At 59.8% G+C, this 57671-nt stretch carries 51 protein-coding genes (2 of these 51 running past the window's edge); 26 read left to right on the top strand and 25 right to left on the bottom strand.

Annotated features, from left to right (window positions below):
- The 5 genes from C3F12_04730 to C3F12_04710 all read right to left on the bottom strand — a co-directional run.
- Positions 1-606, bottom strand: partial view of a rod shape-determining protein RodA gene (locus C3F12_04730; GenBank protein PWB47285.1) — the 5' portion only. It extends 510 nt beyond the left edge of the window; only the first 606 of its 1116 coding nucleotides appear in the window; it begins with the start codon at positions 604-606; the stop codon falls past the left edge of the window.
- Entirely contained in the window at positions 606-2540 is a 1935-nt protein-coding gene (gene mrdA, locus C3F12_04725) for a penicillin-binding protein 2 (GenBank protein PWB47284.1), read from the bottom strand. Before mrdA ends, C3F12_04730 begins: the two co-directional genes overlap by 1 nt.
- Entirely contained in the window at positions 2447-2926 is a 480-nt protein-coding gene (gene mreD, locus C3F12_04720) for a rod shape-determining protein MreD (protein PWB47592.1), read from the bottom strand. The genes mrdA and mreD overlap by 94 nt, the downstream gene beginning before the upstream one ends.
- Positions 2923-3786, bottom strand: a complete 864-nt coding sequence (locus C3F12_04715; GenBank protein ID PWB47283.1) for a rod shape-determining protein MreC — start codon at positions 3784-3786, stop codon at positions 2923-2925. Before C3F12_04715 ends, mreD begins: the two co-directional genes overlap by 4 nt.
- Before the next feature lie 89 nt (positions 3787-3875).
- A complete protein-coding gene (locus tag C3F12_04710) occupies positions 3876-4904 on the bottom strand; it encodes a rod shape-determining protein (protein PWB47282.1) in 1029 nt (342 codons plus the stop codon).
- A 211-nt stretch (positions 4905-5115) separates the two neighbouring features.
- On the opposite strand from C3F12_04710, the gene C3F12_04705 reads away from it, so the two are divergent.
- Positions 5116-6126: a hypothetical protein gene (locus tag C3F12_04705; protein PWB47281.1), complete on the top strand. Its 1011-nt coding sequence runs from the start codon at positions 5116-5118 to the stop codon at positions 6124-6126.
- Between the two features lie 59 nt (positions 6127-6185).
- On the opposite strand, the gene C3F12_04700 is transcribed toward C3F12_04705, so the two are convergent.
- A complete protein-coding gene (locus C3F12_04700) occupies positions 6186-6725 on the bottom strand; it encodes a hypothetical protein (GenBank protein ID PWB47280.1) in 540 nt (179 codons plus the stop codon).
- A gap of 249 nt (positions 6726-6974) precedes the next feature.
- Here C3F12_04700 and C3F12_04695 point away from each other — a divergent pair, with 249 nt between their 5' ends.
- Positions 6975-7346 carry a permease gene (locus C3F12_04695; GenBank protein ID PWB47279.1) on the top strand — a complete coding sequence of 124 codons (372 nt, stop codon included), beginning with the start codon at positions 6975-6977 and terminating at the stop codon, positions 7344-7346.
- Positions 7347-7446: 100 nt separating this feature from the next.
- On the opposite strand, the gene C3F12_04690 is transcribed toward C3F12_04695, so the two are convergent.
- Positions 7447-8655, bottom strand: a complete 1209-nt coding sequence (locus C3F12_04690; protein ID PWB47278.1) for a hypothetical protein — start codon at positions 8653-8655, stop codon at positions 7447-7449.
- 181 nt (positions 8656-8836) lie between these two features.
- Here C3F12_04690 and C3F12_04685 point away from each other — a divergent pair, with 181 nt between their 5' ends.
- Entirely contained in the window at positions 8837-9739 is a 903-nt protein-coding gene (locus tag C3F12_04685) for a hypothetical protein (GenBank protein PWB47277.1), read from the top strand.
- A 108-nt stretch (positions 9740-9847) separates the two neighbouring features.
- Here the strand turns inward: C3F12_04685 and C3F12_04680 are convergent, their stop codons facing one another.
- Complete coding sequence (locus C3F12_04680; protein PWB47276.1) at positions 9848-10402, bottom strand: hypothetical protein; 555 nt, start codon at positions 10400-10402, stop codon at positions 9848-9850.
- A 170-nt stretch (positions 10403-10572) separates the two neighbouring features.
- On the opposite strand from C3F12_04680, the gene C3F12_04675 reads away from it, so the two are divergent.
- The 4 genes from C3F12_04675 (at position 10573) to C3F12_04660 (ending at position 15545) form a co-directional block, all read left to right on the top strand.
- Entirely contained in the window at positions 10573-12339 is a 1767-nt protein-coding gene (locus C3F12_04675; protein PWB47275.1) for a hypothetical protein, read from the top strand.
- Positions 12332-13690, top strand: coding sequence for a sigma-54-dependent Fis family transcriptional regulator (locus C3F12_04670; GenBank protein PWB47274.1), 1359 nt, complete (start codon positions 12332-12334; stop codon positions 13688-13690). The genes C3F12_04675 and C3F12_04670 overlap by 8 nt, the downstream gene beginning before the upstream one ends.
- 102 nt (positions 13691-13792) lie before the next feature.
- Positions 13793-14701: a 2-dehydropantoate 2-reductase gene (locus C3F12_04665; protein PWB47273.1), complete on the top strand. Its 909-nt coding sequence runs from the start codon at positions 13793-13795 to the stop codon at positions 14699-14701.
- Between the two features lie 34 nt (positions 14702-14735).
- A complete protein-coding gene (locus tag C3F12_04660; GenBank protein PWB47272.1) occupies positions 14736-15545 on the top strand; it encodes an SAM-dependent methyltransferase in 810 nt (269 codons plus the stop codon).
- 9 nt (positions 15546-15554) lie between these two features.
- Here C3F12_04660 and C3F12_04655 read toward each other — a convergent pair whose 3' ends face one another.
- Together C3F12_04655 and C3F12_04650 are read right to left on the bottom strand one after the other, a co-directional pair.
- Positions 15555-16295, bottom strand: a complete 741-nt coding sequence (locus C3F12_04655) for a hypothetical protein (GenBank protein ID PWB47271.1) — start codon at positions 16293-16295, stop codon at positions 15555-15557.
- Between the two features lie 266 nt (positions 16296-16561).
- Positions 16562-17587, bottom strand: coding sequence for a hypothetical protein (locus tag C3F12_04650; GenBank protein PWB47270.1), 1026 nt, complete (start codon positions 17585-17587; stop codon positions 16562-16564).
- A gap of 175 nt (positions 17588-17762) precedes the next feature.
- Here C3F12_04650 and C3F12_04645 point away from each other — a divergent pair, with 175 nt between their 5' ends.
- From C3F12_04645 to C3F12_04625, 5 genes are all read left to right on the top strand, one after another.
- Positions 17763-19247: a peptidase gene (locus C3F12_04645; GenBank protein PWB47269.1), complete on the top strand. Its 1485-nt coding sequence runs from the start codon at positions 17763-17765 to the stop codon at positions 19245-19247.
- 95 nt (positions 19248-19342) lie between these two features.
- The gene (locus tag C3F12_04640) at positions 19343-19984 is read left to right on the top strand and encodes a 7-carboxy-7-deazaguanine synthase (protein PWB47268.1); all 642 of its coding nucleotides are present in this window, start codon (positions 19343-19345) and stop codon (positions 19982-19984) included.
- On the top strand, positions 19900-20670 hold the full coding sequence (queC, locus tag C3F12_04635; GenBank protein ID PWB47267.1) for a 7-cyano-7-deazaguanine synthase QueC: 771 nt from the start codon (positions 19900-19902) through the stop codon (positions 20668-20670). Before C3F12_04640 ends, queC begins: the two co-directional genes overlap by 85 nt.
- A gap of 228 nt (positions 20671-20898) precedes the next feature.
- Positions 20899-21951 carry a hypothetical protein gene (locus C3F12_04630; GenBank protein ID PWB47266.1) on the top strand — a complete coding sequence of 351 codons (1053 nt, stop codon included), beginning with the start codon at positions 20899-20901 and terminating at the stop codon, positions 21949-21951.
- Between the two features lie 62 nt (positions 21952-22013).
- Positions 22014-22346, top strand: a complete 333-nt coding sequence (locus C3F12_04625; GenBank protein PWB47265.1) for a hypothetical protein — start codon at positions 22014-22016, stop codon at positions 22344-22346.
- Positions 22347-22626: 280 nt separating this feature from the next.
- Here C3F12_04625 and C3F12_04620 read toward each other — a convergent pair whose 3' ends face one another.
- The 8 genes from C3F12_04620 to C3F12_04585 form a co-directional block, all read right to left on the bottom strand.
- Positions 22627-23169 carry a hypothetical protein gene (locus tag C3F12_04620; GenBank protein PWB47264.1) on the bottom strand — a complete coding sequence of 181 codons (543 nt, stop codon included), beginning with the start codon at positions 23167-23169 and terminating at the stop codon, positions 22627-22629.
- Positions 23166-23450: a hypothetical protein gene (locus C3F12_04615; GenBank protein ID PWB47263.1), complete on the bottom strand. Its 285-nt coding sequence runs from the start codon at positions 23448-23450 to the stop codon at positions 23166-23168. The genes C3F12_04620 and C3F12_04615 overlap by 4 nt, the downstream gene beginning before the upstream one ends.
- A gap of 770 nt (positions 23451-24220) precedes the next feature.
- Entirely contained in the window at positions 24221-25648 is a 1428-nt protein-coding gene (locus C3F12_04610; protein PWB47262.1) for a hypothetical protein, read from the bottom strand.
- Positions 25649-25822: 174 nt separating this feature from the next.
- Positions 25823-29011, bottom strand: coding sequence for a hypothetical protein (locus C3F12_04605; GenBank protein PWB47261.1), 3189 nt, complete (start codon positions 29009-29011; stop codon positions 25823-25825).
- A 95-nt stretch (positions 29012-29106) separates the two neighbouring features.
- A complete protein-coding gene (locus C3F12_04600; protein PWB47260.1) occupies positions 29107-29811 on the bottom strand; it encodes a hypothetical protein in 705 nt (234 codons plus the stop codon).
- Complete coding sequence (locus C3F12_04595; protein ID PWB47591.1) at positions 29780-30169, bottom strand: hypothetical protein; 390 nt, start codon at positions 30167-30169, stop codon at positions 29780-29782. The genes C3F12_04600 and C3F12_04595 overlap by 32 nt, the downstream gene beginning before the upstream one ends.
- A 29-nt stretch (positions 30170-30198) precedes the next feature.
- Entirely contained in the window at positions 30199-31542 is a 1344-nt protein-coding gene (locus tag C3F12_04590) for a hypothetical protein (GenBank protein ID PWB47259.1), read from the bottom strand.
- An 819-nt stretch (positions 31543-32361) separates the two neighbouring features.
- The gene (locus C3F12_04585; GenBank protein ID PWB47258.1) at positions 32362-32601 is read right to left on the bottom strand and encodes a hypothetical protein; all 240 of its coding nucleotides are present in this window, start codon (positions 32599-32601) and stop codon (positions 32362-32364) included.
- Between the two features lie 103 nt (positions 32602-32704).
- Between C3F12_04585 and C3F12_04580 the strand changes: the two genes are divergently transcribed.
- From C3F12_04580 to C3F12_04535, 10 genes are all read left to right on the top strand, one after another.
- Positions 32705-34138, top strand: coding sequence for a hypothetical protein (locus C3F12_04580; protein PWB47257.1), 1434 nt, complete (start codon positions 32705-32707; stop codon positions 34136-34138).
- Positions 34139-34598: 460 nt separating this feature from the next.
- Entirely contained in the window at positions 34599-35183 is a 585-nt protein-coding gene (locus C3F12_04575; protein ID PWB47256.1) for a hypothetical protein, read from the top strand.
- Positions 35184-35186: 3 nt separating this feature from the next.
- Entirely contained in the window at positions 35187-35858 is a 672-nt protein-coding gene (locus C3F12_04570; protein PWB47255.1) for a hypothetical protein, read from the top strand.
- A 198-nt stretch (positions 35859-36056) separates the two neighbouring features.
- Positions 36057-36599 carry a hypothetical protein gene (locus C3F12_04565; GenBank protein PWB47254.1) on the top strand — a complete coding sequence of 181 codons (543 nt, stop codon included), beginning with the start codon at positions 36057-36059 and terminating at the stop codon, positions 36597-36599.
- Positions 36600-36730: 131 nt separating this feature from the next.
- Positions 36731-37669: a DUF4268 domain-containing protein gene (locus C3F12_04560; GenBank protein ID PWB47253.1), complete on the top strand. Its 939-nt coding sequence runs from the start codon at positions 36731-36733 to the stop codon at positions 37667-37669.
- Positions 37670-38183: 514 nt separating this feature from the next.
- The gene (locus tag C3F12_04555; GenBank protein ID PWB47252.1) at positions 38184-39104 is read left to right on the top strand and encodes a DUF1738 domain-containing protein; all 921 of its coding nucleotides are present in this window, start codon (positions 38184-38186) and stop codon (positions 39102-39104) included.
- Entirely contained in the window at positions 39082-39273 is a 192-nt protein-coding gene (locus C3F12_04550) for a hypothetical protein (protein PWB47251.1), read from the top strand. Before C3F12_04555 ends, C3F12_04550 begins: the two co-directional genes overlap by 23 nt.
- Before the next feature lie 325 nt (positions 39274-39598).
- The gene (locus C3F12_04545) at positions 39599-40306 is read left to right on the top strand and encodes a hypothetical protein (protein ID PWB47250.1); all 708 of its coding nucleotides are present in this window, start codon (positions 39599-39601) and stop codon (positions 40304-40306) included.
- Positions 40307-40413: 107 nt separating this feature from the next.
- Positions 40414-41229 carry a hypothetical protein gene (locus C3F12_04540; protein ID PWB47249.1) on the top strand — a complete coding sequence of 272 codons (816 nt, stop codon included), beginning with the start codon at positions 40414-40416 and terminating at the stop codon, positions 41227-41229.
- 123 nt (positions 41230-41352) lie between these two features.
- Positions 41353-41580, top strand: coding sequence for a hypothetical protein (locus C3F12_04535; GenBank protein PWB47590.1), 228 nt, complete (start codon positions 41353-41355; stop codon positions 41578-41580).
- Between the two features lie 46 nt (positions 41581-41626).
- Here C3F12_04535 and C3F12_04530 read toward each other — a convergent pair whose 3' ends face one another.
- The 7 genes from C3F12_04530 to C3F12_04500 form a co-directional block, all read right to left on the bottom strand.
- Entirely contained in the window at positions 41627-42058 is a 432-nt protein-coding gene (locus C3F12_04530) for a hypothetical protein (protein ID PWB47248.1), read from the bottom strand.
- Positions 42059-42060: 2 nt separating this feature from the next.
- On the bottom strand, positions 42061-42990 hold the full coding sequence (locus C3F12_04525; protein ID PWB47247.1) for a hypothetical protein: 930 nt from the start codon (positions 42988-42990) through the stop codon (positions 42061-42063).
- 378 nt (positions 42991-43368) lie between these two features.
- Positions 43369-46677: an AAA+ family ATPase gene (locus C3F12_04520; GenBank protein ID PWB47246.1), complete on the bottom strand. Its 3309-nt coding sequence runs from the start codon at positions 46675-46677 to the stop codon at positions 43369-43371.
- Between the two features lie 11 nt (positions 46678-46688).
- Positions 46689-49535 (bottom strand): hypothetical protein, encoded by a 2847-nt coding sequence (locus C3F12_04515; GenBank protein ID PWB47245.1) that lies wholly within the window; start codon positions 49533-49535, stop codon positions 46689-46691.
- 117 nt (positions 49536-49652) lie between these two features.
- Complete coding sequence (locus C3F12_04510; GenBank protein ID PWB47244.1) at positions 49653-51266, bottom strand: transcriptional regulator; 1614 nt, start codon at positions 51264-51266, stop codon at positions 49653-49655.
- Positions 51263-54781: an RNA helicase gene (locus C3F12_04505; GenBank protein ID PWB47243.1), complete on the bottom strand. Its 3519-nt coding sequence runs from the start codon at positions 54779-54781 to the stop codon at positions 51263-51265. The genes C3F12_04510 and C3F12_04505 overlap by 4 nt, the downstream gene beginning before the upstream one ends.
- 270 nt (positions 54782-55051) lie before the next feature.
- A complete protein-coding gene (locus C3F12_04500; protein PWB47242.1) occupies positions 55052-55414 on the bottom strand; it encodes a hypothetical protein in 363 nt (120 codons plus the stop codon).
- A 4-nt stretch (positions 55415-55418) separates the two neighbouring features.
- On the opposite strand from C3F12_04500, the gene C3F12_04495 reads away from it, so the two are divergent.
- From C3F12_04495 to C3F12_04480, 4 genes are all read left to right on the top strand, one after another.
- The gene (locus C3F12_04495; protein PWB47241.1) at positions 55419-55904 is read left to right on the top strand and encodes a hypothetical protein; all 486 of its coding nucleotides are present in this window, start codon (positions 55419-55421) and stop codon (positions 55902-55904) included.
- A gap of 119 nt (positions 55905-56023) precedes the next feature.
- Positions 56024-56416, top strand: coding sequence for a hypothetical protein (locus C3F12_04490; protein ID PWB47240.1), 393 nt, complete (start codon positions 56024-56026; stop codon positions 56414-56416).
- Positions 56417-56478: 62 nt separating this feature from the next.
- Positions 56479-56775 carry a hypothetical protein gene (locus C3F12_04485; GenBank protein ID PWB47239.1) on the top strand — a complete coding sequence of 99 codons (297 nt, stop codon included), beginning with the start codon at positions 56479-56481 and terminating at the stop codon, positions 56773-56775.
- A gap of 182 nt (positions 56776-56957) precedes the next feature.
- Positions 56958-57671: the 5' portion of a hypothetical protein gene (locus C3F12_04480; protein ID PWB47238.1), read on the top strand. The gene runs 1131 nt beyond the window's last position; only the first 714 of its 1845 coding nucleotides appear in the window; the start codon lies at positions 56958-56960; its stop codon lies off the right edge, out of view.

Genomic DNA, 57671 nt, shown 5'->3' with positions numbered 1-57671 from the left:
CGGGGTCACGGCAGCCCCGGCCGCGCCGACCAACAGGAAATAGCGGATCTTCAGTCCCATGACGATCAGGATACTGGCAGCGATCAGCAGGAGCATGATAGCGGTCCCAAGATCGGGTTGGCGCAGGACCAGGGCCATCGGCACAAGGGTAAGCAGAATCGGCAGAACAAAGATCCGGGATGTATGCAACTGCTCCCTCCGATCCTCAAAGTAACGGGCCAGCAGGATGATGAGCGAGAGCTTCATGAACTCGGAGGGTTGAAAGGCAAACGGTCCGATGCTGAGCCATCGCTGGGCGCCAAGGCCGGAACGGCCGATCAGTGAGACAAGCACCAGTGAAACCAAAAGGAAACCGTAGATGAGATACGCCAGGTGTGAGGTCGCCCGATAGGGGAAGAGGCAGAGCGGGATCACCGCGACAAGCCCGATCACGGCCCACGTCGCCTGCTTCAGGTAGAGCGATTGTCTGGCAAGCGAGGCATGCGCCCCGCTGGTACTGTAGATGACCAGGACGCTCAGAGCGGCGAGCCCGGCGGCGACGGCGAACAGCCGCCAATCGAAGGTCAGCAGTGTACGGCGCGAGGTCGACATCAGGTAGGTGTCCATCAGTCGCCCTCTGTCGGTTCAGGTCCAGCCGGTTGAGTCGGGATCGACTCGTCGGATAGCTTAAACCATGCCTCCAGAAGGCTTCGCGCAATCGGTGCAGCGACCTGACCGCCGAACCCGCCATGTTCCACAACGACGGCGATAGCAATCTGGGGATGGTCTGCGGGCGCAAACGAAACAAACCAGGCATGATCCCGTTTGTCGCCTCGCTGGGAATCGCTGTTCTCTACAACCTGGGCGGTCCCTGTCTTGCCGGCTACCCTGAGCCCGGGGATCTTCGCGCGGTTCCCTGTTCCTTCACTGACGACCGCCTGCATCCCCTCCCTCACGATCGCCAGGTTGTCGGGATCGATATTGACGGTTCGGATCCGCTCCGGGCCGTACTCTTCAATCAATTCACGATCCAGCGCCTCGACCTTTCGCACGACCCATGGACGGTAGAGCGTTCCTCCGTTCGCGATGGCGGAGACCATCATAACGGCCTGCATCGGCGTGACCGTGACCATCCCCTGCCCGATTCCGGCCATGACGGTATTGCCGGGGTACCATCCGGCCGCCTCTGGCGAACCGGCCGTTTTGGGGGGAATGATCCCTTTGGCCTCGCTCCCAAGGCCCAGCCCGGAAGGGGCGCCAAGCCCCAGCTCGCGCGCTACGCGGGTGATCTCGCCGATCCCGGCCTTGAGGGCTGTGTGATAAAAGTAGATATTGCAGGAGTTGGCGATGGCCTGCTGAAGATCGAGCGACCCGTGGCCGCCCTTCTTCCAGTCGTGAAAGACGTGCGAGCCGAGATTGAAGGTGCCGTCGCAGGTAAACCTGGTGTCGGGCCTGATGGCCCCCTTCTCGAGGGCGGCCAGCGCGGTCACCAGCTTGAAGATCGAGCCCGGCGCATACTGGCCTTGGAGCCCCTTATTTTGCATAGGATGGCGAGGATCGGCGACAAGTTTCCGCCACTGCTCGGGCGTCAGGCGCTGAGAGAACTGATTCGGGTCGTATGACGGCTGACTGACCATCGCCAGGATCTCACCGGTCGACGGATGAACGGCGATGAGCGCGCCGGCTTTGCCCTGCAGGGCCTCCTCGGCGACCCGCTGCAACCGGTTATCGAGCGTGAGGTGGAGATTGAATCCGGACTGCGGCTCAACCTGTCGGATCAGGCGGCTGATCCGTCCGACCGCGTCGACCTCGATCTGTTTCCCGCCGTCGACGCCCCGTATGAACGCGTCGTACCGCCGCTCGATCCCGGCCTGCCCCATCGTCTCGCCCGGATGGAAGTCTCGAAACTCTTTCGACTTCAGTTGCGTATGGCTCACCTCGGTGACATAGCCCAGCAGGGTGGCGGCCGATCCGCCGTTCGGATAGGCGCGCACCGGCCTGACCTGGAGGCTGACGCCGGGCAGATCGATCTTTTGCTCCTCGACGGCGATCACGGTTCGCTCATCCACCCCTTTGCGCACGAGTACCGGCTGTGACGACGAGCCCTGCCCTTGGGCGAGGCGCTGCCTCAACTCGTCCGGTGACACCTGGAGGATCACTGCAAGGCGCCGTACGGTCTCTTCAACATCAGGCATATCCTCCGGTGTCGCATACAGGTCGAAGGACGCCAGATTCTCGACCATGAGCTCTCCGTGTCGATCGAAGATAAGCCCGCGGGGCGCCTCAACGGGCCGCAGCCGCAGACGGTTATTGAGGGAAAGCTGGTACAGGCGATCGCCCTCCAGGATCTGCAGCGCCCAGAGGCGAAGCACCAGGATCAGGATGCCGACAGAGATGACAGCGGCCGCCACCCTGATCCGTTTTTGAAAGGGGGCGGTGCGGTTGGAGATGTCGCGTTCACCGCTCATCAGGCTACACCCCTGTTGGTCTTCGGCCTCAGCATACCGAGCAGTCCGGTCCCGACTATCGCGGTGTAGAGCGCTCCGGGAAGTGCGGTCCATAGCAGGGCGGAGGCCAAAGGGCGGGGCGCATGGAAGAAACGCAGGAGCAAGAGCGTGATAAGCCCGGACAAGAGACCGGCCAGGCAGAGCAGCACAAATCGCCAGGCCGGCTGGGTTGTCTTGACCTGCTCGCTCAATCCGCTCACCAGAAAGCCGATCAGACTTAAGGTGAATGCGCTGAGGCCAAGGGGCGCGCCCGACAGCGAGTCCTGATACAGTCCGATGAGCAGGCCGGCAACGGACGCCGGTTCCGGTCCGACCGAGAGGCTCACTCCGAAGAGAAGGACAAGAAAGAGGTCCGGCTGAATTCCGCCGATGGCGAGGTGGGGGACGATGGCGGTCTGGAGCAGGCAGACGGCCAGGAGCGCGGGCAGAAACATCATCATGGCGAAGGCTCCTCGCGAGCCCACGGCAGACCGCTTGCCGGCGGTCGTGTAAGCACCATCACCTCCTCCAGGCTCGAGAAGTCGGTGTAGGGCTGCGCCTCAATCAATTGGAACAACGTGGCGTTTGTGGGGCGGCTTGACCGCACGACCTGACCCACGGGGATACCCTTCGGAAAGATGCCGCCCATGCCGGAGGTAATGATCCGATCCCCGACGGCCACGTCGGCCATCAACGGCAGATACTCGACTCGAATGGCCCCGTCCTGGCTTCCCGCCGCGACCCCAATGGCGCGGCTTCGCTGGATGAGCACGCCGACCGCGCTTTCCGGATCGGTGATAAGCTGTACCCGGGACGAGAGCGCCGTCACCTCCACCACCCGCCCTACCAGTCCTTCATTGGTGACGACCGCCATATGACGCCGGATTCCCCGGTTTGTGCCTATATTGATCAGGATCGATCTGAACCAGTTGGTCGTGTCTTTGCCGATCACCCTGGCGACGACCGCCTTCGTCTCCACCCGCTCGTCCAATTGCAGAAGACGGCTCAAGCGGGCGTGTTCCAGGGCGGTTTCGCGCAGCTCTCCCAACTCGACACGAAGTTGCCGAACCTCTTCCCGCAGCAGTTGATTATCACGGCGAACCCGACGAAGATCGACGTACTCATTCCAGACCATGGTGGTGACATCGACGCTCTTGGTCATCATCCGCAGGAACGGCGAAATCGAGGTGAGGAGGATTTGTTTTGCGGTGAGCGCGACGGAGCCCCCGCTGCGTGCCTGCAACGTCATCAGGACGAAGGCCAGGAGCAGGGCCGTTGAAAGAACGAGTATCCGTCGATATCGAAGCAGCAGTCGGGTCATGGCTGTCTGTACTGCCTACGGAGCGGTGGAGAGCGGCGAGAAGTGTGCCGCGAAGACGACACGATCGGCAAGCCTGCGGCAGACCACCGTTATGCCTCGAGACACACCCGCTTGAGAAGGTCCAACTCGTCGAGGGCCTTCCCTGTCCCAAGAACGACGCACGAGAGCGGATCTTCGGCTACCCGCACCTTGAGGTGGGTCTCATGGGAGATCAGCACATCCAGGCCGTGCAACAGGGCCCCACCGCCCGCCATGACGATTCCCTTATCGGCGATGTCGGCGGAGAGTTCCGGCGGTGTCCGCTCCAGGGCTGTTCGGACCGCATCGACAATCGCATGGATCGGATCGTGGAGGGCCTCGCGGATGTCGCTGTCGCTGATGGTAATCGTCTTCGGGATACCGCCGATCAGATCGCGCCCTTTAATCTCGATCTTATGGGGTTCGTCGAACGGAAATGCCGAGCCGATCTGGATCTTCACGCTCTCCGCCGTCCGTTCGCCCACAAGCAGATTGTATTTCCGTTTGAGATACTGGACAATCGCATCATCCATCTCGTCCCCGGCAATCCTGACCGACTGGGCGTAGACGATCCCCGCCAGGGAGATGACGGCGACCTCGGTCGTGCCGCCACCGATATCGATGATCATGCTGCCGACGGGGTCCTGGACCGGCAGTCCGGCCCCGATAGCCGCCGCCATCGGCTCCTCCATCAGGTAGACCTCGCGCGCGCCGGCCTGCTCTGCCGCATCGCGAATGGCGCGTCGCTCGACCTGGGTGATCCCGGAAGGGACGCCGATGACGATTCGGGGTCGGACAAGGGTTTTGCGGTTGTGGATCTTGACGATAAAATGCTTGATCATCGATTCGGTAATATCGAAGTCGGCGATGACCCCGTCTTTCAACGGGCGAATCGCGACAATGCTCCCAGGGGTTCGACCAAGCATCTCCTTGGCGTCGCGTCCTACCTGCAGGACCATATTGGTCCCCTTTTTGATCGCCACCACCGACGGTTCGCTGAGCACAATCCCCTTCCCCTTCACGTAGATCACGGTGTTGGCGGTACCGAGGTCGATGGCCAGATCATTGGAGAACAAGCCGAAAAACCAGTCGAAAATCATAGACCGCTCCTCATTCCAACGTGCAACGCCCAAGGTAAGGGGGAACCTCTACGCATACAAAAATACAGATTTTTTTAGCATAGAACCCTGCACAATACAAGTGATATCCGGAATTCACATCCCGCCCGCACCATAAAGGGGGTTGCGTCGGCCCCGACAATGCGATAGCATAAAAATCACTATATTAGATCGATAGGTGGATGATGGGAACATGATGGAGGGAACCGTGCTGAAGCGAATGCGAGGGTATAGCAATGTGCTGAAGGTGACGTTGTGGCTGGTGATCGCGGCCTTTGTAGGAACCACCTTTTTTGTCTGGGGATTTCGTTCCACATCGGGGCCCGGTCGGCAGAACGCCGTTGCCGCCGTCGAGGGCGAGCAGATCCCTTACACGGAATATCAGCAGGCCTACCAGCGTCAATATCGTCAGTACCAAGAGCAGTTGGGTGATAAGTTCAGTGAAAAGATCCTCGATCAACTGAACCTGAAGGGACAGGTTGTGGAGGCGCTGGTCGGACGCCGTTTGCTCCTTCAAGAGGCCAAACGGTTGGGGATCGTGATCAGTCCGGACGAACTGGTCGCCGAGATCACGACGATACCGGCCTTCAGCGACGCGACAGGCTTTAAGCGGGACCGATATCTCCAGGCCCTTCAATCGGTGCGTCTGACCCCGGAGGCGTTCGAGGAGAGTCTGCGCGAGGATCTCCTGCTGCGCAGGGTCGAGCAGTGGGTGAAGGGGGGAGTTCACCTCCTGCCAAATGAGGCGTGGGAGGCGTTTCGCTTTAACCGAGCCTCCGTCAAGGTCGAGTACCTGTCGTTCTCGGATCCTAAGACGCAACAGGCTACGATCCAAAAGGTCGCCACACTGGTGAAGGAAAAACAATCGTGGGATGAGATCGTAAAGGCGTCCGGGCTCAGGCCTGTGGTCAGCGACCTCTTCTCATGGGATCGCAACCTCCCACAGATACCGGACCAGGAGAGGTTCAAGGAGGCGGCGTTGGCGATGGAGAGGGGGACGATCAGCCCGATCATCGCGAGCGCAAAGGGGGGCTATCTGTTCCGCGTGATCGATCGGAAAGATCCGAGCCCTGCGGACTTCGAACGCGAAAAGGCCCAGTTCAGCCGTGGGCTTCTGCAAAGGAAGCGGGAGCAGGTATTCGCCGACTGGGTTCGTCAGGTCCGAGCCAAGGCAAAGGTCGAGATCGAGACGGCCAACCTCTAACTGCCAACCGCTGCCGATTCGTTCAAGGCGTACGGCCGATCGCGACGTATCGCCCCGCCTCACTGGATCTCAATACCGTGCAGTCCGGTCACGAAAAACCCCCCAAAGACATCGCTGATCGTCATCACCCAATTAAATCGCCCTGTCACCCCCAGCGATCCGGGTTCCTGCAACATGAAAAAGTCCGTTCGGTCGTCAGGAGCGACGACATTATTGAGCAAGAAAGGGCCCGAGGCCAGCCCTCCTCTCAGGTCAAACAGATAGAGCGCCAGGTTCCGCGTAGTCCCCGCTAAGCCGGATTCCAGCAGGACGCCGTTGAACTCAATCGTCTCTGCACTCGAGAAGGTGTCGCGTGATGCCGCGATCGCATCCCCCAATCCCCCGGCGGTTGGGCTGGCTGTAAAGGCAGCAACAACCTCTGCAAAAGAGGAGGGAATCGTCTGAGCGGTCACAATTGCGGTCGACCCATTCGCCGCGTTGATCCCGGCCGGGCGTGCACCGCCGATTGCGGCCGACGCCGCCCACACGGGGGCAGCCGCGAGCAGACAGCAGAGCAGTAGTATCGTCGTTCCTGTACCGATCTTTGCCCGTCGTCTCATGATCGCTCCTCCTGTCCAGGATCATCCGTCACCCTGGTTTTATCGAACGTTCGCCTGTCGACCCACACCAACTAAATTATACTACGTTGTACCGGTGTTGCGGGTCACATCCGATGCGTGGGGGAAGTGGGGGTGGAAAGCGCTTGCCTTTCGCAAGCGGGGGACTGTACAATTTCGTGGCGTTGGGCCGCTGATTATAGAGCGCGGGAACGTGCGGCTCGGACGCGTTCGGCGTCGGCTCATTCGAGGATGGTGCGCATGTCGGAGACACTGCTCTACGTGCTTCTGGGGGTGGTTGCGGGAATCTTCAGCGGATTGATCGGGATCGGCGGGGGCGTGATCATCATCCCGGTGCTGGTTTTCATGTTCGGATTGTCGCAGCATCAGGCCCAGGGCACGACCTTGGCCCTGTTGGTGCCGCCTATCGGCCTGTTGGCGGCATGGACGTACTACAGCAAAGGGTATGTTGACCTGAGAGTAGCCGGCCTGATCTGTGTCGGGTTCTTTGTCGGCGGATTACTCGGCGCCAGGTTGGCGGTCGGCCTGTCCAACTCGGTACTGGAAAAGCTGTTCGGGGCCGCGCTCTTCCTGATCTCGCTGAAGATGATCTTTTCCAGATAGCGGGCTACACCTTGGAGGTCATTCCAAGGCGCTCGGCCTGTCCGCTGTCCTGTACGAACGCCCCCATTCACGACCAGGCCGTCTGTCCCATCCGCCGCCCTTAGGTCAAATGGAAGAGTGTGATCTCCGGACGGACGTTGACGCGGACGGGAGTGCCGGTGGTCCCGAGGCCGCGGTTGACGTACAGGTGGGAGCGCCCCTGGCGGTAGAGCCCCTCCGGGTATGAGCTGAGCAGATGAGCCAGACTGACGCTCAGTCCGAGCGCACTCAGCTTGATCTGCCCCCCATGGTAGTGGCCGGACAGGGTGAGGGCGATGTTGCGAGCGGCGGCCTGAGGGAAGATCTCGGGACGATGAGACAACAGGATCGCCGGGGTTGTCGGATTCAGGCCGTCCAGCGCCCCGTCAAGATCGGGTCGGCCGACGCGCAGATCGTCGATACCGGCAATGGCAATAGGGCCGCCTTCGGTGTCGACGATTCGGTGCGCATTGTGAAGAACCGAGATTCCCGCTTCCTCGAAGGCGACGATGATCTGCGCCGGCTTGCCGTACCAAAGATCATGGTTACCCAGGACGGCGAAACTCCCATACCGGCTCTCAACCCGCGCCATCTCCTCGATGCAGGGGGGAAGGTCGGCTGCCGAATTCGCGATGAAGTCCCCCGTCAGCACAAACAGGTCAGGCTCCAGTCGACGGATCGCCTCGGCACACTGGCGCATCTGAGCGGGGGTCATGAAGAGGCCGGAGTGAATATCGGACACCTGGACAACCTTGAGCGGGGGACTAAAGGGCCGGTTCGAGCTCAAGGGAAGATGCACCTCCTCCACCTCCCACCCATTGCTTGCGTAGGCGGCCCCATAGCCTGAAATCAATACAGGTGTTGCGGCCAGCGCGCCTAACGAGGTTTGCATGAATATCCGGCGCGAGGAATCGTACGACGGCATAGGCGCAGATGTTCCGGTCGGTTTAGCGATGGCGGCGCGGATCCATATGACCCATCGGCCACCCAGACCCGCTACGAGCAGCAACGCGGATGAAAACAGCGATCCGAAGCTCCAGACGGCGGCCGGATAGATCACCGTATAGAGGATCAGCGGAGATGGATGCTCCAGCGGTGCCCATCGAAAGGCGAAGGCGAGATAGATGATCGGCGTCGATGTAAGGAACCCGATCAGGATAAGGCGGAGCAGCGCCTTGTATCGCGAGTTCCAGGGGAATCGTTTCAGTGCTCGATCTCCTCTGACGAAGAGATAGAGCTGCGATGCGACCAGTATCGCGAGAATAATCGACCGAAGCAGTATAAAGCGCATCAATAGAGGTACCGTCTTGCCGGTGTCCACCAAGGAGAGGGTGGACAAAAAAACGTGGTGATGCTAATACATTCTTGTGATCTCTGCAACTGTTTTGTTTCGCTTCCGCCTTCGGCGCCGAAGCCATGGCATCGATCCGACGACACGCCGTAGGGAGGAGGCAGAGACGGATAGGGTCTCGATGGGTGGGAACGCGACAGCAACGGCTGATGTCCGGCGGCCGATCCGGCCGGCAACCTTTGACTGGAATCCGACCCTCGAACCGCGCGCGGCGCGGATTGACAGGGGGACGGTCGCGTATGTCGCTACCGGCGAAGGGCCCCCGCTGGTATTGCTTCACGGTCTTGGGGGAGAGATCTGGATGTGGGAAAGGCAGGTTGCGGCGCTGTCACAACGGTACCGCCTGTACATCCCCGATCTCCTCGGATACGGCTATTCGGATCGGCCGCGGGTTGAGTATGCGCCGTCCCTCTTTATCGAGATGATCAGGCAGTTCATGGACCAGGTCGGCGTGAGGACAGCCGATCTGATCGGGAATTCCATGGGTGGGGGGATCGCCTGGGCGTTCGCCCTGGCTCATCCCGAGCGTGTCGGCAAGCTCGTCCTGATCGACAGTATCCCCCCGCGGGTGGTGGCTGCCGTTCGCAATCGTCTCCTGCGCGGGTTCCTCGCGATCCGTCACGTCCCGCTCCTGCCGTATCTGGCTGTTGCGATTCGAACCCGTCGCATGGTGCGCACTGCCCTCACGCAGATCGTCTACGATCATCGGCTGGTCACCGACGCCGTCGTCGAACGACAATATCGGATCAGTCGTATCGCAGGAACGGCACGGGTGTTGGCCTCGACGGTGCGCCACGCCGACGAGGTCGGTCGGTATGCCCGGATATTGGAAACGTTGCGCAAGCCGACGCTGATCATTTGGGGCGAACAGGATGAGGTATTGCCCGTGGAGGTCGGACGGCAACTTCACGCCGTCATCCGGGATTCCAGCCTGGTCGTCATCAAAGAAAGCGGGCATATCCCGATGTGGGAGACGCCTGATCCGACCAACCGAGCGATCCTGGAGTTTCTGGGTCGCGAGTGACGAGCAGGGCCATACTGAATATTTCCAGTGTGCTGATGCTTAAATTCGTTTACACATTCCGTTCACCCTGAGCTTGTCGAAGGGTGCACACACGGGGCTTCGACAGGCTCAGCCCGAACGGGTGGGGAGGTCAAGCCGTTGCTTGGCCCAGAGAATTCCGATGATGCTCTTGGCGTCGACAATCGTGTTCGACAAGACCCAGCGATAGGCCTGTTCGAACGGGATTACATGGACCTGCAGAAACTCGGTATCGTCGTGGCGTCTGTTCCGGCCGGCTGCCAGCCCTTGAGCGAGGAATAGCCGGATAGAACCGGTGGAAAAGCCAACCGAGGAGTAGAAGGTGCACAGTCGGAGCAGCCGGCGCGGGCGCAGCCCGATCTCCTCCTCGCACTCCCGCCGGGCGGCTGCCACAGGACGTTCACCATGATCGATGATCCCGGCAGGGATCTCGTAGATAGCCCGCCGGATGGCCGGCCGGTACTGCCGAACCAGATAGATTCGGCCGTCGTTATCGATCGGCACGACAGCCACCGCGTCGGGAGGACGGACGATGTCGCGGATCGCCTGCCGCCCGTTCGGCAGGATCACCGTCTGTCGTTCGGTCGAAAGATAGTGCCCCGCGTAGACGACCTTTGTACTGAGGATCTGTTCGATAAGCTTCATATTGTGTCTTTTTCCGCGGCAGCCGCATTGAGGATAGGAGCATAAAGGTCTTCGATCGGTGTGTCAACCCGACGTTCATCCCGTTCTCCATCGATGGGGACAGGACGCATCTGTTGTCGGAAGATGACAGGTGTGAACCATTCCCGAAGGGGCTACTGAGGCGTACATTCATGATTCGAAAGTCGACTGCACTGCATGACGAGCTCGTCAGGCACTTCTCAGCGCACGGCGACGCGCTCCGGCGAGAGTGGGTTCGTCGGATGCGGGTGCAAGGTCTCCTCAAGGGCCTGACCCTTGAGGAGATAGAGACCGAATCCAGCACGCTCTGTGCTGTCTTTCAGGAGTGCCTGGAGAGCGGGAAGTACAATACGGCTATGGCCTATGCCCATCTGAGAGCGCGGCAGGGGGTGCTTGGAGGCCGGACCCCGGAACAGATCGTCGATCGTTTGGCGATACTGCACGATGTGTGCAGGCAATCGCTCTTCAGAACGTATCGGGGAGACGTCGATCGTCTGTCCGGACTTGTCGACCTCTACGCTCCCGTAGCGCACCGGCTTCAGACCCTGATCACGCTGACGTGGGTGGAGGAAAGGGAGCGAACAACCAAACGCGAGATAAATCAGCTTCGAATGCTTGTGCGGGCCGGGATGATCCTCAGCGCGAAGCTCTCACTTGAAGAGGTGTTGCAGCGCATCGTCAACATGGCCTGCAAGTTGATGAGCGCCAAATACGCCGCCCTCGGTGTCCTGGACGGGAAGGGAGGGCTCAGTCGGTTCATTACGGCGGGGATCGAGGAAACCGCACGGCAGGCCATCGGTCCGCCGCCGGTGGGGAAGGGGATTCTGGGCGTGCTCGTACGCGAGGGGAAGCCCCTGCGCCTGACAAACCTCATGGCGGACCCGCGGGCGCACGGGTTCCCGCCTCACCACCCCGCCATGCATTCCTTCCTGGGTGTCCCCGTCATCTCAAAAGGGAAGGTCCTCGGCAACCTCTACGTAACGGAAAAGCAGGGCGCCGACGAGTTCAGCGAGGAGGATGAGACCGTCGCCATCACATTGGCTACGCAGGCCGCCATCGCGCTGGAGAATGCCAGCCTGTATGCGGAACTGCGCCGTTCGTATAATGAGCTAAAACAGTCGCAGCAGTTGCTGGTGCGGCAGGAGAAGCTCGCGTCGCTTGGTCGATTGGCTGCCGGCCTCGCCCATGAACTGAATAATCCCCTCTCCTCGGTAGCCGGGTTTTCCGAGGCCCTCCAGCGGCGTGTCGAGACAGCGGCCGTCGGCGATCTTGCCTCCCTTGCAGAGTGGCGGCAGTATGTCTCGATGATCCAGGACGAGGTGGCCCGCGCGGCGACGATTGTTCGCCGCCTGCTCGACTTTGCGCGACAGCGCGAGCCCACCTTCAGTCTGGTCGATCTGTATGATGTGGTGTCGCATGCCGTGTCGTTTGTTGAGCGCCAGGCCAGCCTCGAAAACCAACGGATCGTCGTGGAGCCGTTCCCGGATGGGAGCCGGGTTATGGCCGATGCGCAGATGCTGCAGCAGGTCTTCCTCAACCTGCTGACCAACGCGCTCGATGCCATCAAGAGCGGCGGAGAGATCCGCATCGAGGCCCATCGTCGTCGCGGGATCACCGAATCGGCCGGTGAACAGGTGTGGCTCGATGTGTGCGTATCGGATACGGGGAGCGGGATCTCGCCCGAGGACCTGTCGAGGGCCTTTGATCCGTTCTTTACCACCAAAGAGGTAGGTAAGGGGACGGGCCTCGGGCTGGCCATCAGCCAGAGCATCGTGGAACAGCACAAGGGCAGTATTGAGGTACGAAGCGAGGGGGTCGGGAAGGGTACGGCGGTGGTCGTCAGCCTGCCGCTGGCCGACCGCGCCGAGAGAGATGAAAAGCAACCTGATCCCACGGAGGCGAGGGGCGAAGATGGTTGAAGCGAGTGAGCGGGGCGGCGCGACCCGCGCGCTGGTTGTCGATGACGAGCGACCGATCCGGCTGCTCATGGAGATGGAGCTGCCGCGGGCGGGCTATATGGTTACCTGCGCTGCAAACGGTGAAGAGGCCCTGGAACAGTTGCGAGCGCGGGAGTTCGACGTCGTCCTCCTCGACCTCAAGATGCCCGGGATCGGGGGGATGGAGGCGCTCCGTCGGATTCGCGATTCGGGAAGTGCGGCGGAGGTGGTTATTCTGACCGGTCATCCCGATGTAGACAGCGCCATCCAGGCCATGAAGCTGGGCGCATACGACTACCTGACCAAGCCCTTCAAGCTCGCCGAATTGGAGGAGGTGTTAGGACGGGCCGCCGAGCGTAAGCGTCTGCGTACGGAGAATACGGCCCTGCGGCGCATGGTTGCCCAGCGCGAACCCGCCCCGATTATGGTCGGTCACAGCTCAGCTATGGCCTCTCTGTTGGCGACCGTACGACGAATCGCGCCGAGCGAAGCGAGCGTCCTGATTCAGGGCGAGAGCGGAACCGGCAAGAGCCTGGTAGCCAAGGCCATTCATATGGCGAGCCGTCGCGCCAATGGGCCGTTCCTGATCATCAACTGCAGCGGCTTTCAAGATCCTCTGCTGGAGAGTGAACTGTTCGGACACGAGAAGGGGGCGTTTACCGGCGCCGTCAGCGTCAAGATGGGTCTCTTTGAGGTCGCGGGCGGCGGGACGCTCCTGCTGGACGAGGTAGGAGAGATGAGCCCGGCCATGCAGGCCAAACTCCTCCAGGTGCTCGACACGAAGGAGTTGCGGCGGGTCGGGGGCACACGGGTCCACCGGGTTGAGGTGCGCATCATTGCCGCAACCAACAAGGACCTGACCCACGAGGTGCGGACCGGACGGTTCCGCGAGGATCTCTACTATCGACTGAACGTCGTCGGCTTGACGCTGCCGTCGCTCCGTGAGCGGAAGGAGGACATTCCACTCCTTGTTGAGCATTTCTTACAGCAATTCCGGGTCACAGGTCAGAAGGCCAAGGCCATCTCCAATGAGGCGATCGATGCACTGGCGGAGTATCCGTGGCCGGGCAATGTGCGGGAGCTCGCGAATACGATCGAGCGCCTGCAGATCCTTACCCCCGGCGACGTCATCGGACCCGAGGATCTGCCGCCCAATATCCGATTCCCGAGCGGCGTCGCGGGCGGTCCCGTCTCGTTGGCGGAGATGGAGCGGCTGCACCTTATCCGGGTGCTCGATCACACCAAAGGCAAAAAGATGCAGGCTGCTCGCCTGCTCGGCATCGACCTCAAAACCCTCAACAGCAAGATCAAGCGTTACAACATTCCCCTGTGAAGCGACGAGTTCTCGCTACCGGGCATCAAGTCAGAGGGGGTGATACTTGGGGCCTACAACGCGGAAACGGCGACCCAGGACAGCGTGGGCGGAGATAACGTCATGAACGTCGCGGTGGTGGGGGTGGGGGCGGTTGGGGGCTACTTCGGCGGGCTGCTGGCGAAGGGCGGCGCGAATGTGACCTTCATCGCCCGAGGAAAGCGTCTGGAGGCACTCAGGGCGACGGGCCTCACGGTCAAGAGCTGGAAGGGGGACTTCGCCGTCCGCGTCAGTGCGACCGATGAACCCACCAAGGTTGGTCCCGTCGACCTGGTCCTCTTCTGCGTCAAATCGTACGATACCGAATCGACGATTCGCCAGGTCCTCCCATTAATCGGGGAGCAGACAGATGTGCTCTCGCTTCAGAATGGGATCGACAACGAGGGCACAATCGCAGCCCTTATCGGACAGGATAGGGTCTTGGCGGGGGTTGCCTACATCGGGGCGAGCGCGCCGGAACCCGGGCTCGTTCTTCATCAGGAGAGCGGGAAGATCATGTTCGGAGAGTTCGACGGCGGTGTCAGCGAGCGGGTTTCCGGGCTCAAGGCGTTCTTTCAGCGGTACGGTTGTCCGGCCGATATCTCATCCGATATGAAAACAGTCCTCTGGACGAAGCTCGCCTGGAATGCCCCGTTTAATGCGATCAATACACTGGTTGGCGGCCCCGTCAAGGTCATCCTTGAGAACCCGCACACCCTTGAACTGGCGCGGTTGGTGACGGCGGAGGTCGTCACTGTGGCGAACGCATCAGGGATCAGCCTTGCTTTTGAGCAGGTGTGGGAACGGAACGTCACGTTCTCTCAGCATTATAATGTCAAGACGTCGATGCTGCAGGACCACGAGGCAGGCAAGCCTTTGGAGCATGAGGCCTTGAATGGCGTCATCGTCAGAAAGGCGGCCGAATACGGGCTGCAGGCGCCTTGCAACTTCGCCCTTTATGCCCTCCTGTCGAGGTTGCAGGGCACGAACTGAGTCCCCAACATTTCAAAGGAAAGCGGAAAAGCGTATGAGTGAACACAAAGAGGTCCTGCCGGGACACGGGCTGCACGTCGAGAAGATGCCGGGGCACTGGCTGCTGGCGCAGATGGGCAAACGGGTGTTGCGTCCCGGTGGCCTTGAACTCACCCGTCGGATGCTGGATGCGCTCAATATCCGATCGACGGACCGGGTCGTCGAATTTGCGCCTGGGTTGGGTGTGACGGCGCAGATAGTGCTGGCGAAATCTCCGTCCAGTTATACCGCGGTAGAGGCGGACGAGGTCGCCGCCACGCGGGTCCGAGGCTATCTGTCCGGCGACAATCAGCGCTGTGTGGTCGGACAAGCGGAAGAGTCAGGTCTACCGGACGCCTGCGCTACGGTCGTGTACTGCGAAGCGATGCTGAGCATGAAGACGCCGGAACATAAGGCGACAATCATCCAAGAGGCCAAGCGTCTGCTGGTCCCGGGTGGGCGTTGCGGCATCCATGAATTGGCCTTAGTTCCGGACGATATCGAGACGGCAATCAGAGACGCCATTAATCGGGCGCTCTCGCAATCGATTCATGTGGGGGTGCGGCCGATGACCGGGTCGGAATGGCGAGCGCTGCTGGAACATGAAGGGTTGAGCATTACGGCGCAGGCCACTGCACCGATGCACCTGCTTGAGCCCTCCGAGATGATCCGGAATGAGGGTGTGGCTGGAATGGCCCGGATTGCCTGGAACGTGCTGCGGAATCCGGCGGCGCGCCAGCGAATACACGCGATGCGCCGGGTATTCCGTCAGTACGACCGAAACCTGGCGGCGCTTATGCTGGTCGCCGAAAAGGAAAATTCATAGCGTCGGAAATCAGGGGCCAGGGGTCCTGGCCGCTTCTTTCGGAAGCAAGCGGTGCTCGTGGAACTGAAGCCTCGCAACCTCGATCTTCCCCCCTTGGGCAGTGATAATCACGCGAGACCTTGGGAGCCAGAAACTCTCGACCTCGACGTACTCATCGGTAAAGACAGTGCTTGTGGCAAGTGAACCCTTCTCATCGAACTGGAAGACGGCTACCTGCTTGGGTAACGAGCCATGAAGCGTCGGGGTGTACTCCAAGACGTTCAGGCTCAACCACCCTTTTTCGGTCTTCTGATTCACCTGGACGATCTGTCGATCCTTGATGCGGTAAGTCGATGAGGCGCGGTCGCCTTTCTTCACCAGGCGGCCTTGTGGATGCTGATCTTCTGGACCAAAGCCAATCGGCGCTTCCTCATGCTTATGAGTGTCCAGCTTCAGCCTATGGTTGACGAGCGACTTCAAAATCCGGCCGGCCCATTCTGCCGTCTCCCGGTCTTGCAACTCCACCTGCACCTTTCCGGAAGACAGGACCGTCAGCTCACCGCCTGACCTGTTGCCATCCCGGTCCACCGTTAGTTTCGCCGTGAAACCCGGGAAGTGATCCCACACGACCACCCGCCTGCGGGCCTCCTCCAGGAGGGTACGGGCCTCAGCATCATCCCGAATCTCCTGAGCGTGAAGGGGATGAACTGGAACAGCGAGCAGTAGGATGGCGACACACAGGCGATAGATCCAGCGCGATTGTCTTTTCATGGGTTCATTTCCTCTCTTCAGAAACAACTATTCGGTGGTTTGAGGTGAAGCATAGGTCAGGCCGACATATACGTCAAGCTGTTCTCGTTCGCATCCCTCGGGATTCGTCCTTGCGAGCACTCGCAGGGTGCGCGGCAATCTCAGCGTTCTGAAGGTGCGAAGAACGGCGAGATTGCTTCGCTGTGCTCGCAATGACGTGCCTCAACGTCTGAGTTGCGAGTACAATCCAGGAAGATGGCAGGGGCGTCGATGACCGCAGGACCACACTACCCCGGATGCGGAATGGGGCCGGATCTCGGAATCAACGCCAGGGCTATCAGGCCGGCAACCATCACAACCAACTCGCGCAGTCGCCGAATCAGGCTGAAGGAGAGCCCGTCCCCTGCCGTCAACCCCAAGGTCAGAAAGATGGCCACATTTCCCCCTTCCTCTACACCGATGGCACCCGGGATCAGGAAGGCGGCAGCCTTGATGGCGGCACTGAAGGCTTCGATGACGACGGCTGTCGTAAACGAGTTTGGCAGTCCAACCAGCCAAAGGATCAGGTAGACCTCCAGAATTCCAACCAGGGACGCGACAAGGTGAAACAGGTATGAGAGGGCAAGGCGCCGGCCTTGGGTGGCGTAAAACGTGGCGATGGCTTCGTCCAGTTCCTGGGCGGCTGCTATCCCCCGGTGCCATGTGATCCCCAGACGGGTGAGCATCTTCAAGGATCGACCGCACAGCCCGCGTTGCTGCGCCATGATAAACCCCCCGACCGCCAATATCCCGAGCAGCGCTAGCCCTATCATCGCATACAGCAGGGGCAATCCTGCCGGCAACACCCGGTACGCAAAGGCGATCCCGAGCAGAAGCACGCTTGTCTGGGCCAGGAGCCCTATTGTCTTATCGACAATCACCGAGGCCACACCGTCTTCCACCGATACCCACGGGCGGAGGAGATAGACCTTGACCGGCTCACCCCCCAGGGTAGCGGTAAACGTCGCCGTGTTGAAGGCTTTACCTGCCAGGCGAATCGGCAGGAGCATTGAGAAGGGGAGCAGACGTCCTGGAAAGGCGTAGCGCCATCCGAAGGTATCGAAAATCGTCGTGAGCCCGTACGGCAGGAATAGGAGCGGCAGGCTCCAGGAGAGGGATCTCACCTGATCGACAATCGGTCTCAAGTCGATCTTGACGAGAAGCGCTCCCAGGAGGACGACACCCAGAAGCAGCAGAAGACCCCGGATCCGACCCACGTCCCCATTCCTCCCGTATCCTCTGCGCGACCGCAAGACGAAATAGCCAAGTTGAATTTGCGCCTATAGTCTGCTAAGCTTATGGCAACAAAGGCGGAGTACGTTGCGCCCCAAATCGGGAGCAATTCCGCTAAACACCTTTGTGTTTGTCGTGACTAATATCAATATATGATACATGTCGACAGTTGCCAAACGGCGAGCGGGAGAAGGTACAGTATCGCAGGGGGATACGATGCACAACAGACGGTTTAACGCCAGAACCCTCATCATTGTCGCAACGTCCTGTTTGATTCTTGGAGTGCTGATCACCGCCTCCTTCAATCTGGTCCCGCTCACAAAGGCCACAACCGCTCAACTGTGGACGGAAAAAGGGGAGAGTGGGCTGTTCAGTACAAGCCAAATTTCGGATGGGAAGCTCTGGGTCAAGTTGGCGAAGGAGCTGACGCCCGCTGTGGTGAATATCAGCACCACCCAGGTCGTCAAACGAGGCATTCCGTCCCGTGGTCCTTCCAGTGAAGACGACCCGTTCAATGAGTTCTTCAAACGATTCTTCGGAGACCAGCCAAGGCAGTTTAAGGCCACCAGCCTGGGATCCGGATTCATTATCAATAAGGACGGCTATATCCTGACGAACAACCATGTCGTCGAGAACGCGACAGACATCACCGTGAAGCTGGGCGACGGCCGAGAGTTGAAAGCGAAGGTGATCGGGAGGGATCCAAAAACCGATATCGCCCTCATCAAGATCGAGGCCTCCAACCTGCCGGTGATTCCGCTGGGCAACTCGGAGAAGTTGGAGGTCGGCGAGCCGGTGATGGCGATCGGCAATCCGTTCGGGCTCAACCAGACGGTCACCACCGGCATCGTCAGCGCGAAGGGCCGGTTCATCGGTGAAGGTCCCTATGACAACTTTATCCAGACCGATGCCTCGATCAATCGAGGCAACAGTGGCGGACCGCTGATCAACACCAACGGCGAGGCGGTAGGCATCAACACCGCCATCTTCAGCCCCACGGGCGGTTCGATCGGGATCGGCTTTGCCATCCCCATCGATATGACGAAGGAGGTCTTGCCCCAGTTGAGAGAACGTGGACAGGTCACCCGCGGATGGCTTGGCGTCGCGATTCAGCCGATTACCCCCGACTTGGGCAAGAAATTCTCCCTGAAGCAGGCGAACGGCGCCCTGGTATCGGATGTCATGGAGGGATCGCCAGCCGAACAGGCCGGGGTCAAACAGGGGGATGTCATTGTGGAGTTTGACGGCAAGAAGGTCAAGTCCTCCACCGATCTGCCGCACATCGTGGCCAGCACCCCGATAGGCAAAGAGATCCCCGTCAAGGTGATCCGCGACGGGGCCGAGGTGACGCTGCAGGTCAAGGTTGGCGAGCTGAAAGAGGAGCAGGTGGCGGCTGCTGCCGCGTCCTCTCCGAAGTCGAAGCTGGGGATCGATATCCAAGAGCTGACCCCTGCCCTTGCTCGCAAGTTCGGGCTCAAGGGCGAGAAGGGCATCGTGATTACGGAGGTCGAGCCGGATAGTCCCGGCGATGCCGTGGGGTTACAGCCGGGCGATCTGATCCTGGAGATCAACCGTATACGGGTGACGACGGTCAATCAGGTCAGGCGCGTTCTGGAAAAGACCAAGCCGGATGAGCCCACGCTGCTGCTGGTCAAGCGGGACGGCGGCACACGGTATGTGGTGATCGGATCGGAAGAGTAGGCATAACGGGGCCTAAATTGTTGAGTGGGCAGGCTTTCGCAGAGCAGGAAGCCTGCCCAACTTTTTTTGGAAGATGTACACAGGCGGACGCGGTCTTGAGCCTCTTCGTCAACGAGATCTTCTACAGTATTCAGGGCGAATCGACATATGCCGGTCGGCCGTGCGTCTTTGTTCGCCTGACCGGTTGCAACCTGCGGTGCCGGTGGTGCGATACGACGTACGCATACCACAAGGGCGAGCAACGCTCAATCGAGCAGATCCTGGCACGGGTGCGGACTTACAAGTGCCCGCTGGTCGAGATCACCGGGGGAGAGCCGCTGTTACAAGAAGGGGTCTATCCTCTGGTCGACCGTCTCGTCTGTGAGGGATTCGAGGTCCTGGTCGAGACAGGGGGGAGCCTCAGCGTCGAACGCCTCGATCCCAGGGCGGTGAAGATCCTGGATCTGAAGGCGCCGGGGAGCGGGATGGACCCCCACAACAATCTTGAGAACCTCCGGTATCTTACGCGGAAGGACCAGATCAAATTCGTGGTCGCGGATCGCCGAGACTACGAGTGGGCCAGGCAGGTGACGGCAGAGCACGCCCTGCCCGAAAAGACCCAGGTCCTCTTTTCTGCGGTTCTCGGTGAACTCCATCCGAGGGAGTTGGCCGAATGGATCCTGGCGGATGGACTGGACGCCAGGCTCCAGATTCAGCTTCACAAATATCTGTGGGATCCGGATCGGCGGGGTGTATAGTGAATCAGCGAGCGGTGGTCCTGTTGAGCGGCGGGATCGACTCCGCCACGGCAGCCGCGATAGCCAAGGCCAAGGGGTATCAGCTCTATGCGCTGACATTTCGCTACGGCCAGCGTCACGTACGCGAGGCGGAAAGCGCAAAGTGGATTGCGACAGCGATTGGCGTCGAGCAGCACCTGATTCTCGATCTCGACTTACGACAGATCGGAGGATCAGCACTGACCGCGGATATCCCGGTTCCGAAAGGCCGAGAGCTGGATGAGATCGGCTCCGGCATCCCTGTCACCTACGTCCCCGCCCGCAACACCATCTTTCTCTCCTATGCGCTGGCCTGGGCGGAGATCATCGGCGCAGACACCATCGTGCTTGGGGTCAACGCCATCGACTACAGCGGCTACCCGGATTGCCGTCCCGAATATATCGCGGCCTTCGAACAACTGGCGAACTTGGCCACGAAGGCTGGGGTAGAAGGTCGATCGAAGCTCACCATTTGCACCCCGTTGATCCACCTGACCAAGGTCGAGATTATTCGACAAGGCACCCAACTTGGGATCGATTTCCGGCTTACCTGGAGCTGCTACGACCCGACCCAGGAGGGACAGCCCTGTCGCGCCTGCGACAGTTGTATCCTGCGGGCCAAAGGCTTCGCCGAGGCCGACATCCCCGACCCCGGTCCCATTGCCTGATGACGTGCCTGATGCTCACCATCCGGTTCTCGGTAGCCGATGTCGTTTACGTTTTCCTTGACCTTCCCTACTGCGTCTGATACGGTTCCCCCATAGTAGACACGTTTCTTCAGCGCGGCGACCCTCCCCTGGGTCCCGCGATTGGCCCGCTTGGTCGCCGACCTGTTCCCCTAGGCTTTCCAACCCCCTGTTGCCCGCTCTATGCTGGCGCACTGAGGGAAGGATCGCATGAGCGTTCACCCGCTGGACCTGGTTCGCAGGAACGTAGCCGATAACGCGAGGAGGTTCTCTGTGAAGCCTTCTGTCTTGCCCATGACCACGACGACTTTGCACCGTTCAGCCCGTCGACACACTCTCAATGAGCGCCCGGCCATGACGCCGCTGCGCATGCTCCTTGCGCTTGGTACCCTCCTCCTCGCGGGATGCGCCCCGGCACTGACTCCTCTCGAGCGTACCTCGATGCTGGAGCGTTACGCCGCGTGGGCGCCGGACATCGCATTCTACGCGCCCATCGCGCAAGCAGCCTATCGGAATTCGTCTCGCATACCGACTCTTCCGAACACCGTGTTTGTCCGCGTGACCGACGTCCCCGTTGCCGGAAGCGTGCCGGGTACGACGACGGCGTACCTGCTCGGGACGGACAATGCCGCGCACAGGCACTATATCGGCATCGAGGGGACGCAAGACTTCCGCCAGCTACTCACCGACGCCGATGCGGTACCCAAGCAAGAGAGCGCGCTCGCCATTCCGGTCCATCCCGGCTTCGCGGCCGTTGCGCGCGCGGTGGATGAGGATCTGAAGGCGAAGCAACTCCTGAAGCCGGGCTATACCGTGGGCCTGACCGGCCATTCCCTCGGGGGCGCCGCTGCGCTGCTGCTGGCGATGCGCATCGAGAAGGCGGGCGGCGCCGTGGAAAGACTTGTCACATTCGGCCAGCCGAAGGTAACCGACACCGCGGGCGTCTCCGCGTTTAACCGCCTGATGCAGAAGACCACGCGCGTCGTAAGCTGTGATGACGTGGTGGCATTCCTACCGTCCCGCGGTTACGCGCACGGGGGGGACGTCCTGCTGCTGCTTGACTCCCCGCACTTCGAGGCCGCACGGGAGGACCTGTCCCGCAGACTGTTCGCCATCGCGCTGCTGGGCAATCTCAAGGACGTGCGCGATGACGAGATCTTCCGCGGTCATCACATGAATACCTACATCACGCGCCTCGCGCAGCCGCGCACCAAGCCTCAGATCTATACGACAATAGATCCGAAATTGTGCGACGGACACTAAGGCGCGCCTACGCCGAACCTGGGAGCGCAACGGATATTCCCTTACCCAGGCAGAGCGGGGGTGTGAACGACAGGGATTGCAAGATAAGAAAATATGGTGACCCGTCGGGGACTCGAACCCCGGACTCCCTGTCGCCGACCGACATTCCGATCTTTCTGAAAAAAGGACAAAATCTCGTCCTTTTCAGCGAACGGCTACGGGTCGGCTCTTCGACCTGTCTGCGTGCAACGCACAGGCAGGTGGAATTGGCCCTGATGGCCGATATCCTGCTGCTCAGCCTCATCGGCCAACCGTGGAGCGAGGGAAGCTTCGTCAGGCGGTCATGGGGCAAGCTCTACGAGGAACAGGCGATCGATAAGCGGGAGTACATCGAGCATCGGTTCTCGATCTTCTAGCCAACGAGAGCTGCGCGATATCCCCCCTACTATAGAGGCGATTTTTTCTTGCTTTCTTTGTTGAGACCTCCCTTCTTGGTAGCGTTCTTATTCGAAGATCTCGTGAGTTGCCCGAATTCCAAATTAGGACACTATCCCACTTAAAGCAGGCATTGACTCTAGTGGGGTTTTTTATTGATGTTATTGTCGAAGGTGTGCCAAATAATAGACTCGTACCCCACCTTTATGAGTGGGGGCTGAGAAGGATCGTATGAGTTGGGAAGTGGCGCGGGTCTAGAACTTATTCGGCAGGGGTGTATATCTTTTCCGCGGCCCAGGTGAGAAAACGCTTGGAGGGTTCTTTAGCCCCCTTGTTTTTGAGCCAATCAAACCAACCCATTACAAGGTCACCAGCCTCATCGCCCAGCTCAGCGGCGCTTTTTGATTCGGATGACTCTTTTAGCCCTAGCAGCTTCACGCCCCTCTCTATCTCCTCCTCTAATGCTGTAGGTTTGGGAAAGAGAGTGCGTGCCTTCTTGATGGCAAAGAGCACAGTAAGTCCCATGCGCTGTGTCTCTGGATGATCTTCATCGGCGGCCATAGCCCAGCAAATCGAGCGCACCATCTTGAAAACGTCAGGCTTTGCGGTGCCGAGATCGATGACGAGCTGGGCTACACGGAGAGGCGCGTCATAGTCCAAACGTACTGGCCACGACAGGGGTTGGAGCCGTATGAGGCTGAGCTCATAAGACTCCGCGAGATCGGCGTCATCCATCTGCATATGGATTTTCTCTGCTGCAATCTTGATGGCGTCTGTACTCGGCAAGCGCAACTCTTGCGTCATTTCAGATTCTCTACACTGTACTGGTCATAATTAAACTGGAGCGGAAACGGGCCCTTGAGCATATACTCAACACCGTTTCCAGGACGTCCCATGTGAACATCCGCCAGAGCCGCCGCTCGTTGAAGTGGTGCCACGAAGCACGGACCATAAAGTTCAACGTCGACATCGTTCGAGAGCACGAGAGTGAGCTTGTGGGTAGGCTCAGGACCCGGTAAGGAAAGGGCTAGGCGAGCCTCTGTGGCGTTGTAATATTGCCATGACGTCACCCAGATCGGCTTCATGACAACAAGGGATCTTTTAGCCTTCCATGGAGTCATGATCCACTGCTTGTTCCAGCCATTAAAAAAATAGTGGAAACAACGAAGGCTAGAAGACGGGCGTCCTGTGTCCCCAAAAAGCGTACAATCTCGCACAAACAAATTTGATGGCTGAAAGTCCATGCAACCTCTCGCTTGGTTGCAGCCCAGTTAAACTGGGCTGTCAATTACACGATTTATTAAGTTGTTGATACCGCACTTGGGAACAGAAGTCAAGTCCGTCCCACTTTTGTGAGTCCAAGTCTCAATTGTCTCACTTTTCCAAGTCTCAATTGTCTCGGGGCAAGACTCGGAGGTAGTCGGTTTTGATCTGGTGGGTCGCAATGACCTCCTTCCCGCACTCAATGCGAAGGGTCTCGCCCTTGAGGGTGATCCACACACGGCGACCGATGTACTGCTCAGGCACCCGATAGAACTGCCCGTAGTAATTGATATGGCCGGTGCGTATGACCTTCCGGGACTCCTCTCATGGATGAGGAGCGACTCCAGTACCCTTCGCTCTCGATGTCGCATCAGGTGGTCCTCCTTTCCGCTCGCTTCTATCACAAATCCAGGCGAGTTCGGCTACCCGATGCGAGACTTGGCCTGTGGACCCTGCCGCCGCCACTTGGGCAACCTGTTAGGTTGCTCACAGGCTCCCTAGGCTGTCCTCCGACCACTCATCTCTTGAGACAACTGAGATTTGGGACAACACCCCTATCCTGCAAATAGGTACGTTCCCCACGTCACCCGGCTCATCTAAGTTCCATGCGAAGCAGCGTGACAGCATACCTGGCCACCACCGGTGGCGTGCCTCGTGCGACGGGGATGCTGAGCAAGTGTGTGCTGAGGAAGGAAAAGCGAGATCCCTTGCTCTGTGTCCAGCGTGGGGGAGCAAACCGAAAGGAGGCAGTGGCCTGACTTCCCGCGGGTAGCGACAACCCATCCCGGCTGTCGATTCCGGTGGTGCCCGCGCAGCGATATTCGTTGCCCGCATCATCGAGGAGCCCGGTGCTATCGCTACATGAGTAAGGTGGCAAGTGGACGAGGAAGGGACCCTGAGTTTTATTCGTGTACCGCACCGCTAGTAAGATTTCATCACCCACTGCTTGAAGATTGGCGAGTTCTACCCGGATTTGGGGATAATCCCAGATGTCGTCCACTCGGGGTACTTCAGCAAGTACCGCCGGATTAACATCGATCAACGTGACAGCATACCGGGCCACCACCGGTGGCGTGCCTTTCGCTACGGGACTACTAAGCAGATGTGTGCTGCGGAAGGAAAAATGAGTCCCCTTGGTCTGCATTTGCCTCGGAGGCGTAAACCGAAACGAGGCAGTCACTTGGCTGCCCGCAGGAAATGATAACCCGTGCGTGCCGTCGATTCCGGTGGTCCCCGTGCAGCGATACTCGTTGCCCGCATCATCGACGAGCCCAGCGACGCAGCCTTGGTAAGGTGGAAAGTGGATGAGGAAGTCCTGCTGAGTCTTGTTGAGGTATCGGAGCACAATCACAACACTATCGTCAGCTAAAACCTGTACACTCGCCGTCTCAATCCTGGCCTCCCGGAAGTCTTGCAAGCTACCCCCTGATGTTAATGAGCCTTTTCCTCCCAGATCAGTTTTCCCGGATGGGGTCACCTCTGACGTGGATGCCTTTTGACGCGGTTCGAGGTCAGAAAGCGTAATGGAATACCGGGCCACCACCGGTGGGGTGCCTCTCGCTATGGGCCTACTCAGTAACTGTGTACTGCGGAAGGAGAAACGAGTCCCCTTGGTCTGCATTTGCCTCGGAGGCTCAAACCGAAACGAGGCAGTCACCTGGCTGCCCGCAGGGAATGACAACCCATACATGTCGTCGATTCCGGTGGCGCCCGTGCAGCGATACTCGTTGCCCGCATCATCGACCAGTCCGGCACTACCGCTGCACAAGCGGTAAGGTGGAAAGTGGATGAGAAAGTCCTGTTGAGTCTTGTTGAGGTATCGGAGCACGATCACAACACTGTCGTCGGCTAAAACTTGTATGCTCGCCGCTTCAATCCGGGCCTCCCGGAAGTCCTGGTATCTGCTCAACGGATCTATGGGGCCCGGGAACGTGCCAAGACCGCCACCAGGAGGGTACGACTGTGTACCGACACAGCCACCGAGTGCAAGTATCACGAGTGCCACCACGACCGGCTTCATTCCAACACCCTCCTTGCTGAGAAGATTCTAAGATTTGTTACTGGATACTGCTCGCCTTCAACCCACTTTTGCGGAAAGCCCAGAGGCTACGGTTACCACTCCTCTGGCGATCTCAAGCGGCCCCACTGCGAGCCACCCAGGTTGATGACTGCCAACTCACAACGACCGTAAATCTCATCGCATCGAGGCTGGGCCGGAGAAGTCGGCGCAGTCCGTTTCTTGGCAAATGTAGACTCCTACGTACTGCAGATGAGGGACCCGGAGCGTCACAGGACCGACCTTGATCTCAATATTCCCTAGCACCCGCCCAGCAAGGATCACCTTAACTCGCCGCGTTGAGAAGATCCCTTGGGGGATACCGGACACGGCGACGCCGGATCTCCCACTGAAGAGACCACGATCGCGGGTGATCATCTCATCGAAGGTCAGGTTGGGCATGGCGACCACCTTACCCTCGTATGCAAACGGATTCCGAGACAGAGCCTCGCTATCCACGTAATTTTGAACCCGATGCTTACGATTAAATTCCACGAACAGTTTGTCAGCAGCGGCCTTCTTTTCCTCATCCCCTTCTTTGGGGCAAGGACGAACATACCCTGTAGAAGCAATAAGACCACCTATTCCCTGGCTAAGCTCGTCCCTGCAGGAATCAGGTGGGGAGTTTGGAAACTTGATGCGCCTGAGCGCTTTCCTCGCGGCTAAGTTGCCTCCTTTTGAGGCCTCAGTCAGAGCAGGAACTGCATCCTTTGCCTTCAAACCGAATTCCCCGAGAGCCGTCGCCGCCATGGTCCGCGCGATGGTTGAGCTTTCCGGTTTTTGAAGAATATCGATGAAACGAGGAATGTCCTCCTGCGATGGGACGATCTTTTGCGCTTCTATGACCTTCGCTACCCGTTGGGTAAACTCGCTATCTTTATCGTTCATGACGCTGAGTATCGTCGGGAGGGCTCGGGATCCAGATGATGACAGCAACTCTAACGCTTTCCGCTTTTCCTCGGCTTTCCTGCGCTGTTCCTCTTGCGCGCGTTGCCGTCGCTGCTCCTCCTCCCGTCGGCGTTGTTCGGCCTGCGCTTGTGCGAAGCGGGGGTTTTCATACGTCACTAGTGTCATGACCTTGTTCCTACGAGCAAACTTGCCGTGAACGGCGAAGCCCCTGAACTCGGGCTCGTCCAATGAGCTGAAATCGAGTCTATCAATCGGGGAATCAAAAAGGTACACTTCTATGAAGTCGCCATGGACTGAATCGGAACCCGATTTGAACAGGGGGCACAAGTTGACTGCGAAATCCCTTGCCTTCTCCAAGATGCCTCTAACGAGATTGTCATTAAGGACATCGCTCGACTTCGGCACCTCTCCGATAACCTCCACCCGGTAGCCCCAGGATCGTCGACAGCCTTTGCCTCTAATGAGGCTAAATCGTACCTGGGTTTCGGGATCAATAGTTGTGCTGGTTAAGAAGTCTGGGGGCGAGGCTTTGGCGTACACTGGTGTTGGAGCCTTGCGAGACAACACTTCGACATGGAAGGAAGGGACATCAACTGCTATCTCGTACCGGCGAGCCACTTGGGTCTCTTGATAATCATGCGAGCTGCATTGGACCTCCACTTTGATGTAAAATCTCTTGTTGTTTTCGCGCCACGAGAGGCTTTCTGCATCAACCACGAGACCGCTTTCGCCTGGGCAAATCCACCGACCATCTGATTTTGCAAGATGCCACATGGAGATTTCTTCCGATTTGCCTGTGACCAAGTCAATGCCATATAGCCAAGTGGCACCCTCACTGGAGTACGGGACAATGGCGTACGCTTCATCGGGAGACCACTTGATCCCATCTTTTGGTCCGTACTTCCCTGCAAAAGTCAGCAGCATCTGGCCTCTCTTCGTATCAATTAGGTAAAGGAACCAGCACAGTGCGGACTCATCACTTGCTTCACACGCCTTCACAAAGGCGTACCTTCCACTCGGGCTGAGCCGCGAAATAACCACCTTTGGGGGTGGATAGCGACTGTCACCCAGCTCTCCATGAACTTCCAGCTTTGGCGTTAGCATTTTCCCGCGATAGGAAAGAATTCCCTCCCGGTCCAACTTGAACCCGAATTTTTCCTCTCCTCGCATGAGTTCAAGCCATTGCGTTGCCTTCTCATTCTCCCCTACTGACCCGCCTCCAGCGCCAGTCGTGGCCTGAGGCAAGGCCCGAACGGAGGCCACCGCCCCATCGATCAGCTTCCACGTGTTGGCCAACTCCCCAGGGAGACTCAGGGTCATCTCGTGGGGAAGCTCATTGACCTCACGGCGGGCGCTGGTCGCAAAGAACTTCGTAAGAATGTTGATACCTAACGCACCAAGTGGGATCATCTCCCGCCGAACCTCTTTGAGGAGCGTGCCGTCAGGGGTTTTGTAACCGACCTTGAGGCTGATCACCTGGGTTCCTGCCTTCACGGCGCTGGTCAGAACGCTGATCTGCTCCAGCCGGAGATCGTTGTCGTAATTCGTCAGAGCCAGCTGACGGACGTGCTCGAACGCGCCGATGGTCCCCAACTCTATCTCCGGCGAGGCGTCAGCTGCCGGTGAGACCAGAGTAGGGACTGCCCTGACGTTATCCGCTCGTGACCGTTTCAGGACCGTCGTGAGCGACGCAAGGTGCGCGCGGATCGCCTCAACTTGCACAGCCGACCCGAGGCGCTTGGTTTCCAATTCCTTAATGAGTTGGTCAATGTGCTCGCTGGTCCGGCGCTTGACGGCCGCGGCTCCCCACACCACTTCGTGCGTCGTCTTGTCTGGGCCAGCGACGACCAAGGAGACGCCAACTGGGCTCCTGCGGCCCCCAATCCCGTAGAGGTGGAGCTTGACCACGGCGGCATACTCCCCCGGCTGCGAAGAAGCCCCCGCTTCGGTAAGCATCTCCTTCAGTACGGCGCTGTAGGTGAGACCGTCAATGGCCACCTGGAGATTCTGGCCGGCCTGGCTGAGCTGACTCAGCCCCATAAGGAGCGATACCACCTGGAGGAGGCTCTCGGCACCCTGAAGACCCGTCCCAATCTCGGAGGCATTCTTGGCAGCCGCCACGACGCCGATCGCCTGCTCAATGACCGTCAGAGGAGCAAGAATCAAGTCGGCTACCCGACGGCTCCGCTGGATGTCATAGGCGTTCCAGAAGGCCCGGGCCGTAGTCTCGATGTCTGAGTCGATCTTGGCGAGGGCTGCTGCCTTGAACTCCTCGAGTGCCTTGATCAGAGGCTCGTTTGCTCCGGCCGACGCTTGCGCTGTTCCTTGAATCGAACGGGCATCTGCCGCACGCCCGAGGAGAAGGAAGAGGCACAAGGCCATCACTTGCACGGGGAATATCAGACTTCTGAACTGCATTGTTCATTCCTCTTCACACGGGTCCATTATTTGACTGAGAAGGTCCCTCCTTGTCGTGAGCAGATGACCGTGGATTTAAGCGTAATATATAACGCTCACATTGATCCGCGGCGGCCGACCGAGCCCGAAGGGCGAGGGAGGACGTCCGCCCGTGCGAACGTGCTGTTGGGCGCTGAGGGTTCGACACTGAGCGAGAAGATTAAGTCGTCAGGTAGAACCACCGGCTCGGTAAGCAGCATAACTCGGTGTCGTGGCACTGTGGCGGTTGCGATTCCGCCTGCCGCGAGAGCGTTAAGAGCCAATTCCGTACAGTACATCCGACTGTGATCAGCCAACGAAAACGCGTCATCAAACGGCTTTCCGAGTTGCTTAAGAGCATACTCACGGATGCGATGACGCGAACTATTCTCCACGTTGCGAACCCGGAAGAACGCGATCGTTGCCGCGTTTTCTGGAGCAGCGAACTGGGCAAGGGGCTCCAGAATTACGCCACCTTGGAGGCGGCCATCGGCGGGAAGAGCATGAACGACGAACGGTTTACCATCGACTGTCACAATCAACCCGACGTGAGAGAATCGCGCGGTGTTGCTTTGCGAGAGGACGAGCCGTGCCATGATGTCCCGGCCAGTTCTAAAGACAAGGTCCCCATCCACGAGGTCGAGTCGCGATTGCCAATACGTAATGCCAGAGGAGGCCTTGGGAGCAGACACGGGGAGGGTGATGTCCCCGACGAGGGGAAGGGAGAGAACGGCTATGAAGGCCGCCGCTCTATTTATCCGCCGTAATCTTCCACTTGCCATCTTCTTTAATGACCCTCATCTGTTCGGTCTTCGTCTGGCAGCGGCCCAGATAGGTCACTGTAGCCAGCCCGGTGCGGACTTCGCCTTCGCCCTGCAATTTGACCTCAACGCTTTTGATTCCACCGCAGGCACGAACCCGCTCCGTTTCGCTCGATAGAGCGGCTGTCAGCTTTGGGTCGCCAAGCATCCCAATGACTTGAGCGGAAACGTATGATTTTGCCTTCGTAATCTCGCCCTTGCCGACAGCCCAGTAAAAGCTTTCAACGGTCGACTCAGGAGACCTCCCGCAGCCAGCCAAAAGGACGGCGACGAGGACACCCAAACGTGCTGCTGTAGCAGCACGAGACCAAGACCTCATTAGGGCGCTCTTCTTCTGAATATGCCTCACTAGGGATTCCGGCTAGCTGCCAGCCAATCAATGTGCTTTGGAACGATTATATGGGATCTACGAAATCGGAAGGCATCAACGATACTTTTCCTAATCGTTCTCACCCGCACTTGAGATCGAATCCAGTCCAGCGCCGAGGGGGCCACGGTCGCACATCCGCTTGCTGCGGCAATAATACGCATTTCGACCGGTCTATAGTGAAACCCAGCAATTTCTGCGGCGCCCGTGACCATGGTCCATGCGACGTTCCACAATCTTGCGTCAACACTGCGATGGGTAAGTCGTTCGCAATTCCGACCGAATTCGCCAGCCAGGTCTTTCAGAGTTCTGGTCGCCGTTATCTTTGAAACAGAGCCCCTTTTCATCTCGGATAAGAGCTGCTGCAGCGTCTCCCACGCCACGCTCTGCCTGGTTTCAAGAAGGGCCTCTGCGATTTCAGGGGTAATCGGTATGTTCGTTGAGGCGAGGCCAATCAGTTCGAGATGGTGAAATTGCTCATTCACCAACTGCTCTTCCGTAGACGCTAGAAGACCGGGAGGCTCTACAAGGTGACCATCTAGGAATGTCCCAGCCGCTCTTTCCGCGTGGCAATAACACGCGTTGTAAATGGACTGCACGAGATGCTTGAATCCTTTATGCTCCCCTTCGAAGGCCGCTAGGCAACGGTATATCGGAGATCGAGAGAGTGGTCGATCTTCGTCTCCTGGGCTGACTGCCTTGGGGTTTTTCTCTTTCAGGAACTTGAACCACGTCCCCTCCTCCTGACAAAGCTGCGTGAATATTGAGGCAATCTCTGCATTGATACCCTTAAAATCTGGTATCTGAACAATCCTCTGCCATTGGGGCAGCAGATCGCCTAGCCACTGCGCAAATGGGTTTCTGTCTCGGGGAAATAACGTAACAGGCGCCATACCAAGCGGGTACCTGCAAAGCAGATTGTCTACAGCAGCATAGAACCTCTTATGGTGCTCCTCAGGTATCCAGGGACGGTCCTTGAACGGAGTATTGTGCGCCCTGATCATAATGGGGGAAACCGCCGGATCGAGGCCCGTGTTAGCATAATCGTGATCGTGTGGGCGCAGTAATATCTTGACAAGACCTTGACTAATTAACTGGGCAAACAGTTCGAAACTTTGAGAAGGCCCTTGTAACGCGCGGATTACGCGGTCATTCAGTATTAGATCTGTGTCCTTGATCAGAACTTCCCTATATGTGAGCGCCGCGGTTACAAGCTCAAGAAGAAGCTGTGCGTCGCGCTCTGGAGGCAAATCCTGGTATGTTTCCGGCTCCAAATGGATGAGGACCAGCCGATTCGTTGCTTCATGATCGGTCCCTTGCGTCATTTCCCTACCTCCCCTGCTACCCCCGCAGTCTCTTCTGATCCTCCTTGGCCTGGCAGACTAAGCTGATGGCCTTACAAATACAAACGCGCCTTTTGCAGCCTGCGTACAGATGCAAAAAGCGCGTTCAATGGCATCGGGGCGGCCCGGTTCGTGTTGGGTGGTCATAGTCCGACCCTCCACGGCAAAATCGTCACGCCCAAGAACCGATGTGAGTTGGCTCAGCTTTTAAAACGAAGTTATAACGTACCCCCCACCCCTGTCAAGTCACAAAGGTGGGTGTCATCGTCTGGAGAAGCAGAGCGCTTTATCCACCACCCTGGGTCAAGCGGACGCATCCAAAGCCTGAACCCTTCGACAGGCCCATCCTGAGCTCTGTCGAAGGACTTGAGGTGACCTGGAAGAGCCCATCTATAACCCATTCCAGACCTATAGGCGCGTCACGCCCCATGCATGCCGTTGGCGGCATGGGCCGCGCCGCGCCGTCCCCGTGGCCGCGGCCTGGGTGCCAGAGCCGAGCCGAGAGCCTGCCGCGAGCGTTCCGGGTCCCAGGCCGATGAGGCGCGCAACCATCCTGCGGTAGCTCTATCGACGATCGTAGCGCCGACCATCGTGATCGGGCCACGTTCCCAGCCCGCTGACCACACCTCCCCCTTTTCTCTGGATCACCGGACGCTGGTTGCCCGATGATGGCGGCCTGGGGGCCGCGGTGGCGAGCGAAAAGCGGTGTCGACCGGTGTGTGTCTTGTGGCAGGCGGTTCCCTTGCACGCAGCTTTTTTGATTGTACCGCCCCTTTCGCCGTGGTCAACCCCCGCCCCTCGTCACGGCATCTGCAACAAAACATCCGCCGCGCCGACCGCCCCCTGCGGCATAAACGGCCGACGCCCCAGAGGGTCCCCTCCATTTATTCCTCGGGGGCTGGAACGGGGGTCCTTCACGATGTTACGGCCTTCGGTGACAACGACGAAACCGTGTCGCGGCGGCCTCTTGCTGGTTGCCCACCCGTCCTGATTCGACCTTGCCCTCTCTCTCGCCATGACGACACTCTGTCTTCCGAACATCGGCCTTACTCCACCTGGGGCAGTCCCTTTTTAGTACCTGCTGGCATTGGGCTTGCGGGTGCTGCCGGGGCGGGTCCCGGTCGTTGCTTCGGGAGGTGTGGCTATGGCTCCTGTGCGGTACGTGGCGGTTGTTGGGTCTCGCTCATGGGGGCGCGAACGGCTGGTGTCGGGCATCGTGCGCTGGCTCCTCACACGGGGCTTCGGGGTCATCACCGGCGGGGCGTTGGGGGCGGACACCCACGCGCTGGCTGCTGTCCTGCTGGCGGGGGCGGTCGATCGCGCCCGGCTCATCCTGCCCTGGCCGGTGGATCTGATGCCTCGGGCCGTTCGGGGGCTGCTCCGGCGCTTTGCGGCGTTGGGCGGGCGGGTGGACACGGTGCTCTCGGGCCGTCCGGGCTACAATTCGGCGGCTGCGGCGCTTCGGGTCCGAACGGAACTGGTGGTCGATGCCTCCTGCGGCGTCCTGGCGTTCCTGCACGGCGCGACACCGGGCACGTGGCTGACGATCCGCTACGCCATCCGTCTCGGGCGTCCGGTGGTCGTGGTGACCTCTTCCGGGCGTGCTCCTCGCGCGTTGCCTGGGGGCCGGTGGGTGGCGGTGACCGATGGGCCGCTGGCGGGGGCGTTCCGGTGGCGGCCTCGGGCGACACACCCCACCGCGACGGCCCAGGATCCGACCCCTCTCCGCGAGATCGTCGCGGTTCCTCCCGCGGTCGGCATGCCGGTGCACGACACGCTCACGCACATCACCGCCCTTCCTCTGGGTGATCGGCTCTGGTTCGAGCGGTGCGAGGTGGTGGGGGACAAGATCCTGGCGCCGCACCCGAACGAATCCGATGGCCGGCCGGCGTTCCTGAGTGTTCCCGCCCTCCGGAAGCGGTTCGGGTGCGATGTGGCCACCGCTGTGGAGCTGGGCGAGCTGTTCGTCGCCCTCGATGCCGATGAGACGGTGATCGGCCACTACGCGGGCGAAGCGGTTCGGTGGGGCGTCGACGCCGTCACGCGGGAGCTGTTCCGGCTCGTGGTCGGCCTGGCCGCCCTGGAGCAGGCCGATGATCCTATGGACGAGGCTGAGCCCTACGTCGAAGAGCCGGACGAGGAGGAAGTGCCCACGATGCCCTCGCTGGCCTATCACGTCGTGGGCTCACTCGGGCCGGAGTTGGAGGAGCCGGACTGGATCGCTCGGCAATCCCAACCGTTCCAGGAGCTGCTCACTCGGATCGAGTCCTGCCCGTCGCTTCCGGAGCTGGCGGAACTGGGCAAGCAGCTCTACGCGATGTCTCTTACCCACGAACAGGCGGGGGTGGCCTGGACCTGGTATCGCCTCCGCAAAGAGCACCTGCAGCGCACGCTGCGTCTCTCCCCACCGGCGCATCAGCTCATGCAGCAGCTTCAGCGGGTGTCGCATCGGGGGGTCTCGCGCTTCGGCGCCTACCTCTACCGCCGCCAGCACAACGGCCTGGCGTCGCTGCCCTCGCACGAGTGGGCCGCGATCTGGCAGGCCTACAGCACCCGGAAGGCGGCCTTGGCGTCGTAGCCGGGGCCGTCTTCCCCTTTTTTCGGAAGGCCCTGAAGGGCTGCTGCTCTGGCCCTCCGGTCCGATCTCCCCTACCCACCCACCGCTGTCCCCACAAGGGGACGCCCCCTCCATGGCGAGGGCCTTCGCCTTGCAGATCGCTGTCGCGGCAACGCTCGGCCACTGCACCACCCTGGAAAACTGTCCCGGAACTCTGGATGTGCTCAGTTCAGTGACTCCGGGATTGACACCTGCGTTGGGATGGCATTACCATGTGACGATTTCGACGGTGCCCCTTCCGAGGCGGCCTGGATCAGGGGCACTAAGTGGTGGATCCTCGATGTTTTCATGAGGAACCGATATAAGCTGAAACGAGATAGGGTGCGCAGTCTATCCCAGAAGCCAAGTGGTCCACTTAATGGTTAAACTGAGCTAAGACAACGGGTGTGTGGTGCTTGACCTATTATCTTGATTACAGGCCATGGAGTTTGTACTCGGCATTTTGACTTCTGGCGTGTTTTGGGCCGCGGTTGCCGCCCTTGCAGCCGTCGGAGGTCTCTTTCTAACTTGGTGGCTTGGGAGATGGCACAGAGAGCAGCCGCTGACCGGCCGCAGCGTCGACGAGTTGCCTGACGAGAAGACGTTCGTCGACTCTCAGGAAGCAGCTATCAACAATGCGCGGATCGCGATCAGCTTGTGTTTGCACACTGTTCATGCTTCCGACGTAAACTGGAAGGCTCAGAGGATCAACCGCGCACTCGCGGAAGCCCGAAAGCGTGGCCTCACCGTGCGCGTGCTCGCTGGAACTGGGCAGGGACAACTTCCCGGAGCGTACGAGCTCCAAGAAGGCAATGACATTGACGTCCGTTTGAACCCGGAGATGCTTCACTCCGATCTTCGGTTTCTGAAAGTCGACGCGGCTGAGACCTTGGTTGGCGTCGCAAATACAACCCCAGCGGTATCTTCATATTTGCCAAGTCACTCGTGGGCACTCCTGAAGACGATGGCTTTGGCTGACGCACTCGAACGCGAGTTCCAGAGACTCTGGATCTCTTCAGCTGCTTAGGATTTGTATACATACTGCGCCGACTATGTAGCGCCACTGCAAGAGCGCATTCCTGCGTCCAAGCTTGCCCATGACCTGGGATTGCCAGATCCGAATTTCCTTTCCCGATTTTACCGGCACCAGACCCTTACCGCGCTAGCAGCGAATCGCATTTTCATCTTTTACGGCAAGGCCGGTTCGGGCAAGACCACCCTCATGAGGCGCCTGTCCCGACAGCTAATCGCACGCAGGCTCGATCTAGAGGATTTCGTTCTGCCCCTCGTGTTCCGATATGGGAATGAGAACGTTGTCGGTGACCGTATCAGAGATGTCTACCGCGAGGTCCTCGAGCACGTGGCCACCACGCATTACGACCTAGTCGAGACCGGCTCCGAACTCCCGGACGCCGTTCTCCCGCGCCTCTTTGAATCCATCAGACGACGTGGCCTGACTCCAGTACTTGTGTACTGCAATGTTACGTCAGCCGAGGCGCATCGACGAAACTCGCGGCGCGCGCGGCCGGTGCCGGCAGAGGTACTAGAACAACAGATTGCTGACGAGTCGCGCGGCACGTTTCGACAGATCTGCGCCGAGGCATCAGTGGAGATCTTGGAGGTATCCACTGAGCAAAGCATCGACACCGTCGTTGCGGAAGTCGGGCAGATGCTCTCGGCAGGCCGAGTCACATTTGGATAGCGCAGCCTAACATGCCGCTGCTACCGGCGAGCTGGGCGGGAACAGTGGGTCCAGTCGACACACGGACAGCGCCGCTCGCGGCTGAGCGGCATGGTGTTAGACCGGTCACATTTGTTCCGGTGTCGTCGCTTTTTTATTAATCAGAGATAGCCGAAGGTTTGATCGTCTAGAAGGATCCATACCGTGCCAGACCCGAATATGCATTGGGCTTTACTTTTCGCACAGGGGCTTGTTGACGTACCCCCTGCACTTCCCGCGTCGCTTCAGCCTACCGCGAAAAGAGCTGAAGTAGTCGATCACATTGATGGCCCCCTGGTTGTCGACCTTTTTTGTTTGGACCTTCGGCTATCTCAGCACGTCCTGGGTGTTACTCTAGTTAGCCGGACAGCGGAACGAATCCGTGATCTTGGTGTAAGAACCGCCGGCTATATTGATGATGTACGGGACCCGTTGCAAAGGATAAACATCGCGCTACGGCTCTGGTCCGGTTGCCTGATGGGAGCAAAAACGATTGCCGATAAAACCAACGATGGCCCTGTTACGCCGCAGTTCCGACAGAGTATCGTTGAGGAAATCATCGCCCCGCTTTCGAAGAAAGATGCAGTCTTCGCCAAGGGAGTGGAAGCCGCGCCTGCCTTCAAGAGGCTGCGGAGCCAACATTATTTCCTCGCTGGCGTTCCAGCCGGAAGCCTTCTGAGAAATGACGCGCAGATCGACATTAGTCCGTTCGCCCACGAGTGACCGGGAAGCGCGAGTTATTCGGGATAGGCAGAGAAAACTGAAATTCTGAACTTGTAGGTCTAACCCCGTTTCAGACCGAACCCAAGTAGCGGTGATCTGAGCTTGGCATTGGTTAGCCCGCGAGAACAACAATGATCCAGAAGATCGCACGCATTCCGCTTCGTGAAGCGTTCAAGCACGAGGCCTACGACTTTACGAAGTGGCTGCAAGATAATCTCGACGTTCTGAACGATTGCATCGACGTTACTTTGTCGAACGCCGAGCCTGAAGCCGCTGCAGGCGATTTTAGTGTTGATCTTGTCGCTGAAGACGAGGCGGGAAACAAAGTGATAATTGAAAATCAGCTTGAAAAGAGTAATCACGACCATCTTGGCAAACTGATTACATATTTGGTTGCAATGGAGGCACGAGCAGCTATCTGGATCGTATCAGAGCCAAGGCCAGAACACGTCAGTGCAATTACCTGGTTAAATGAGTCATCTTCGGCCAGCTTCTATCTGTTAAAACTCGAGGCCATAAAGATCGGCGAGTCCGCCCCCGCACCTCTCCTTACTTTAATCGTCGGGCCCAGTGATGCGACAGAGGCTGTGGGCAAGGCAAAAAAGGAGTTCGCTGAGCGGTACGAAATCCGTCGAGATTTCTGGACACAGCTACTTGAACATGCAAAAACAAAAACGAGACTTCATGCGGGAATTTCACCGGGACGTTATCACTGGATCGCAACAGGCGCAGGGAAACGAGGACTCAGTTTCAACTACGTGGTCTGGGAACATGAAACGAGCGTCGAGCTTTATATTGATCGAGGAAAGAACAGTGACTCAGAAAATAAAGCACTATTCGATATCCTTTACGCGAAGAAGGATGAAGTCGAAAAGTCTTTTGGTGACACATTAGAGTGGGAGCGCCTCGACAGCAAAAGAGCGTCGCGCATTAGAAAAACTATCAATCTTGGTGGCTGGAAAGACCGAGAAAAATGGCCGGATGCTTATTCCGCCACCGTTGACTCAATGATGCGGCTCGAAAAGGCACTGAAGCCACACATTCAAAAACTTGACGTTGAAGCGGTCTAACAAGCGACCTTGAACCGATTCCAGCTCACCCTTCAGGCTATCCATATTCTTGGGGCCGAGATCGGTCGCCAGACCTAACAGAGTGCCGAAGACCTGCCTGTAGACCGAGCCCACAAGTCTTCACTTCACGCCTCCCGCCGCCCTTCTGACGCTCAAGAGCCCCGCTGATCGCTTCCCCCACCCACCCGCCATCGCCCCCAGGGGCTCCCCCGACCGCCGATCGGGCGCTTCGCCTGGGGACGGCGCGGCTGCGGCTGCTGCGACGTCCTCTGAAGGACCTCGCTCGGGCCGGGCGTCCTGCGCCTTGCACAGAAAAGCTGCAACGCTTGGCCGCCCTGGCCTTCCCTTGCCGCGCCTCACGGAACAGGCTGCGCCTGATCCGTACCCCCAGGCTCCGCGCCCTCCCGCCCCCGTTCTGACACCTCCCCTCTGATCGCCATTGTGAGAGACCGACGGTTCTCCGGCTCCGCCGGTTGGGATCCAGTCTGTTGTGGGGTGAAAGGAGGTGGTGCAGATGGCACCCACGACACGACTCGCCTGGCGTCTTTTACTGCACGAGGCGGTAACGACTCCCGGCCTCATCCTGGAGGCCTACACCGCGTTTCACCGGTTCAGCCTGGGCAACCAGCTTGCGGCGCTGACCCAGTGTAGGGAAAGGGGGATCCGGCCTGGGCCGATCGCCACCTATGCGGGGTGGCAAGCCAAAGGGCGCCAGGTGAGGCGCGGAGCGCGCGCCCTCATCCTCTGCATGCCGGTGACTATCACCGCGCACCGGCGAGATAAGGATGACCTTGACGCCGACAATGAGTCGGAATCCGGCAAGGCTCAGACCGTTCCGCGTACGGTCTTCATCTGGAAACCGCGCTGGTTCGTCCTCTCCCAGACCGACGGCGATCCGGTGACGGTGGAGCCGCCCGAAGCCTGGGACAAGGCCGCCGCCCTCACCCGCTTGGGCGTCAGCGAGATCCCCTTCGACGAGCTGGACGGCAACTGCCAGGGGTATGCGATCGGCCGCAGCGTGGCCATCTCCCCGATCGCCCAGCTTCCCTTCAAGACCCTCTTCCACGAGCTCGGCCACATCCTGCTGGGGCACACCGAGTCCGCCCCCCACGATCCGATCGATCCCCCGCGCGCCCTCAAGGAGGGGGAGGCTGAGGGGGTCGCGCTCCTGGTCCTGGAGGCCTTGGGGCTTCCGGGGGCCGCCTACTGCCGCGGCTACATCCAGGCGTATCTCAGCGACCTGTCTGCGTGCCACACACAGGCAGGCGCGGCGTTCCTCTCCGCCTCGGCCTACCGGATCATCCAGGCCGCCGACGCGATTCTGCGCGCCGGCCGTCCGACCTCATCCGCCGAGGAATTCCCTGACGGGAATGTGATCGGGTCTGTTGGCTTGGTGAAAGGAGGTGAGGCTCATGTACAGCCCACGGATCGATGAGGCGCTGATCCCGCCCCTGTACCGGCTGGCCAAGGCGAGGCGCATCCCGATGACGCGCCTGGTGAGCGGGATCCTGAAGGAGGCATTGGCAACCGTCGATGGGGAACTGGCCCACGTCGGGCAGAACGGCGCGGCGACGGCGAAGGGAGGTGAAAGCGATGGCTGTTGATCAGCGTGACTACGAAGGGTACGACGAGTGGCTCGATGAACTGGAGGCCATGCCGCTGGATGAGGCCCTCGATCTCGCCCGCACCCGCGAGGTGGAGCGGCGGCTGGCCCACACCCTCGATATCGAGCGCGAGCAGAGAGGAGGGACACCATGATCGAACAGGGGCTGGCGCCTGCCCGCGTCACGAACGCGGCAGGCAGTGAGAACGGTAACGACTGTGCCGCGCCTGGCGGAGCCGTCGAGTACTGGGACACGGTGCTGAGCTGGATCGCCTGCGACACCCCGGCCACCCGATGGCTGGCGAGCGTGCAGGTTCCCGATCCGGATGGAGCAGACGAGAAAGGAGGTTCCGATGAATCGGCAACTGTTGGAGAAGCCCTTTGACCCTGCCCAGATCAAACAGCGCAAGGGCAGGAACGGCATGCTGGACTACGTGGAGGGCCACTCCGTCATCCAGCGCCTCAACGACGCCTTCGAGGGAGCCTGGTCGTTTGAGGTCCTCAAACATGAGATCGTCGAGGATCGGGACGAGATCCTGGTCTTGGGGAAGCTCTCCGCTGACGGGGTGGTCAAGATGCAGTTCGGGACCACCCAGATCACCCGTGAGCGCGACAGCAAAGAGATCATCTCCCTCGGCGACGACCTGAAAGCGGCCGCCACCGACGCCCTCAAGAAGTGCGCCACCTTCCTGGGCGTCGGCCTTCACCTGTACGGCGAGCGCTCAGCGCGCCGCACCGGGCGGGAGAGCAGTAACGGCCAACGGCAGGCGCCGGCGACTCGCCGCGCGAGCCGGGAACCGGCAACCAGGGCGCCGGAGTCCACGAACGGCCAGCCCGAACAGCCCGAGGGCTCCAACGGCAACGGCCGTCTCGCCAACGCCCAGCACGGCGCGATCCTGACCATCGCCAAGCGGCGCGGGCTCTCCCAGGTGGAACTGAACCAGGAGGCGCTCAACCGGTACGGCGTCCAGGTCCCGTACCTGACCTACCAGAACGCCGCCGACTTCATCCAGTACCTGCAAGCGCCTGCCTAGCAATCGAGTCAGTAGCTAAGACTAACGCGGGGGTGAGGATCAAGGGGTTCGGATTTGTTCCGATCCCCGGGTCCTCACCCCTCATTTTTTGAAAGGAGGGATCAGCCATGAACCCCACCGATTTCAGCAACCATCTGCACATCTCCCACAGCCAGCTTGACACCTTCCTGGGGTGCCCGCAGAAGTACCACTACCAGTACGTCCAGGGCGCGCCCTGGGAGCACCTGCCCGCTTCGCTGGCCTTCGGCCGGGCCATCCACGCCGCTGTGGCCCATTACTACCGGCACCTCAAGCAGTTCGGGGATCCGCTCATCCTCGGCGTCCTCCAGGCCTGCTTCCATGCCGAGTTCAAGGAGGCGTTGTCGAAAGATCTGGAGATCCTGTACAAGGACGGCGAGAGCGAACGGTCGATACGAGAGAAAGGCGACGCGCTCTTGGAGGTGTTTTCCGCCAAGGTCCGCCCTCAGACCATCGAGGCGGTGGAGATGCCGTTCCTGGTGGACCTGGTGGATCCCGCGACGGGCGAGATCCTGCCCACCAAGCTCGCGGGGATCTTCGATCTGATCGAGAGCGACGGCCACGGGACCATGGGCATTGCGGACTTGAAGACCTCCAGCCGCCGCTACACCGAGCGCCAGGCCGAGAATCATCTGCAGGCCACCCTATACGCTTACGCCCTCCGGCGCCTGGGATATACCACCGACGGCTCCAACATCCTGATCCGGTTCGATGTCCTGCTGAAGACCAAGACCCCGGAGATGGAGAGTTGCTACGCCGTCAAGGCCGAGCAGGACGAGACCTGGACCCTGGTGCTGATCCGGCGCGTGCTGCACGCGATCGAGGCAGGCGCCTTTTACCCGGTACGGAGCTGGCGGTGCGGCGAGTGCCCCTTCCGCCGGCGATGCGCGACGGACATTGCGTAGACAGTGAAACGAACCCTCTTGCGGGTGGGGCCGGCCTGGTGGATGCTGGGCCGGTCCCGTCAGCATAACCTGTAAGCCTGCCAGGGCGAACCCTGAGGCGAGGAGGTGGCCATGTCGAATCGGATGCTGTTTGATGAGCGCGCGGCGTTCGCGAAGGTCGGTCGGCGGATCAAGAGCCTGGTCGAGTTCTCCGGCGTTCCAAAGGGGACCCACGGCGAGGTCACCAGGGCCGATCAAAGCGGCAAGGGGTATACCGTGGCGATTCAGTGGGAGCTGCCGGAACGGATCGGGAAGCCGCTGGTGGATTGGTTCACCAGGGATGAGTATGAGCGGTATCTTGAGGAGGTTTGAACTGCTGAACAAGTTGACATGGTGAACGAGATTACGCCCCCCAGGGTCACCGAACTGGGCAAGCGACAGAGAGGTCCAGGGTAAACGCGCACGGTTTCTGCAGGTCCTCCTTCCACCAATGTCTCTCGAGTCGCGCAGTGCAACCCGCATCCTCAAGCAACGCCCGGGCGCCTTCTGGCGTACAGACCAGGACGCCAGCGTGGCCGCCCTGGCGAAGAACGTGGAGCGTAAATCTGTCCAACGGTTGCAGGAGCGAAGGATCGTGCTGCGTGGCAAATTCAAGGAGTTCCCTCTGGCTGAGCTTTTCCGGCGGATCCTTGAAAGCCACTGCCGATTCGACGGCCGCGCTGAGCTTAGTGAGGGCGGCAGCCAGGCTGTACATCTCCTCTTCAGAATAGGAGGCCACATGAGCACAGCCCCAGGTAGTCAGCGTCAGCACGAGGAGTGCAACGATCGTCCCGATCCGATGGACTCGCATGGCTACCCCCAGAAGACCAGCTGACCGGCCTCGTTTCGGCCTGTGTCGAGGTTCCACTCCCCTACCTCGGCTAGTGTCGTTTCGTCGCCGCGCAGGACTGCTTGTGCGATCCATTGCCACACCCGCCCGACCTGCTCGACCGCGAGGTCAAAGACCGCATCATAGTCCGAGGTTCCCCTGGGCGTCCGCAGCCCTCGGATAAACTGTGCGTCTACCTCCTCTTGCGCCGGGTAGGTCAAGCCCAATCCCGCGGCGACGTGTCGCGCGAACGGGAAGAGCCTTCCGCCCTCCTCGGCGACCTTGTCGACCACAAGCTGGAACCGCTGACGCCAGCAGCTCGGGTCCGGAGGGTTTTGCGCGTACTCCTCCGGGTGGGTCGCTCGGAGCATAGCGCGCCACAGGCTCTCGATGTCCCGGTCGAGCCGCTCTGTGTCGTTGGAATCATGACAGGCCCAGATTCCGGAACGCAGGTGCTCCGACAGCCCGATGCCCCCCAGGTTTAGGCGACTGTATATGTACACGTCCTGATGCATCTCACAGATGCGGTGAGCGGTCTTGTTCTTTTCGTATGGACCAACTTTGAGGTTTATTACGGGGTGAATCGCCACGTCGGCGGCCGCATGGGATGCGTACCCCAGGAGCCACGCGAGACCCTTCCGCTGTGCCTCTCCATGCCACGCTTGGAGGCCCCGTACCCCCTCCCGGATCTTCTCCACCGTCTTCTCATAGTGCATCAGGTCCGCCCACTTGGCAGCATTCGCATCTCCGATGGCCAGGTAGGGGTAGTCCGGGCTCACCGCTCCCAGCTCGCAGAACTTGGAGTAATCGAGGACCGCCGTGATCGCCTCAGGTGGGAATCCCGGAATCGCTTGCAGCCGGTGCGTCTCCCGCAGAATGTTCACCAGCGTGATGTGCGCATATGCCGCAGGCATGTCCCCCTCCGTCAGGACTCACTCGTTTTGTTGACTGAGTTGAGAGTGTTTTGGCTTGACATAGCTACTCAAGTGAGGCGTGAGAGCACCCGGGAGAGGCCTCGGGAAGATGCGACGAGATGCTGGCCAGGCGAGATCCGCCTACGCCGAGAAAAGGCATTTGCGTTAACCTCACAAGAAACGGCCCAGTCCCGCATTACCGTATCCTCCTGCTACCCGATTTGCTATTTGATGCTCTTTACGATATCGGTTGCGTCATTTTGACAAAGCAATATGAAGCTAACCCATCTTCAAGAACTTCCAAAGATTTCGTCAGCAATCTCGACCCCCGTCGGGTTGTGGCCAGCGAAAACCAGACAGTATAGAGGAGCCTTCTTGCTATTCCTTTTCAAAGCTGTAGGTCTTGAACTTCAGGGTGCGGCAGTTCTCCGTTACGATCCGTACCGTCTGGTCGGGCACACCGTCTGGAACATCAGCACGAATCTCCAACATGACTTCGACGTGGGACCCCAGGAGCCCCGATAGGTGTTGGACAACCTCTTCTGCGATCCGCGCGGCATCGCGCCCAATACGCGTAGCATCGAGTACGACGGTGGCATAGAAACGACGGGGAGCAGCGACGACAGGAGCTAGGGGCCTACTTTGGACCTCTTCTGGGCCTGTGGAAGATGCCGCACCTTTATCGGTGGGAGGCCGTGGCACATCGACCTGGCGTTCCTTGTCGGCTTGCATCTGAGAGCTTGCCACATCGGGTTTCACCAGGAGGCTATGCTCATCTAAGGTGACGCGGACGCCTTGGCCGACCTGGAGGCCAACGTATCTTTTCCGCTGTTCGTCCCACTGATCGGCATAGGCGAATGTTTCTGGCTGCCACGTGAGGCGGGCCAGACCATCTCTCACGGCGTTCATCAATACAGAGTCGTCACACAACCTGGGCAGGTAGAGGTACGTGGCGAAATCCTCGGCCAACTGCTTGATGCCCACGCGATCGCCGCGCCAGAGCGGAATGCGATCCAGTTCATGCCTCAATCGCACACCGCCAAGCTCGACGAGCAGCATCTCTTCGTTTTTAAGCTTCTTCGAGGCGCGCACCGCAAGCGCCTCCTGACCCTGCTGCCGTATCTCGTTCCACTGCACCGATCCTTTCGGGTCGGGCTGACCGGGAACCAATAACCACTGATAGGCCTCGGGGATTCGCGCATCGACCGTCTCATCGGCGCTTCGGCACTTGGTCTCGGCCTGGCGCGACTGAAAAGGATCCAAGTTCAGGGGTTCTCGCTGGTCCACGATCGACTTCCATGCTAGGTAGTGTCGCGTCGCATGCTCCAACTCCTTCAGTCGCCCGCCATCGGCCGCCAAGAAGACGAGCGTGTTCTTGTAGGTCCTGGGGGCGGTGCCCCGATACTCAAGAATTGCAGCGGCTTCGCGCAGAGCTGGGCTATTCTGGTCTCTGCCGGTGTGTGGATATTCAGGCGCGAGGATAACCAACCGAGCTTCCCGCTCGTCCGGCACGTCACCGCCGGATGCACAAGGGTGCACCTTGGCGAAATCGCCCCTCGTGCGCGCCTGCAGACGAAGGCGCCTACCGATCTCCACCAGGACATCCTCGTCACGGAGTTGAGCGGCGCGGTCATCGGCCAAACGGGTCACGGTAGGCTGAGTGGAGAACCAGAATCGCCTGCCATCAACGTAGAGGTAGGTGGCGCGGTCGGTGAGCCGCCGAAGCGCGTCACCAAAAATAGCCGCGCTCTCGCCCGGTTGGACGCACCCTAGCCTCACCTGTCGGTCATCGATCCCGCGGTGCGCCGCTCGCTGGGTCGGTGCCGAACCGACATAGATGGTTCTAGCCACGCGCCTGCAGGCAGAATACCGGCCCAGGTTCGGGTTTTCGCGGTCGAGCAACAACGGGAGCGAAAGGGATCCGTCGACGTCCTTCTCGATCACGGGCACCCACTGATCTTCCAGATACCGGGTCAGCTCGAACTGCACGCGCGGGTCGTCCACCGTGACGTTCGCAGGCATGATGAGCAGGTTGCCGTCCTGTCGCTCCCACAGCGAGTGAATCACAGCCGCCATGAGGCGCAAGACGCCGCGCGTCCGCTGGAACTTTTCAAGTGTAGACCAGTCGTTGTAGAGGCGGTCGAATAGCTCGGGGTGGATGGGATACGCGGCCTTGATGCGCCGTTCGTAGTTCGCTTCGCGGCATTCGCTCGGGAACTCTTGTTGCTGGGTCCCGTACATTTCGACGAAGGCTCGGGCTACTTGATCGCGATCGACGAACTTGGCCGGGTTAGTGATCGGCTGGAACAGGCGACGGCGCACGATCTCGAAGCCCTCATCAGGGCTCGCCGGCCGCCACGAAGCCTCCACCCGACCGATGGCGTTCTTCAGCCGCGTCAAGGCCGCGCGGCCTCGCTCACCACCGATCTCGATCTCCGAGACCCGCTCTCTTCCCTCCTGAGGACTTGGGCTTTCGGAGGCCGGGATGCTCACCACCAACAACGCCTTCTTGGCCGCCTTCGCAGACTCGGTGAGCGCCTGAGCAAAGGTGAACTGAGTATCAAAGGTTCCCCCGGGCAACCCTCCGTTGTCGTGAAGTTGCCTGGCGTAAGCGACCCACTCATCAATGAGAATCAAACACGGAGAGTATCGATTAAACAGCTCCCGAAGCGCATCGCCGGGGTTCGTGGCGGTCTCGTCAGCCTCCTTGATGATCTTGTAGCCTTCCTTCCCGCCAAGTTGCCACGCGATCTCACCCCACAGCGTGCGGATGACGGTGCCATCCGGCTTCTTGTGCGACTGTCCTGGAGATACCTTTGTCCCGACGACCACCGCACGCCTGACCCCCTTGGGCAAGGATAGGTTGGCCTGTTTCAGGAGGTCGTCCACTCCTGGCAGCTCTGCGGCCGCCGTGCCCGAGAACAGATGATACAGCGCGAGCATTGAGTGCGTCTTGCCGCCGCCGAAGTTGGTCTGGAGCTCAACCACAGGATCGCCGCCATTCCCGCCAAGTCGCATCACGGCCCTTGTCACCAAATGCTTCAGGCCTTCCGTCAAGAACGTCCGGCGGAAAAATTCGGCAGGGTCTTTGTACTCATCCGATCCCTCCCCCAAATACACCTGCCAGAGGTCGGCGGCGAACTCAGCCTGCTGGTACCGCCCGGAGGCAACATCCGGATGCGGCGTCACGACCTCCCGCCAGGGCTTCAGGTGTCCCGCAGGCTTGCCTTCTACCGGAGACACCGCAGCCTTTCTGGCCTCGGACCGCCGCTGTTCCTCGAACCGCAGGCGCAGCAGTTCCATTTTCTGCTTTTCGACGCCCGCCGTTTCGGGCGCTGAGACCGCCGTCAGCAACCTCCCGACACTGTCCAAGGCGCGGTAGGTGTCGTCGCTGCTGAAGTTCTCCATGTGCGCCCATCGATTGCGGATATCCCGCAACTCGCTTACCAGGCTCCGCTCGGCATGCCCCAGGATGTTCTTGAAGGTGGCGTTCCACTGGTCCCATATCACCATCAAGGTCGTTTGCGGATCGGCCCAGTTGACCTTCTTCCCCCCAAAGGACTCCGCAGCCACATCCGCCCACTTGGCCTTGTACGTGGCCTTCAGTTCGCGTTCCACGAACGGCGCGAGCCCTTTGCTCAGAAGGCCCAGGGCCTCGCCGACGCGGTCACGATTGGTTTTTGCCATGATTCGCCTCCCTAATCGTTCCCGAACAGCTCAGGCTGTTGGCTCTCCGATGTTGGCGCGTGGGCCAGTCTGACGATCTCTGGCCAGGCAACGACCAGCCCATTGTAGGACAACGCCTCCTTCGACCAGCCCTTGCGCTCGCAGATCTTATAGAGACGGTAAGCCAGTTCCCGCGCCATTTCACCCATGCCGCTACCCAGTCTTCTCAAAAGTTCCGCCGATGCGCCCTCTCCGCCCTGCTCCAGACTTCTGATAAGGTGCTGGGTGGCTTCCCATACGGTTCGACGCCTGTCCTTGGTAGGGTCCCAGTCCTCAGGCAAGTCGTCTCGACCGATAAGTTTGACCTTGCCAGCACGCGCCGACACAATTCCCGCTTCGACCAGCCCACTCACGGCCGTGTTCTTGGCCTTGGAGAGGGTTTCCGCGTCTCCGAATTGCCCCTCGGCCATCCCGTACTGTTCGAACCACGCCAGCGCCCAGCGGGTGTCAACATCGAACTCCGCCTCCTGTTCGGCGAGGACCTCGTCCAGCGTCTGATTGATGAGGGAAAGCGCCGTGCGCACGGTCATCGCATTCCCGCTTGACTCCATTACGCGGGCGTATCGGGAGAAGACTGCCATGCCGGGGCCGATAGAGGCCTGCGCGAGATCCACGGGCGCGATGTTTCCATGCTGAAGGTGTTTCAGCGCCTCAGGAAGTTCGCGCTTGAGTTCGGCAATAAACTCACGACGGCTGCACTGAGGGGCGTCGGTAGACCGAGGTCGGCAGGCTAGGACGATGTAGGATGCCAGAGCATTCGTTCCCATAGCCACCATGCGCCACTTCTGCGATGCCCGGACGGGCCACGTCGCAGTGATCTGGAAGCCGCTGCCCAGAAGCGCCTCCAGGAGCGTTTCCCATCCGGTGGTCCGATCCACACCGTTTTGGCTTCTTCGTTCTGTCTCCTGACTTCGGTCGTCTTCCTCCTCGCTGCCTGCCTCCTCGTCTTCCTGCTTGAAGGCATAGTAGACTGTGAGAGGGAAACGATGGTCCATCTTCTCGTGGAGGACGGTGAACGCCTTGCGAAAACCCGTCTCGAAGTGATCTTTCGCCTTTTGCCTGTCACCACCGAAGCGCTCCGGTGCGGCCACAAGTTCCGGTTCCTTCGGCACTAGGATCGTCTTGAACAGTTCTGGGTAGAGATCGCCAATTGTCCGCCGGAGCCACACGTAGAAGAAGTCGCTGAGGGCCGCATAGCCGATGTTGTCGTAGTACGGCGGATCGGTACTGACCAAGATGTTCTGAAGATCGTCCCAGGCGCTCGCGGCATCGATCTGCCTGCCGTAGCTTATCTGGCTCACGGACATGGTTAGGATGCACTTTGCCGTACGTTCAATGCAGGTGGACCACCCGCCGACAACGTCTTCTAGGATGTTCGCTTCCGCAAAGTCCCAAACCATCGGGATTGCTTGACGCTTGAAGAGGTTTCGCACGACTTGATCGGAGTGATTCCACGTGCATAAGGAGTTGCCAAGATCTGCGCAACGATTGAGGTTGAGCGCCAGAAAGGTGGTGACAGCCTCGGCACGTTCCTCTCCGTCCTTGGGCGACAAGCCAGCGTCGACAGCGTCTCTCAACACGTCCTGTCTGATCTCCCTCACTAAGTCGCTGAACGTCACCAGCGCTATGAGTTGGCGACGCGTAAACAGGTCGCCCCATGCTGTGAGACCATACGGCGTGCAGGTACCACCCGTAAGCCTTACAGGCACGTCGCCTTCTGGATACCACTCAGGCGTTGCCGCCAACGCGATTTCTTCTTGCTCAGCCGACCGCGGAACATAACACCGCTTGCGGGTGCCATCAGCAATAATGGCGAGGAGTCGCATCCCCAACCTTCCGGCCACTCCTTCCGCCTTGATGTAATCATCGTCGATGGACGCATTTGTGAGGAGGCAGCGAAACTGCGCACGCCCGGTCTTGGTACCGGCCTTGATCGCTGTGCGATCCTCAGGGGTCCCGGTTCGTACCCCGAATTGCCACATGTCGTGAGCCCTATCCACTACCGGTACGAGCCAGACCTCACTGCCCTTTTTGCTTGAGAGCCAAAAGGTACTGATGAGAGGTACATGCGCACCACGAGCCGCGGGGTTAGGGCTGGCCACGGTCCGCGCCCAGAGCCAGGCGATCACATTCGCCTCATGTCCGCCATGTTCTTTGGGGAGCTTCACCTTCGGATAGAGATGACCGATCTTCTTGCGGACACGCTCCAGCACAACTCGGCCATAGTAGCGCACGTCGGCAGCCAGCCCGCGCGATCCACGCCATTCGCCCGACACAAGTCTCCGGCCTCCCGACTTTTGACTTCTGTCTTCCGGATTCACCGCCGGCTGGTCCAGCCAGCGGGGAACCAGCTCCAGGTTGCACTTGTTGAGCAGGACAGCCACGGGATTGAGGTCTGCGGCATGCGACTCAAACCCGAGCCGCGCCGCCTCCAGCGGAATGGAACCGCCGCCGGCAAAGGGGTCGAGAACGGGCGGCAGCTTTCCGTCACAGTGCTTGAGTATCTCCTCCCTGGCGAGAGCATAGATTTCCGGATGCTCATGCAGCTTCTTCTGCATCAGTTGTCGTAGAATGTCGAAGAGCCTCTCGCGCTCGGCAATCTGCGCCGCCTCGGTCGGGAACCGTTCCGGATGCGAGGAGGGATCGTCTACGACGGAGGCAAAGAGCACAGCCCGGGCGGTCGGCAGCGGCAGCCGCGCCCACCACTGATGGATACCCTTGGGGTGCGGCCCGATACCTGGCATCTTGTCATACGCCGAGGCGTCGTTGATCTCCGCCAGCGGTAACGCCACTTCGATGAGCTTCTTCCGCTGAGTCATTTCCTATTGTTCCTTGGAAGCAATCTTTCGCCGAATTATCGAAGCAATAAACGCTTGTAGTTTCAGTAGGTTACGAGATTGATTGCTTTTGCATTGCTGCAAAGATTGTTTTTCGCCCTACTGAGCAAACCACTTTCCGGCTCTGGTCATCCCCTCCACGCGAACTCTTCCTTCCCTCTTCAGCTCAGCCAGCAGGCTGTATATGGACCCACGCGACAGATGGGGGAGGACCTGACGGAAGTCCCGTCCCTTGCAGCCTTCCAGCCCTGAATCACGGATGTGCTTGAACAGAAGTTCCTTGTTGGTCTCCCGATCCAGGCCGCGTGTGCGTGTATACACTCCAGCCTTACCGAGGTGTCGGTAGAAGCGGCGCGACAGGAGATGTCTTACACCACGCCCACGTCCGACCCGTTCGATCACGCCTTGTTCCAATAGATGCGGAATTCGATGTCTGAGTACCTCCGGCACCGGCTGCTCGCGGTGGATCAGGTCGATGACCAGGAAATCTTCTGTGCTGAAGGACGCCTGTCGCTCATTTCCGATTTCCTCCAAGAAGCGCAAAAACTCTGGATCCTGGATCTCACCGTGGAGCGTCACCCACACGGAGTGCTCACTCGTATGGGAGAAGTCAGGGAGGGGTTTGCTTTGGCGGATGCACTCGCGATAGATGAGGTCGAAGCCCTGGCCCGCCCGTTCAACCAGCCCGCATTTGCTCAGCGCCTCAGCAATGCGCCGGTTGCGCGGATGCTGTTGCCAGAGGATATTTTCCGGCGTGATGCCAGGCGGGAATCCACCCGGACTGACGATCTCGATCCTGCGAGGATACTGTCGCACAAAGACCGAGCCGCTACTGCGATAGTCGCGATGGCTGACGGCATTGAGCACCGTCTCCCGAACAGCCCGTTCATTGAAGGTGGGCACGTTCCACACGAACAGCCCCTGCTGAAAGTGCTGCTGATCGTTACGGAGATTGACGAGGCTCCACACCTCATCGAGTACGGGGAGGAGCCCGCGCCGGAATTCACGCCGATCCGCAGCAGGGCCTGGCGCATCGCTGGAGCGGTACTCGAAGATCAGCTCGGCCTGGCCGAGATGCCGCCCCAAGGCGGCATGCTTGCCGAGCAGAATCAGTGCGGCATAGGTGATCTTCCCCTCGACGATCAGTTCGGCATCCGTAAGAAGTTGCTCTACGGGCCGGGTCATAATGTCCTGAGCGGGAGCCTTCCGGTGCCACAGACTCCGTAGCACCTCGATGGCCACTGGATCGAGGTCGTCCAGGCAGGCCGCAGGGCAGATCTCGGCCGAGAAGTCCGGACCGGTCTCCTCGTGGATCCGGCGAAGTTGCTCGTCCGACATCGGCACAAGCGCATCGCCCGCCCGCATCAAAAATGAGCCCTTGTACTGTAATGCCGTTCCGGGAAGCCGGGACGGCACGTGGAAGATCAACACTCGGTTATCGCCATGGCGGCACTCCTCGGCTCGAATCTGTAGCCGGAGCTTGTCGAACAAGCCCGCCTCGGTCCGGCCCGGCTCCTGGAAGGCCTTGGTCCCGGTCACCTGACGGGGTCGTGTATCAGTCACACCGAGTACAATTTTGCCCCCTCCTTCGTTGGCGAGGGCCACGCAGTACTTGACCAACTCCTCGAAGTGAAAGCTTCTCGATGCGGTCTTAAACTCGATACGGTTTCCCTCCGATCGTTCGAGGAGCGTCCGAAACTCATCGGGGGTCACGTCTGCACCTCCGCCTTCGAGAGAAGCTCACTGAGGCTATAATTCACGCTGGTGACCCCAAAATCGGGCTCTTTCTGGAACGGCCGACGGATATAGACCGGCGTTTTGGCTTCATCGCCATCCACCTCTACGATGGCCAGGATGAAGTCGTCCGGCTTATTGAACGCCGTAAGAATCTCGTTCTTGGTAATGGTGACCGTGGTGGCGCCGGCAGCCCGTCCCTTGACCTCGATGAACAGAAGCCTGCCGTCCTGGGAAATTTTCGATTCCACGTCGTAACCCAGGTTCTCGGAGCTGACGTCGCGGGGTTTCCTGCCCAGTTGCCGCTCCAAGGCCAAGACAGCTTCCATCGCCAGCCGCTCGACCCGCTGGGTCTCCCGGGCGAACAGCTCTGGCGCCTCGGTCTGCTCACCCTTAAGTCGCCGGATTAGGCTGTTGGGAACGATCAGGGCGCCGCCGGTGGCCACCGGGGGTAGGGGTGAGAGTCGGCGTTCCTGCTCCAGCTCTTCCATCCGTTGGCGGAGCCGGGCCTCAAGATCGTTGGCGCGCTCGCGCGCCTTCGCCGAATTGATCCGGGCGTTGACCCTACCGGCCAGTTCCTGTTCCTTGAGCTCCTCGGCTCGGCGGTCCCAGTAGTTGATCTCCTTGGTCAGGCGATCCTTGACCGCCGCCATGGTCCGCGTGATCATCTCCTCTTTGAACTTCTTGACCTCGTTGAAGTGGCTGGGTACGAGGTACTCGATGGCGTAGGAGAGCGCCTTGCTCTCCAAGTCTCCTTTGAGCCACTCGGCGGTAAGCTCCTGTTCAACCAGCTTGCGTTCTTCCTGGGTGATAGGCCGGTAGTCCAGGTAGGGGGCATACCCTGCTGTGCGGACACTACCCGTCTGGTCCATCTCGACGAACTGCATCTGCCGCGAGACGAGTCGCCGGTTCCCTTGACGGTCCGTGCGCGCGTCCTGAATTGAATGCTCAAGATAGAAGAGCACACGGATCTCCTCGCCGCCTTCGTCACGCGGGTCCACGAGGACAGCCCCTCGCTTCAGCAGGTCGCGGTAGCGTTCCAGGACCAGGTCGATGGTCGCATCCAGAAGCGGGTGTCCGGGACAGATAAACGCGGCGATGGGCTTCCCCGCCACGCTGATCAGCTCCTTGTGAAACGTCACCCGCTCATAGCGTTGCAACACCGGCTGACCTGTCCCGATCTGACGATCACGATTCCGGATCGTCGCCGGTACGTGAGTGATCTCGTACCGCCGAGGTTCCCGCTCCCGGACGGTGCCCCCGAGGGAACGGAAGGCTTCGAGAAAGAACGATGCGATGAAATGAGGCTGCAGGCGGCGGGCCTCGGCCCGCTCCATCTCCTCCTTGATCCGCCGGATAGCGCCGGTATCAAGTGCCTCGTTGGTGAGCGCCCGCTCCTCCAGCAGCTTGACGAGGTGCTCGCGATCCAGTGCTGAGCTGACAACCTGCCGGAGCTTCTCGCGTACCTCCGGCTGCTCACCGTATCGGATGGCCTCGATGAGCAGGTCGCGCAGCGACTTCTCCTGGAACACCTTCCCGAGGACATCGAATACACGGCCGCCCAGGGCCTTGCGTTGCTCACCGATCTTCTCCAAGAGCAGTTCGAAAACCTCACCTTCGCGGGTCTCGTGCGCCACCAGGTTCCAGAGGTGGCAGACCTCGGGCTGGCCGATCCGGTGGATGCGGCCGAAGCGTTGCTCCAGCCGATTCGGGTTCCAGGGTAGGTCGTAGTTCACCATCAGGTGAGCCCGCTGCAGGTTGATCCCCTCTCCGGCGGCATCCGTGGCGACAAGGATCTGAACCGCCTTGTCCTGGGTGAAGGCCTCCTGCGCCTTCTTGCGCTCCTCCCGGCCTATCCCGCCGTGGATGGTCACGAGCGCCTCGCTCCGTCCCAGGAGCGTGCGAAGCCGATCGGCCAGGTAATTCAGGGTGTCGCGGTGTTCGCTGAAGATCACCAGCTTGCGCCGGTGTCCCTGGGCATCGAACATCTCCGCATTGTTCTGAAGCAGCCTCGACAACTCCTCCCACTTCTTGTCGGTGCGGCTGTGGCGCACCTGCTGGGCCAGCTCTTCCAGTCGCCGAAGTGTGCCGATCTCCGCCTCCAGTTCGGCGATGGTCCTGGCTGCCGAGGCCTGATCGACCACCTGCTCTTCGGTCTCTTCGACCTCAGCGCTTGGCGCCTCGTCCAGGTCCTCGATCTCTTCTTCCGTGAGGATGCGAAAACCGCTCGTTGGGTCCACCACGACGTCCACGCCGCGCTTGAGCAGTTTCTCCTCGCGCAGCCGTCGTTCAAGCCGCTCGCGCCGGCGTCTGAGGGATTGGTAGATGGCCTCCGGGGAAGAAGCCAGGCGTCGCTGAAGGATGGTCAGAGCGAATCCGACGAGGTTGCCGCGACGGCCCTGACCCTCTGCCGCAAGCCGCTCAGCCCGGTTCATCTCCTCCCGGACGTAGTTGGTGACCTCGGCGTACAGCTTGGCTTCAAGGTCCGAAAGACGGTAGGCGACGGTGTACGCCCACCGTTCGGGAAAAAGCGGCGTTCCATCGAACTTGAGCAGGGTCTCCTTCACGAGACGGCGCATCAGGTCGGAGGCGTCGACGACATGGACCCCGTCCCGGAATCGCCCCTCAAATCGGTCGGCATCCAGGAGCGCCAGGAAGAGCTGGAAGTCCTCTTCCTTGCCGTTGTGCGGGGTCGCCGTCATAGGCAAAAAGTGGCGCGTGAGTCGGCCAAGAACCTTCCCCAGCTTGTAGCGCTTCGTCTCCTTGATCTCGCCGCTAAAGAAGGAGGCCGACATCTTATGGGCTTCGTCCACGACGATGAGGTCCCACTCCGTCTGTTCCAGCTTCGGGAGCACGTCGTCCTTTTTCATGACGTCCAGACGGCTGATGACGAGGTTCTTCTCGACATAGGGGTTGCCGGTCCGCGCGGCCTCGATGGCGAATCGATCGACGATGTCGAAGGGGAGGTGGAACTTGGAGTCCAGCTCATCCTGCCACTGTTCGGCCAGGTTGCCGGGGCAGCAGATCAAGCAGCGACGTAGGTCGCCGCGGATCATCAGCTCCTTGATGAGCAGGCCGGCCATGATGGTTTTCCCGGCGCCAGGGTCGTCGGCGAGGAGAAACCGGAGCGGCTGGCGGGGCAGCATCTCCTGATAGACGGCAGTGATCTGGTGGGGCAGCGGTTCAATGAGCGAGGTGTGGACGGCCAGCAGCGGGTCGAACAGGTAGGCCAGGCTGATGCGCCGCGCCTCGGAGGCCAGCCGAAACTGGGCGCCGTCGCCGTCGAAGCTGAACGGCGTGCCTTGCGTTACGATTTCCAGCGCAGGCTCGCGATCCCGGTAAAGCAACTCGTTGGCGAGACGGCCGGAGGCGTCTTTGTAGGTCACCTCAACCACGGTCGAGCCGTGCCACTTGACGTCCACTATGGTGACGAGGCGATCGGGCAGGATGCCCTTGACCGTTGCGCCTCGTGTCACGTCTTCCAATCGGGCCATCGGCTTGCTTTAACCCCCCAGGAAGCACAAGGTTGGAAAGGATCGCGGGACGTCGGAACCGTCCTTCCACTGTTTCACCATGGCTGACTCGATCAAGTTTCAGCTTTAAGTTTATGCAGATAGTACCCTAGGTGTTGCCACCTGACAAGGCTCGCCTGCGAAGTATCGTCAAGGACCTTCAATACGGGAGGACGCTAGGGTGGGGTAGTTAGTCCTGCCTGCAAAAAATGCCGGGCAGGACATGGGAGTTCTCAATAGAAGGTTTGAGAATCACCTCGATCCCTCGGCTCGGATCCTCGACTCGGATCTCCCTTGACGGTTCGCGCCGCCAAGCCTAAAGTTACCCCAATGGGAACGCAACCATAAAAAGGTTCTTACTGCGAGAGGAGGGTCTTTATGGCGACGATCCGTATCGGTACCTTCAATGTCGAGAACCTCTTCGCCCGGTACAAGTTCAACAAAGGGGTCGATCCCCAGCAGGCCGTCATCGACGGCTGGCGCGCCGATCAGCGTCACTTCGACATTTATGACGAGGTCAGCAAGAAGATCACGGCCCAGGCGATTCTCGCCACCAAGGCCGATGTCCTGGCCCTCCAGGAGGTCGAGAACCTCGATGCCCTGAAGCGATCTCAAATCGATGATGGAACGACGGGATCCCCGCCAGGGCCGCAAGCGTACCCAAGCCAGGTGCGAGAAGCAGGCAACAACCGTCAAGGAGATCGTCACCCAACGCTTCGGAGAAAGTGCGGGCCAGCACCCTTTCATCGTGTTAGCCCACCTCAACGATTACTTGGAGACAGACGCCCATGGCAACACAGGGATCGCTCAGTTGGTGCAGTGGGACCAGGTGGTCAACATCGTAGACCGTCTGCCGGAGGAAGAGCGCTGGACCCAGTTCTTCAAAGGGAACAGGCAGTGCGATCTTCCGTTCGCCTATCGCCAGCTCGATTACCTCTTGCTGTCGAAGAGCCTCGCCGACGCCAACGGGAACGCGCCCTCCATTGAACGGCGGGGGATGCCGAAACGCGCGGATCGTTATAGCGGCCCACGCTTCCCCGGGGTGGGCCTGAATGAGCCCAAGGCGTCCGACCACTGTCCGGTGGTAGTGGAGCTGACGGTCTAGGTCGCGCAGGAGGCAGGGATGTTTCGTGCTCCATACCACCGACTTATATATCGTATCGGGACGAGGATCGCGCACGTGGGGAAGGATAAGACCCCAGGGACCTCGGTACAGGGTGGGTCATGCACATTATTGAAATGGAAGGGTTGATAGAGCACGAACTCGCAGAAACAGTCCAGCGCCATTATCCGTTGGATTGGAAAGAGGACGTTATCACCCATGACCTGTTGATCAGGTTTCGGAACCGGTTTCGCACGGTGACGCTCCATGGCCTCCGGTATCCCGTCCAGCTTGAGCGGGAGGCGTACAAGCTACATGGATCCAGGGAGACATCGTACGGCGATATCGGCGTTCTCGTCAGGTATCGGCTCCCTTCAGGATGCGACGTAGAGGCGGCTGGCTTCCTCGAAGCGAAACTGCGCGCCCGCGATTCGAACAAGTTTAGGCAGGTGCGCCACGAACAGGTGCACCGCATTCTGTCGAGGTCGAGGCACACCAGGCTTCTCCTGTATTAGACGGCGAGATAGGCTTTGACCCTGATTGGGATTGGCATCCTCGTTCGTTCTACAGCCGTCGAATGGGCCAAGCACGCGTTACACACGGACCTACCGTTCCCCTCGAACTCGCCGCAGCCGTTAATCAGTTCGATGACGGGTTGTATCGATTTGCGCATTCGCTGTCGTATCAGTTCACGAGGCGATTCTTTCATCTTCATGACCTCGACTTCAGTGAGGCGGCTGTACAGGCAGTCAAAGGGTTCCCAGGAGACCTCGGCGCGCCGAGTTTCGTGATGGTCGTTCGGGCAGCAGTGCTTGGGCAAGAACTGCCGGAACCATTTGTGCCGAATGACAACGTGTACGGGCGTTTCGAGTAACGGCTAACAAGGCGTATCTCGGCGGCTTAGTCGTCAGCGTGGGAGGCCGAAGGTCGGCGCCTTTCTGCCACGCGAACATTCGATAGGCAGGCGATGCCATTAACGGAAACGATGGCGGCTTCATCACTTCTATAGCGACCGCGTTCGCCAAGTCGCTAGCGTCGCCTGTAAAACGGTGCGATATGGCCAAGGCGTGGACGGATAAGACCGAATACAGGCATCTGTTCGGAGAGCTAGCTGTGACCGATGACCGCACGTTCGAGCGAGCTGTGCTGCCACTTCTACGTGCGAGTTGGCCTGATACGGTCGGCGTCCCTGCACGTCGAACATTCGATCGCGCTGGCATTGACCATTTGGTGTGGTCGGATAGCCGCCCGTTTCCACTAGTTGTACAGTGCAAGGGCTTCCAGGTTCACGAGCAGGAACTCGGGCGTGAGCAGGTCAGGCAATGCCTTGCCTCAATTCAATCATTTGCGCGGAGCGGCTTGACCACAAAAGTATACCTGCTTGTCCACAATCGACCCGGTAAAAGCGCCGAGTTTCGCCAGCCAATCCAACAAGCGTTGTCTGAACTCATGAACTCGGGGTGCGCCGAGAAGGCGGAGCTTTGGGACCTGTCGCGCATCCTTACAGAAGCCTTCAACAGCGTGCTAAAGCGCGTGCAGGTGGGCATACGTCAATGGAATCTGTCTGTCGCCAACATTCATGCACGGATGGAACCAGAGTTATGCACACCCTTAGACGTCGTACCGCTCCAGACCTCAGAGCTTCTCGTGGATCAACACCGTCTGCTGTCCTCCTCGAAGCCGACCCGTTCTCTCGCAGATCCGTCGACGCAGATATTGGCCGCGCATGTCAGGCTGTGCGTGGTCATTGGCGAGGCTGGCTTTGGAAAG

Source organism: Candidatus Methylomirabilota bacterium (assembly GCA_003104975.1).
GTDB lineage: Bacteria > Methylomirabilota > Methylomirabilia > Methylomirabilales > Methylomirabilaceae > Methylomirabilis.
Note: the sequence above shows the minus strand (reverse complement) of the source record. Positions and strands in the feature narration are given on the sequence as shown.

Excerpts from the sequence above, each read along its gene's own strand:
- C3F12_04610 (PWB47262.1), bottom strand. The coding sequence starts at position 25,648 with ATGAAGCCGGTCGTGGTGGCACTCGTGATACTTGCACTCGGTGGCTGT.
- C3F12_04690 (PWB47278.1), bottom strand. The coding sequence starts at position 8,655 with ATGCGCTTTATACTGCTTCGGTCGATTATTCTCGCGATACTGGTCGCA.
- C3F12_04655 (PWB47271.1), bottom strand. The coding sequence starts at position 16,295 with ATGAAAAGACAATCGCGCTGGATCTATCGCCTGTGTGTCGCCATCCTA.
- C3F12_04515 (PWB47245.1), bottom strand. The coding sequence starts at position 49,535 with ATGACTCAGCGGAAGAAGCTCATCGAAGTGGCGTTACCGCTGGCGGAG.
- C3F12_04530 (PWB47248.1), bottom strand. The coding sequence starts at position 42,058 with ATGCGAGTCCATCGGATCGGGACGATCGTTGCACTCCTCGTGCTGACG.
- mrdA (PWB47284.1), bottom strand. The coding sequence starts at position 2,540 with ATGGACCGCACTTCCCGGAGCGCTCTACACCGCGATAGTCGGGACCGG.
- C3F12_04620 (PWB47264.1), bottom strand. The coding sequence starts at position 23,169 with ATGACGCAAGAGTTGCGCTTGCCGAGTACAGACGCCATCAAGATTGCA.
- C3F12_04505 (PWB47243.1), bottom strand. The coding sequence starts at position 54,781 with ATGGCCCGATTGGAAGACGTGACACGAGGCGCAACGGTCAAGGGCATC.
- C3F12_04670 (PWB47274.1), top strand. The coding sequence starts at position 12,332 with ATGGTTGAAGCGAGTGAGCGGGGCGGCGCGACCCGCGCGCTGGTTGTC.
- C3F12_04605 (PWB47261.1), bottom strand. The coding sequence starts at position 29,011 with ATGCAGTTCAGAAGTCTGATATTCCCCGTGCAAGTGATGGCCTTGTGC.
- C3F12_04695 (PWB47279.1), top strand. The coding sequence starts at position 6,975 with ATGGTGCGCATGTCGGAGACACTGCTCTACGTGCTTCTGGGGGTGGTT.
- C3F12_04590 (PWB47259.1), bottom strand. The coding sequence starts at position 31,542 with ATGACGCAAGGGACCGATCATGAAGCAACGAATCGGCTGGTCCTCATC.
- C3F12_04575 (PWB47256.1), top strand. The coding sequence starts at position 34,599 with ATGGAGTTTGTACTCGGCATTTTGACTTCTGGCGTGTTTTGGGCCGCG.
- C3F12_04485 (PWB47239.1), top strand. The coding sequence starts at position 56,479 with ATGGGCCAAGCACGCGTTACACACGGACCTACCGTTCCCCTCGAACTC.
- C3F12_04565 (PWB47254.1), top strand. The coding sequence starts at position 36,057 with ATGCATTGGGCTTTACTTTTCGCACAGGGGCTTGTTGACGTACCCCCT.
- C3F12_04490 (PWB47240.1), top strand. The coding sequence starts at position 56,024 with ATGCACATTATTGAAATGGAAGGGTTGATAGAGCACGAACTCGCAGAA.
- C3F12_04560 (PWB47253.1), top strand. The coding sequence starts at position 36,731 with ATGATCCAGAAGATCGCACGCATTCCGCTTCGTGAAGCGTTCAAGCAC.
- C3F12_04685 (PWB47277.1), top strand. The coding sequence starts at position 8,837 with ATGGGTGGGAACGCGACAGCAACGGCTGATGTCCGGCGGCCGATCCGG.
- C3F12_04680 (PWB47276.1), bottom strand. The coding sequence starts at position 10,402 with ATGAAGCTTATCGAACAGATCCTCAGTACAAAGGTCGTCTACGCGGGG.
- queC (PWB47267.1), top strand. The coding sequence starts at position 19,900 with ATGGATCCTGGCGGATGGACTGGACGCCAGGCTCCAGATTCAGCTTCA.
- C3F12_04615 (PWB47263.1), bottom strand. The coding sequence starts at position 23,450 with ATGAAGCCGATCTGGGTGACGTCATGGCAATATTACAACGCCACAGAG.
- C3F12_04675 (PWB47275.1), top strand. The coding sequence starts at position 10,573 with ATGATTCGAAAGTCGACTGCACTGCATGACGAGCTCGTCAGGCACTTC.
- C3F12_04495 (PWB47241.1), top strand. The coding sequence starts at position 55,419 with ATGATGGAACGACGGGATCCCCGCCAGGGCCGCAAGCGTACCCAAGCC.
- C3F12_04660 (PWB47272.1), top strand. The coding sequence starts at position 14,736 with ATGAGTGAACACAAAGAGGTCCTGCCGGGACACGGGCTGCACGTCGAG.
- C3F12_04585 (PWB47258.1), bottom strand. The coding sequence starts at position 32,601 with ATGTTCGGAAGACAGAGTGTCGTCATGGCGAGAGAGAGGGCAAGGTCG.
- C3F12_04540 (PWB47249.1), top strand. The coding sequence starts at position 40,414 with ATGAACCCCACCGATTTCAGCAACCATCTGCACATCTCCCACAGCCAG.
- C3F12_04665 (PWB47273.1), top strand. The coding sequence starts at position 13,793 with ATGAACGTCGCGGTGGTGGGGGTGGGGGCGGTTGGGGGCTACTTCGGC.
- C3F12_04595 (PWB47591.1), bottom strand. The coding sequence starts at position 30,169 with ATGAGGTCTTGGTCTCGTGCTGCTACAGCAGCACGTTTGGGTGTCCTC.
- C3F12_04550 (PWB47251.1), top strand. The coding sequence starts at position 39,082 with ATGTACAGCCCACGGATCGATGAGGCGCTGATCCCGCCCCTGTACCGG.
- C3F12_04555 (PWB47252.1), top strand. The coding sequence starts at position 38,184 with ATGGCACCCACGACACGACTCGCCTGGCGTCTTTTACTGCACGAGGCG.
- C3F12_04710 (PWB47282.1), bottom strand. The coding sequence starts at position 4,904 with ATGATTTTCGACTGGTTTTTCGGCTTGTTCTCCAATGATCTGGCCATC.
- C3F12_04715 (PWB47283.1), bottom strand. The coding sequence starts at position 3,786 with ATGACCCGACTGCTGCTTCGATATCGACGGATACTCGTTCTTTCAACG.
- C3F12_04545 (PWB47250.1), top strand. The coding sequence starts at position 39,599 with ATGGAGCAGACGAGAAAGGAGGTTCCGATGAATCGGCAACTGTTGGAG.
- C3F12_04580 (PWB47257.1), top strand. The coding sequence starts at position 32,705 with ATGGCTCCTGTGCGGTACGTGGCGGTTGTTGGGTCTCGCTCATGGGGG.
- C3F12_04535 (PWB47590.1), top strand. The coding sequence starts at position 41,353 with ATGCTGTTTGATGAGCGCGCGGCGTTCGCGAAGGTCGGTCGGCGGATC.
- C3F12_04645 (PWB47269.1), top strand. The coding sequence starts at position 17,763 with ATGCACAACAGACGGTTTAACGCCAGAACCCTCATCATTGTCGCAACG.
- C3F12_04520 (PWB47246.1), bottom strand. The coding sequence starts at position 46,677 with ATGGCAAAAACCAATCGTGACCGCGTCGGCGAGGCCCTGGGCCTTCTG.
- mreD (PWB47592.1), bottom strand. The coding sequence starts at position 2,926 with ATGATGATGTTTCTGCCCGCGCTCCTGGCCGTCTGCCTGCTCCAGACC.
- C3F12_04525 (PWB47247.1), bottom strand. The coding sequence starts at position 42,990 with ATGCCTGCGGCATATGCGCACATCACGCTGGTGAACATTCTGCGGGAG.
- C3F12_04630 (PWB47266.1), top strand. The coding sequence starts at position 20,899 with ATGAGCGTTCACCCGCTGGACCTGGTTCGCAGGAACGTAGCCGATAAC.
- C3F12_04705 (PWB47281.1), top strand. The coding sequence starts at position 5,116 with ATGATGGAGGGAACCGTGCTGAAGCGAATGCGAGGGTATAGCAATGTG.
- C3F12_04600 (PWB47260.1), bottom strand. The coding sequence starts at position 29,811 with ATGGCAAGTGGAAGATTACGGCGGATAAATAGAGCGGCGGCCTTCATA.
- C3F12_04700 (PWB47280.1), bottom strand. The coding sequence starts at position 6,725 with ATGAGACGACGGGCAAAGATCGGTACAGGAACGACGATACTACTGCTC.